Raw genomic sequence first — 55,410 nt, 5'->3', positions numbered from 1 at the left:
AAGCTCTGCACCCCGGTAATCCGCGCCTCCATCACTTCGCCAACATGTGCGGCGAGATAGGCGGCGACATAGCGGTCGATCGTGTCGCGCTCGGCCTCCATAGCGCGGCGCTCGAGCTTGCTGATCAACTCGCCGGTCTTCGCCATGTCCTTGTCCGACGGCAATTCGCCCCCCGGCCCCAGCTTGAACGCCTCAGTCAACGCGCGGTGGACCACCAGATCGGCATAGCGGCGGATCGGCGAGGTGAAGTGCGCATAACTGCCCAGCGACAGCCCAAAGTGCCCCGCATTTTGCGGCCCATAATAGGCCTGGGTCTGCGTCCGCAGCACCTGCGTCATCACCTCGGCGTGGAAATCCGCCTCCTTGGTCCGCGCGATGACATGGTTGAACGTCGCCGGCTTGACCACCTGCCCCAGCGCAAAGGCGACATCGAGCGTCTTGAGATAGTCCTTGAGCGCCACCAGCTTCTCGCGGCTCGGCGGCTCATGGATGCGGTACATCACCGGCGCCTTCTTCTTCTCCAGCGCCTTGGCCGCCGCGACGTTCGCCGCGATCATGTAATCCTCGATCAGCTTGTGCGCGTCCAGTCGCTCGCGCGGCGCAACCGACAGGATGCGGCCCTTTTCATCGAGCACGATCCGGCGCTCGGGCAGATCGAGGTCCAACGGCTCACGCTTCGCCCGCGCCTTGTTGAGCGCCGCCCAGCAATTCCATAACGGTCGCAGCGCCGTCTCGGTCAGCGGATGCTCCGCCGCCCCGTCAATCGCCGCCTGCGCATCCTCATAGGCAATATTCGCCGCCAGCTTCACCACCGCGCGGCTGAACCGCCAGTCCGTGATCTCGCCATCGGCGCTGATCCGCATATGGCACGCCAGCGCCGCGCGCTCGACGCCCTCTTTCAGCGAACACACATCCGCCGACAGCACTTCCGGCAGCATCGGCACCACGCGATCGGGGAAATAAACGCTGTTCCCCCGCTTGCGCGCCTCACGGTCGAGCAGCGATCCGGGGCGCACGTAAAAGCTGACATCCGCAATCGCGACGATCGCCTTCCACCCGCCCTCGTTGGTCGGATCGTCGTCCGGCGTCGCCCACACCGCATCGTCATGGTCGCGCGCATCGGCCGGGTCGATCGCGACGATTGGCAGGTCGCGCAGGTCCTCCCGCCCCTCACCCAATGGCTGCTTCGCCACCCGCTCCGCCTCGGCGAGCAACTCCTCCGAAAACACATTCGGAATGTCATGCTTGTGGATCGCGATCAGCGAAAAGCTGCGCGGCGCGAACGGATCGCCCAGAATCTCGCTGACCTTGGCGAACAGCCGCGGTCCCTTTCCGCTGATCTCCGCCATCACCAGGTCGCCCGGCTCGGCGCCGTTGCGCTCCGAAATGACGGGGCTCGCCCGCTCCTTCTTGTCCAGCCCCTGCAGATAGAGCCGCCCGCCCTCTTCCTTGACGACGCCCAGCACCGCCTCCTCGCCCTTGGCGAGCTTCTTCATCGGGTGCGCGATCCAGCCCTTCCCGGCTTCTTCGGTGCGGGCGAGGATCCGGTCACCGACGCCCAGCGCCCCGCCCGGCCCGCGCTTCTCGCGCACACGCAGCCGTGGCACCGGGATGCCCTCGGCCTCCCACCGTTCGGGCACCGCCCAGACGGTATCGCCATCGGCCTCGACGATGCGCAGCACCGTCACCTTGGGCACGCCGCCCATCTTGTGGAATGCGCGGCCCGGCGCGACGTCGATCAGCCCCTCGTCGCTCATGTCCTTGAGCAGCGCCTTGAGCGCGATCTTCTCCTGCCCCGACAGCGCGAACGCCCGCGCAATCTCGCGCTTGCCCGCGGGCTGATCCGACGATGTGATGAAGTCGATGATCTGCTGCCGCGACGGCATGCCCGGCGCGGGCTTGTTCTTTGGTTTGTTCTGTTTTGTCATTGGCCGCCAAGATAGTGCGCGCGGCGGCCAAGTCCAATCACGCTTTGACCGCAAAAAAGCCGCCACCGCGCGCCGATCGGTCGCGGCATCCGCCTATGAAGCACTAACGCCACTCCTTCGTTCGCGAGACACAAGCCCATGCGCTTCACCCGTCGCCATTTCTTCGCCGCCGCGGCCGCCGGCGGGGCCGCGCTCGCAACCCGCCCGCTGGTCGCCGCCGAAGACGGCCATGCGGTATCGTCGATCAACCCGGACTCGGCGCTCGCGACGCTCAAAAAGGGCAATCAGGCCTTCACCATGGGCCGCGCATTCAACTACGGCCTCAACGATGGCCAGCGCCGCGCCTTCCTTGCCGGCCAGCACCCCTTCGCGACGATCGTCTGCTGTTCCGACAGCCGCGCCGCGCCCGAACAGATCTTTGAGACCGGCGTCGGCCAGCTCTTCGTGGTGCGCAACGCCGGCAGCACCGCCGCCAACGCCCAGGCGATGGGCAGTATCGAATATTCGGTGTTGCACCTTGGCGTGCCGCTGGTCGTCGTCCTTGGCCATTCGGCGTGCGGTGCGGTCAAAGCCGCGATCGAGGTCGTGGACAAGGACGCCAAGCTGCCCGGCAGCCTTGGCCAGATGGTCGAACCGATCGTTCCGGCGGTGCAGACCGCACACAAGGTCCCGGGCGATCTGGTCGAGAACTCCATCCGCGAAAATGTGCATCAGGTGGTGCATGACCTGCGCGCGCCGAGCCAGCGGCTGCTCGCCGCGCCGCGTCGCGCGGGGAAGCTCAAGATCGTCGGGGCGGAATATCACTTCGCCTCGGGCATCGTGGAGTTCTTCGACGTCGAATAGGCGCGGAAATCAGTCGCTTCCTGCGTTGCCGCCGCATAGGTTGCGGTGGTGTCATATGACCTGCTCATCATCGGCGGCGGCATCAACGGCTGCGCCATCGCGCGTGAGGCGGCGCTGCTCGGGCTCAAGGTCCTACTGGTCGAGCGCGACACCCTCGCCGCGCATACCTCATCGGCGTCGAGCAAGCTGATCCATGGCGGGCTGCGCTACCTCGAAACCTATGAGTTCCGGCTGGTGCGTGAGGCGCTGGTCGAGCGGGAGCGGATGCTGGCCACCGCGCCGCAGCTGATCCGCCCGATGGCGTTCGTCCTGCCGCACGCCCATGCCGTCCGCCCGCGCTGGATGGTCCGCGTCGGGCTGTATCTCTACGATCTGCTCGGGCTCGGCTCCTCGCTCCAACGCTCACGGTCGCTGCGCCGCGACGATCCCCGCCTCGCGCCGCTGATGCCCGACAGCGGCGGCTTCCTCTATTGGGACGCGCAGGTCGACGACGCCGCGCTGGTCCGCGCCAATGCCAAAGATGCGGCTGCGAACGGGGCGGAGGTCGTCACCGGCGTCGCGGTCATCAGCGCGCAACGCGGCGGAAAGGGCTGGACCGTCGCGCTCTCAGACGGGCGCTCGGTCGACGCGCGCACCATCGTCAACGCCGCCGGCCCATGGGTCCGCGACCTGCTCGACACGCTTGGCGTCGCGACCACCAGCGGCCTGCGGCTGATCAAGGGCAGCCACATCACCGTCCGCGCCCTATGGCAGGGCGACCATGCCTATATCCTGCAACAGCCCGACCGCCGCGTCGTCTTCGCCGCGCCATGGCAGGGGCAGACGATGATCGGCACCACCGACGTGCCGGTCGATCACCCCGGCGATGCCGGTATCGAGCCGGACGAAATCGCCTATCTCTGCGCCGCCGCGAACCGCTATTTCCGCCACCAGATCGCAGCCGCCGACGTGACCGGTAGCTGGTCCGGCATCCGCGCGCTCTACGACAATGGCGCGGACGAGGCGCGCACCGTGACCCGCGACTATCACCTCGATCTCGACACCAACGCCGCGCCGATCCTGTCGGTGTTCGGCGGCAAGATCACCACAGCGCGCGCGCTCGCCGAACATGCGATGGCCAAGCTCGCGCCGCTGCTCGGCATCACCCCCCGGCCCGTCACGCGCGACCGGCTTCTCCCGTGACGATGGACCTTTTCGCCGCCTGAAGCGCTTAATGTCAGTAACTTGGCAATCAGGAGACTGACGATGAGCATCGAAGGAAAAGCAAAGGAAGCCGCCGGCTACGTCAAGGAAGAGCTCAACGAGCACCGCGATTCGCCCGAGGGCCAGAAGGCCGCTCAGGAAGGCCGCGATCTGCGCAATGAGGGTCGGATGGAAGACGGCAAGCCGCCGAAGACCACCGAACCCGGCACCGGCGCCAAGTAAGTTTCAACTGCCCCCGCTCCGGCGGGGGCAGTCATTTCCGGGTCAACAATAGGCGCGATGAGCGGCTTCCATCACCCATAGGCGATCCAGCGCCCCATCGTCCCCGCCGCGAGCCACAGCAAAATCGACAGAACCGCCATCAGCCGCGCCGCCAGCGGTACCGCTCGGGACCAGCGGCCGATCCGATCGCCCCAAATCCATCGGAACGCGACCGCATTGGCCAGCGCCAATGCGATCAGAACCAGCTTTCGCGAAAAGATGTCGGACGTCGCCAGCGCGCGACCGTCCGCGGCGAACAGCACAATGCCGCTCGCGACCATCACGATCAGCCCGACGATCGCCACCGGCGTCAACGCGTACGACAGCGGTCCGATCGGCAGCGCGCGCCACAGCCCGGCGACACGCAGATCGACCACACCGATCCCTCCTACCAGCATCACCAGTCCCAGGAGGTGCAGGGTATTGACGAGCGGATAGACCAGCGCCGACCCGCGCGCCCAGCCCCCGATGCCGACGACATCAAGCCACGCGGCGGCGGTCAGCAACAGGCTTTCCAACCGCCCGGCCTCAGCGCAGTTCGACGGTCTTGCTACCGACCATCACGCGCTCGATCCGCATTTCGGCGGTGCCATCTCGCCGCGCATAGCCGGTCAGGCGGACGCGCTTGCCCGGCTCGACCTCTGCCTTGCTCAGCCCACGCGCTTCCATCCGCGACACCGGCGCCAGGATCACGTCCCAGCTCTTGCCCTGCCATGTAATTTTCGCGGAGCCGTGCGGGTTGCCCCAGCTGAGCTCGGTGAAGCGGGTGGTCAGCGTCAGCGGCTTGGCCTCGTCATAGGACGACCAGCCGTGATGCGCGGCCGCCGGCACCGCAACGGCGAGCGCGGCGACGGCGATGAGCGTGAGTGAACGCATATGAGTTCTCCCGATCGTGGATGCCAAAACATACGCACGAACCGGGAGAGGGTTCAAATCAATAGGCGCGCGCGACCAGGATGCGCTCGACCGCCGGTTTGCCGGTGAACACGCAGTCCCCGTCCACCGGCCCAGCGCCCAGCGGCACGTTGCGGAAGGTCAGCTTGAGCGCCTTGATCCGCTCGACCACTGCGTCCAGCTCCGCGCCTTCAGGCTTGCTCCACTGCACTTCGACCCAGCCCGGATACTTCCCCGAACCCTCGAAATGCGCCTTGAGCGCGTCGAAGCTCTCCACCCCGCGCACGATGTTCGCATCGAGCCGCGCCCGTGCATCGGCGTGCAGCCCGGCCTGAATTTCCTCCAGCAGTGCCGCCGCACCCGCGACGAAATCGGCCTTCGCCACCACCGCGCTGTCGAGCTTGCCGTCCTCACGATACAGACGGTCGCGGCGGATCACGGAGACATTGCCCCCCGCCATGTCGCGGCCGCCAACCTCGATAACCACCGGCGCACCCTTCTTGACCCAGCCCCAGCGCTTGGTCGCCGCCTTGGCCGCCTTAAGGTCGAGCAACGCGCGCACCGGCTCACCCAGCGCCGACGTCTTGGCCAGCTCCGCCTGCAACCCCTTGCAATAGTCAATCAGCGCGGCATCCTCGTCAGTGTCGCGCAGCATCGGCACGATCACGATCTGCCACGGCGCGATGCGCGGGGGGACGCGCAGGCCGTCATCGTCACCATGCACCATGATGACGCCGCCGATCATGCGGGTGGACACGCCCCAGCTGGTCGTCTGCGCCAGTTCCTGCTGCCCTTCCGCATTCTGGAACTTGATGCCCTGCGCGCTGGAGAAGGTGGTGCCGAGGAAGTGCGACGTCCCGGCCTGCAGCGCCTTGCCGTCCTGCATCATCGCTTCGATGCTGTAGGTCGCGACCGCGCCGGGGAAGCGCTCATTCTCCGGCTTCTCACCCGCGACGACTGGCATCGCCAGGCAGGTTTCCGCGAACTCGCGATACACCTCCAGCATCTTCATCGTCTCTTCACGCGCCTCTTCGACCGTGGCGTGGGCGGTATGCCCCTCCTGCCACAGGAATTCGGCGGTGCGCAGGAACATGCGGGTGCGCATTTCCCAGCGCACGACATTGGCCCATTGGTTGATCAGCACCGGCAGGTCGCGCCACGACTGGACCCAGCGCGCCATCGCCGCGCCGATCACCGTTTCCGATGTCGGGCGCACGACCAAAGGCTCCTCCAGCTTCGCATCGGGATCGGGCACCAGCCGCCCGTCCTTCTGGATCAGCCGGTGATGCGTGACGACTGCCATCTCCTTGGCAAAGCCGTCGACATGCTCGGCTTCCTTCTCGAAGTAGGACAGCGGGATGAATAGCGGGAAATAGCAATTCTCATGCCCCGTCGCCTTGATGCGATCGTCGAGCAGCCGCTGAATGCGCTCCCAGATGCCATAGCCCCATGGCCGGATGACCATGCACCCGCGCACGCCGCTCTCCTCGGCCATATCGGCTTCGGTGATGACGGCCTGATACCAGGCGGCGAAGTCCGCTTCGCGGGTGACGTTGAGTGCGCGTTTGATCATGATTGCGCGATTAGCGCGGGAAATCCGGCCCGTCACGCCCCTTAGCGGGTTGCCCCCGCTCGCTTCGCATCTTAGGCGTTCGCAGGTGCAAGGTGATCGTATTCTTACCGGCCTTGGCCTGCGTCTCGTCGCGATCCTGCTGCTCTCGACCATGGGCGCGCTGATCAAGCTGGTCGAGATGCGCGGCGCACACCTCGCCGAAGTCCTGCTATTCCGTCAGCTGTTCGCGATCCCCTTCATCCTCGCGTGGGTCGCCGCCGGCCCCGGCTTCGCCTCGCTGCGCACCCAGCGCTTCGGGCTGCACCTCAACCGCACCGTCATCGGCCTGACCGGCATGGTGTTCAATTTCGGCGCGGTCATGCTGCTCCCGCTGGCCGAGGCGACGACGCTGTCGTTCACCGCCCCGATCTTCGCAACGATCCTCGGCGCGCTGATCCTGCGCGAGCCGACCGGCTGGCGCCGCTGGGGCGCGGTGCTCGCGGGATTCGTCGGTGTGCTGATCGTGACCCAGCCGGGCGACGGCCACATCCCGCTCACCGGCGCGTTGGTCGGCCTGACCGCCGCCTTCTTCGTCGCACTCATCGCGATCCAGCTGCGCCACATGGGCAAGACCGAGGAGCCAGCCACCACCGTCTTCTGGTTCTCGACCCTGTCGGTCCCGCCGCTCGCGATCGGCTATGCCTTTTTCGCGCAGATGCATGACTGGCAGACCTTCGCGATGCTGATCGGCATCGGCCTGGTCGGCGGCGCGGGCCAGCTCGCGCTCACCGCCGCACTCCGCTTCGCCCCGGTCTCGGCAGTCGTGCCGATGGACTATTCCAGCCTGCTCTGGGCGACGCTCTACGGCTATGTGCTGTTCAGCGTGCTGCCCAGCCCGTGGACCTGGATCGGCGCCCCGATCATCGTCGCCAGCGGCCTCTACATTGCCTGGCGCGAGCAGCGGCTGGGCTTGGCGCGGCGGGCCGCCCCGATCGCGGACGATTAGCGACGGTCGCGATGGTGGAAGTGGGCGTGCCGGGGTCCGCTTTCAGGCTTCTGAAACAGGCTCGCGAATGTCTGAAAGTGGGTGGTCAGCGGACGAGCAGCTTATAGGAGTCACCACCAAAAAAACTGCCGTCGTGTCACGTGAAGCTGACGAGCCCTTCCGTTAGGTAGTGAGCGAATATCGCCACGGAATCACTACTAGCTTCCACCAGAACGCGCCTGAGCAAACGCCACCAACGAGGAATGCAGCACAAGGATAGAGCCACGAGCTCTCTCCCGAGGTAACGCGGCTGACTTCATGTCCGCCGGTTAACAAGACAAATATCGAGAGGGCAAATATCGCGGCCAATACACTTAGAAATAAGTGCAAACACAATCCATAGTCATGTCTTGCAAGCCAAGCAGCTTTCGGCAACTCAAAAAATACTCCAATTATAGCTGCTGCCGCTCCCGCAAAGATGCTCCCAAAGAACCATATCATAGCGATGAACTGTAGGTCAGGACCACGGCTATCCTTGAGGGAGAATGCGAATGCGGTGCCGAGGGCTATAACGAGCGCTGAGACTGTGCCTGTGAGCAGTATCGCAGCAGTCGCTCGCCACACCAGTGAACCTATTGGCATTTGGCCTCCCTGCTCCTGCAACGGCTGGTAGCAGTCGAAAGAGAACTGTCGGTTAATAGCCGCAATGGGGTCGCTAGCCGAAGGTCAGCTTTCTCGCCGCGTCCGCCCAAAGCCGCCCAAGCAACCGATTGTCCGGCCTAATCCGAGCCTCTCCGATAGACCAGCATGAGATTATTCGCCGGCATCGCAACGCGCTGCACGCGCCCGAACCCCCATTCTGCTGCTAGCCGGTCCACATCCGCCACGTCGCGTAGCCCCCACGCCGGATCGCGCGCCTTCAGCGATTCATCGAACGCCACATTGGACTCCGCCGTCTCCACCCCCGCTTCGCGATACGGCCCATAGAGGATCAGCGGCGCGCCCGGCGGCAACAGGTCCGCGCACGCCCGAAACAGCCCGACCGTCGCCTCCCACGGGCTGATATGCACCATGTTGATGCACAGCACCGCATCGGCGGCAGCGATCGGCCAGTTCCCCGCCGCCGCATCGATCGCCAGCGGCGGCGCGACATTCGCCAATCCCGCGCACCACGCCGCAATCGACGCCCGCGCGGCCGCATCGGGATCGCTAGGGACAAAGGTCAGCCCCGGAAAGCGCTCGGCGAAAAACGCCGCATGCTCCCCGCTCCCGCTCGCCACCTCCAGCACCGTTCCGTGCTCCGGCAACAGCGCCGCCAGCTCCGCCGCGATCGCCTCACGGTTGCGCAGCGTCGCGGGCGCATGTTTGCGCAGCTCGCCGCTATCCTCGGCAACAATCCAGGGGGTCGGGTCGCTCACTTGGGCGCGCAGGCCGATCGGTCGCCCGCCTTGCACCGCGCGACCCGCGCCTCCCAGTCAGCACGCACCCGCGCAGCTTCGGCGTCGCGCCGCGCCACATCCGCGCGCCATGCAGCCATCTTCGCGTCGTGCTCGGCCTGTTGCCGCGCGAGATAGAGTTCGTAATCGGTCTTGCGATCCAGATTGGTCTTGGCGACGCGATCCGCCTCGGCCTGATCGCGCTGCTTTTGCAGGTCGTACATCGCCTGCGCCTCGATCCGGTCGGCCTCGGCCTCCGACGCAGGAACGCGCGGATCGTGGGTCTGCGCCGTGACGGGCATGGCGGCGGCAAGCGCCAGCAGGACTGCAAAGCATCGCATCGATCGTCTCCCCGATCAGGCAGGCGCTACCGCCGCCCGGTTTCGCCAAGGCTATCGCGAAAGCCGCACGCGCGAAACTGACGAATTGGGTTCAGCGGCGAACGGGGGCGTAACGGATGCGCGCCACCCCTTCGGCCTCGACCGGCATGAACAGCCCCTGCCCGGTTGCGCGGATCGTGCCATTGGTGACGCGCCGGATCTGCGCCGACAACAGGAAATCGCCCTCGCGCCGCTCCGCCACCGCCCGCCGCGCCGCCGCCAGCACGCGCGCATAATCCTTGCCAAAGTCATGGCTCAGCGCGTCACGGATCGTCGCCAGCACCTGTTCGTCGGCGAATAGCGGCACCAGCAGGTTGACCACGCGGCTGTCGGTCCCGGTCGCGATACTCAGGTCACGCACCTTCACCAGCTGCGACCCCGGTTCGTTATACGGCGTGCCCCACAGCCACACCACGCCATGCGCCGCCCCGAACGGGGTGTTGCGCGCATCGGCCTGCGCCTGAACGCCCACCGCCAGCCGCCCGCCATCGGTGGCATAGATCGTCACCTTGCCGAACTGCGCATCGATCGGCCCGACCCCCTCCAGCGACACGCCCTTGCGGGCGAGCTTGGTCAGCGCGCGCTCGACCACCGGCTCCAGCTGCGCATAGTCCGCCAGCACCGGGATGAAGAAGCGCAGGCCCCGGTCGCCGATCCGCCCCGCTGCGGGCGGCAGCGGCGTCGCGACGGGGTCAGCCGGCCGGTCGCCGATAAACGTCTCGGTCAGCGCCTCGGCCGCCAGCGTCAGTTCGAGCGTCCGCCCCTGTACGCGATAGCCGCCAAAGCCCATCCGCTGCGGCGTAATCCGCATCCAGGCGGGCGGCTTGTCGCGGTTGAGTTCGATCGCGGTAAAGCCCTGCCGCCACAGCCCATCCAGTTCGGATCGCACCTTCAGCTGCGCCAGTGCCCCCGGCAGGCTGCGCTCCAGCCCGGCGATCACTGGCGCCAGCTTTTCGTCCGCCTTGCCGGTAAAGCGGATGCGGCGGCCCAATATGTCGATGCCGGGCGCCTGGCTCCAGCCATAGTCGATCTCGACCCGCGCGGTCGGCGACCAGTCGCGCGCAAGGCCCAGCCGCACCCGCGCACGCACATCCGCCGCGCCCGTCGCGGTCTCCTGCCGGATCACCCCGCCCAGATCGCGGACCTGCACCGTCGCGCGGACCGGCATGTGCAGCATCAGCGTCTCGCCGCTCCCGCTCAGCCGGATCGGTCCGCGCCGCGCATTGCCGACGATGCGGCACGCAATGTCGGGCGTGACCTTGGTCCGCTCCAACCCGAATTTGCATCCGACCTTGCGGCATTTGCCGTTCTTGCATTCGCGCTTCGGCACCGGACAGATCGTCACGCGCTGGCCGGGGATGCACGCCGCCTCGCGCTGGTCGATCTGCCACAGAGTCGCGGGAATCGTGCGGTTCAGCTCCGCCTCGATCACGTCGAGGCTGGTGCTGATCGGCACGACGATCGTCGATCCTTGCGACGGCAGCTGCGCCGCGGCGGTCAGGCGTGGCGGGGCCGGGTTGACCAGCGGCGCGCTGCGGTCACTCAGGACCCACCACAGCGCGCCGCCCGCCACGGCCAGCAGCAGGACGATCGCGGCGACCACCCATTTCAGTCGCACTCGCCGTCCCGTTGCCATCATGCCTCGCTATTCGGCGGCCTGTGCCTGCGCCGGTTCTTTCCATACCAGCACCGGCTTGCGCGCGGCCAGCGTCTCGTCGAGACGACGGCGCGGCGCGAAGTGCGGCGCGGTCTTGAGCGCCGCATCGCCCGCCTTGGCACGCTGCGCGACCGAACGGAACGCGCCGATGAACTGGTCCAGCGCCGCCTTGCTCTCGGTCTCGGTCGGCTCGACCAGCATCGCGCCATGGACGACCAGCGGGAAATAGACCGTCATCGGGTGGAACCCCTCGTCGATCAGCCCCTTGGCGATGTCGAGCGTCGAGAAGCCCTCGGCCAGCCCATGGTCGCTGAAGATTGCCTCATGCATGCACGGCCCGCTGTTCGCGAACGGCGCATCGAGTACGTCCTCCAGGCTGCGCAGCACATAGTTGGCGTTGAGGACGCTGTCCTCGGCCACCTGCTTAAGGCCATCCGCGCCATGCGACAGGATGTACGTCAGCGCGCGCGTGAACATGCCCATCTGGCCGTGGAACGACACCATCCGGCCAAAGGTGCCGGCATGATGCTCGCCCGCCGTCTCTTCCTCGATCAGGACGAACTTGCCATCCTGCTGCTCGACGAACGGCAGCGGCGCGAAGGGTGCCAATGCCTCCGACAACACCACCGGACCCGAACCCGGGCCACCGCCGCCATGCGGGGTGGAAAAGGTCTTGTGCAGGTTGATGTGCATCGCATCGACGCCGAGGTCGCCGGGGCGCACCTTGCCGACGATCGCGTTGAAGTTCGCACCGTCGCAATAGACATAGCCGCCAGCTTCATGGACCGCATCGCTGATCGTCTTGAGGTCGCGCTCGAACAGGCCGCAGGTGTTGGGGTTGGTGATCATCACTGCCGCCACGTCCGGCCCCAGCCGCGCGGTCAGCGCCGCGACATCGACGCGACCGTCCGGCGTCGCCGGAATATCCTCGACTGCAAAGCCCGCGAACGCCGCCGTCGCCGGGTTGGTGCCGTGCGCGCTTTCGGGGACGAGCACCACGCGGCGATCTTCGCCGCGTGCTTCCAGCGCCGCCTTGATCGCGAGGATGCCGCACAGCTCGCCATGCGCGCCCGCCTTGGGCGACATCGCCACGGCCTTCATGCCGGTCAGCGTGACCAGCCAGTGCGCCAGCTGATCGATCACCTCGAGCGCGCCCTGCACCGTGTCGATCGGCTGGAGCGGGTGGATGTCGGCAAAGCCGGGAAGCCGCGCCATCCGCTCATTCAGGCGCGGATTATGCTTCATCGTGCAGCTGCCCAGCGGGAAGAAGCCGAGGTCGATGCCGTAATTCTGACGCGACAGGCGGGTGTAATGGCGCACCGCCTCCGGCTCGCTCAGACCCGGAAGGCCGATGTTGCGATGCCGCTCCAGCCCGCCGAGCCGCGACGCGGCCTTGGGCGCGTCAGCGAAATCGACGCCGGTCGTGTCGAGCGACCCGATCTCGAAGATCAGCGCCTCTTCCAGCATCAGCGCGCGGTTGCCGGTGAAGGTGGCCGCAGCCTCGCCCTCGACCGCGTTCATCTGCGGACGCCAGCCGCTCTGGTTGATCGTGCTCATGCCAGCACCTCCTGGAGAGCGGCGGCAAGGGTTTCGACATCCTCCGCCGTGGTGGTTTCAGTGACCGCGACGACCAGGCCGTTTTCCAACGCCCCCTCGCCCGGATAGAGACGGCCCAGCGACACGCCCGCCAGGATGCCCCGGTCAGCGAGTTCGCGCACGACCGGGCGTGCTTCCTTGGGCAGCTTCAGCGTGAATTCGTTGAAGAAGGTCGGCGTCACCAGCTCGACCCCGGGAACCTGCGCCAGCCGATCCGCCGCCGCGCTCGCGCCGGCATGGTTGAGCGCTGCGAGCTGCCGCAGCCCCTTTTCACCCAGCAACGTCATGTGCACCGACCACGCCAGCGCGCACAGCACCGACGAGGTACAGATGTTCGACGTCGCCTTCTCACGCCGGATATGCTGCTCGCGGGTCGACAGCGTCAGCACGAAGCCGCGCTTGCCCTCCGCATCCACCGTCTCACCAGTCAGGCGACCGGGCATCTGGCGGACATATTTCTCCTTGCAGCCGAACAGGCCGACATAGGGTCCACCGAACTGCAGCCCGACGCCGATCGACTGGCCCTCGCCAACAACGATGTCCGCGCCCATCTCGCCGGGCGACTTGATCGCGCCCAGCGCGACCGGCTCGGTGACGACCGCGACCAGCAGCGCCTTCTTCGCCTGGCACGCCGCCGCCAGCGCCGACAGGTCGGAAATGCGGCCGAGAATGTCGGGATACTGGACCACAACGCACGAGGTGTCGTCGTCGATCAGGTCGATCAGCTTGGCCGTATCCGGCTCGGCAGTCAGCTCCGGCACCGCGGTCACCAGCGTGTCGCCGGTGTACTTGGCCATGGTGTTGGCAACCGACACATAATGCGGGTGCAGCCCGCCCGACAGGATCGCCTTGGCGCGCTTGGTGATCCGCCGCGCCATGCCGATCGCCTCCCAGCACGCGGTCGAGCCATCGTACATCGACGCATTGGCGACATCGGTGCCCAGCAGGCGCGCGACCTGGGTCTGGAACTCGAACATCACCTGCAGCGTGCCCTGCGCGATTTCGGGCTGGTACGGCGTGTAAGCGGTCAGGAACTCGCCGCGCTGGATGATGTGATCAACGCTCGCCGGCACATGATGCTTGTACGCGCCACAGCCGAGGAAGAACGGCGCGCTTCCCGCCGACAGGTTTTTCGCCGCCAGTTTCGACATATGTCGTTCGACCGCCAGCTCGCTGGCATGCATCGGCAGCCCCGCGACCGGCCCGGACAGCCGCGCACTTTCGGGAACATCGGCGAACAGATCATCGATCGTCGCGGCATTGACCGCAGCGAGCATCGCCTGCCGGTCGGACGGGGTAAGGGGAAGGTAGCGCATTGGAATTCCCGTCGCCCCGGCGGAGGCCGGGGCCGCTATCGGTAAAGCGCATGCTCCGCCACGGAGCGGCCCCGGCCTCCGCCGGGGCGACGCGCGATTAGAGCTTGCTCACGAAGTCCGCGTAGGCGCTCTCGTTCATCAGCCCATCAAGCTCGCTGGAATCGCTCAGCGTCATCTTGAAGAACCAGCCATCGCCCTCGGGGTCTTCGTTCACCAGCGCGGGATTGTCCTCCAGCGCCGGATTGCCCTCGACCACCGTGCCGGAAACCGGCGCATAGACGTCGCTCGCCGCCTTGACGCTCTCGACCACCGCGGCGTCGTCGCCCTTGGCGACGTCTTTGCCCTCTTCGGGAACTTCGACGAACACGATGTCGCCCAGCTGGCTCTGCGCATATTCGGTGATGCCGACGGTCGCGATTTCGCCGTCGAGTTCGATCCATTCATGATCTTCGGTGAAGTAACGGCTCATTTCATGCTCCAGTTTAGGCTTTGGCCTGACGCACATAACGGTGGGGGGCGAAGGGCATTGGCACCACTTCGCCAAAGTGAATCTTGCCGCGCTGGCTCAGCGTCACGCGCGTGCCGATTGCCGCCATCGCGGTCGGAACATACGCCATCGCGATCGGCTTCTGCACGGTCGGGGCAAAGCCGCCGCTGGTGACGCGGCCGACCTCGTTGCCCTGTTCGTCCAGCACCAGCGCGCCCTCGCGCACCGGCTGACGCCCCTCGACGATCAGGCCGACGCGGCGCTGGATCGGGCCGTTCTCGCGCTCGTGCAGGATGCGCTCGGCCCCGGGGAAGTTCGCTTCCTCGCGCCGCCGCTTGCTCGCGACCGCAAAGTTCAGCGCCGCCATGATCGGCGTCGTCTCGGGATCAAGATCGTGGCCATAGAGCGGCAGGTCGGCCTCGAGCCGCAGCGAATCGCGCGCGCCAAGGCCAATCGGCTTCACCTCAGGCTCGCCGCACAGCAGGTCGGCGACGGTCGCCGCCGCCTCGGCTGGAATCGAAATCTCGAACCCGTCCTCGCCGGTATAGCCCGAGCGGCTGATATAGGCTTCGACCCCGCCAATCTCGAACTTGCCGCCCTTCATGAACACGAGGGCATCGAGCGGATAGTCACCGGTCACATGGCGCTTCAGCGCATCGAACGCCTTGGGACCCTGCAGCGCCAGCAGCGCATGCTCGTCCATATGGTTAATCTCGATCGCGTCGGGCAGATGCTCGCGCAGATGGGCGATATCGTCCCATTTGCACGCGCCATTGACGACCATGTAGATGCCGCCCGGCCAGCGGCTGAACATCAGGTCATCGAGGATGCCGCCATTCTCGGCCAACAGCAGCGAATATTTCTGCTGCCCCACCGCGACGCCCGCGACATCGGCGGGGATCAGCTTCTCAAGCTCGGCGTCGAGGCCTTCGCCCGACAGGAACAGCTGGCCCATATGCGACACGTCGAACAGGCCGGCCGATTCGCGCACCCACAGATGCTCGGCCATGATGCCTTCATACTGGACCGGCATCTCATAGCCCGCGAACGGCACCATCCGCCCGCCGCGCGCGCGATGCCACGCATCGAGCGGGAGCAGCATCAGTTCTTCGACGAAATCGGGCTCGCCCGTAAGGGAATCAGGGCTGTCGGTCACGCGCGTGCTCCAGAATTGACGACGGAATGCCGCACAGCGCGGCCATTCATCCGTCGCCCCCTCTGTCACGGGAACCTGAGAGCTTTGATCCCGAACCTTGGTCCGGGACTTACCCCTTCGGTGGCTCACCCCTGACGGAGCAAGCGCTTTCCAGAGTGTCGTGGCCCGCGCGGTCCCTGGTGCCTGAGAGATTCCGGGGCGGTTGCTCCTTCGGCGTTCCGGGTCGCAAGACCCGCAAACTCTCCCGCGCGTGCCTTCACCGGTTGCCCGATGCCGACGCCATGGGAATGCTGCGCCGCACAGTCCGAGTCAATCGCGAAATTTGCTCAATCGTCGCCCCGGCGCAGGCCGGGGCCGCCATGTTGGACGCGACACCCCCGCAACAGGCCGGCCCCGGCCTCCGCCGGGGCGACGGATGGGTTACCGCGTCGCGTTGTACTTCAACTGCGCATCCGTAAGCTGGAACCCGACCAGCGCCTCGAACGTGGCGCGCAGCACGGCCTGGCGCACTTCGGGGCGGGCCAGCGGGTCCATCGCCGCGGTCTCGTCACCCGCCTTGCGCTTGGCCAGAATCTGGCGGCGGATATCCTCGGGCAGCGTCGCCGCAGCACGCGAGACATAGGCGTTGGCGGTGCCGCTCGCCTGCGCACGCGCCTGACCCGGCTCGAAGCGCAACGTCACCTGCGCAACCCGCTTCGACACCACCGACGTGCCGCCCTGAACCACCGTCACGAAATAGGGCAATGTCACTTCGCGCGCGCCTTCGGTCGAGCGGCGGCTCGCCTGCACTTCGAACGCGATGTCGCTGCGGATCATCTCGCCGCTGTCGTCGCAGCTCGACGTTACGTTGGTCAGCGTCGCGGTCACGTCGATCGCGGTCGACGCCGTGCTGTCCGCCGGATTGAACAGGGTGATGTCGCCCGTCCCTGCCGGAACGCCGATGCGCGGGCAGGCCGAACGGACCGCAGTGATGCCGCCCTCGGCAATGTCGCCCTCACGGGAGCAGGCGGCGAGCGCCAGCGGGATCGTCGCGGCGAGAGCGAGTTTGCGAAAGTTCAACTGGGGCACCTTTCCCGAACAAGACATGCCTGCCTCCGCCATTTCTGGCGGACCCGGCCCGGCGGCGGGCACCATAGGCAGCGCATCGGCTTCCCGCAACGCCCATCCGGCGGCTTTCGCAGCACGCCCGGATCGCGTAAGGCGACCGCGATGACCGACATGCACAAGCCCGTCCTTGACCTCCTCATCGCCGCGCCGCGCGGCTTTTGCGCGGGCGTGGACCGCGCGATCCAGATCGTCGAGCGCGCGATCGAGTTGCACGGCGCCCCGGTCTATGTCCGGCACGAAATCGTCCATAACAAATATGTGGTGGATACGCTGAAGGCGAAGGGCGCAATCTTCGTCGACGAACTCGATCAGGTGCCCGACGGCGTCCATGTCGTCTTTTCCGCGCACGGAGTCCCGAAATCGGTCCCCGCCGCCGCGCAGGATCGCGGCCTGTCCTATTTCGATGCCACCTGCCCGCTGGTGTCGAAGGTGCATCGTCAGGCCGAACGCCTCGTTTCCGCCGGCCGCCACATCCTGTTTATCGGCCATGCCGGCCACCCCGAGGTGATCGGTACGTTCGGCCAGGTGCCCGAGGGCGCGATGACGCTGATCGAGACCGAGGAGGACGCGCACGGATTTACCACCGACGCGCCCGACAACCTCGCCTTCCTGACCCAGACGACGCTGTCTGTGGACGACACCGCCGCGATTCTCGCGATCCTGCAGGCGCGCTTCCCCGCGATCGTCGCGCCCAAGGCGGACGACATCTGCTACGCCACGTCGAACCGTCAGGCGGCGGTCCGCGCCATCGCTGGCTCGTGCGATCTCGTCCTCGTGATCGGCTCCCCCAACTCGTCCAACTCGCTGCGCCTCGCCGAAGTGGCGGAGCGTGAGGGCACGACGTCGAAGCTGATCCAGCGCGCCGACGACCTCGATTTCGACTGGCTGGCGGGCGTCGGCACGCTCGGCATCACCGCAGGCGCCTCGGCCCCCGAAGTTCTGGTGCGCGAAGTGATCGACCGCATCGCCACGCGCTACGCCGTCACCGAACGCATGGTCGAAACCGCGCAGGAAACAATCACCTTCAAACTGCCCAAGGGGCTCGAGGCGGCGTGACCCTCGCCAGGTCGTACAACCGTCACCCCCGCGAAAGCGGGGGCCCAACACCTTTGCCTTCCACAAGCACAACTGCGGTTGCACGCGCGGCTCGCGCCGGAGAAGGCTCCCCACGTTTTCGGGGATGACGGAGGAAGATCGATGGCAGTCTATACCCAGGTCTCGGCCGAGGCGCTTTCGGCTTTCCTCGCCCGCTACGATGTCGGCGAACTGGTCTCTGCCAAGGGGATCGCCGAGGGCGTCGAGAACAGCAACTACCTCGTCGACACGACGCAGGGCCGCTTCATCCTGACGCTCTACGAAAAGCGCGTCGAGGCGGGCGACCTGCCCTATTTCATGAACCTGCTCGCCCATCTGGATGGCAAGGGGCTGTCGGTCCCGCCGGCGATCGTGGACCGCGCGGGCGTAGCAATCCAGACGCTTGAGGGCCGCCCCGCCTGCCTGATCAAGTTCCTGTCGGGTGTCTCGCTCTCCCACCCCACCCCGGCTCAGGCCGAGGCTGCGGCGCGCGCAATGGCCGACATGCACGCCGCAGTCGCCGATTTCGGGCAGGACCGGCCCAATTCGATGGGCGTCGACAGCTGGTGGCCGCTGCTCGAGCGTTGCGGCCACAGCCTCGACCAGATCGCGCCGGGTCTGCACGATGATCTGCGCGCCGCGCTCGACCGCGTGCTCAACGCATGGCCGCGCGACGGCTTTGACCACTGCGCGATTCATGCCGATCTGTTCCCCGACAATGTGCTGATGCTCGGCGACACCGTCACCGGCCTGATCGACTTCTATTTCGCCAGCACCGACATCCGCATCTACGACCTCGCGGTGATGCACAGCGCGTGGAGCTTCGACGCAACCGGCGAGACCTATGACGCCGAGATCGGCGACGCGCTGCTGCGCGGCTATCAGTCGCGCTTCCCGCTATCGGATGCCGAGCGCGCCGCCTTCCCCCTGCTCGCCAGCGGCGCGTGCATCCGCTTCGCTTTGTCGCGCGCGTTCGACTGGCTCAACACGCCCGCCGACGCGCTCGTCACGCGCAAGGACCCGCTCGCCTATGTCCGCCGCCTCCATCACTATGAACGCATGAGCCGAACCGCATGACCGAACTCCCCCTCGTCGAAATCGCCACCGATGGCGCGTGCAAGGGCAATCCCGGCCGTGGTGGCTGGGGCGCGCTGCTGCGCATGGGCGCGGTCGAGAAGGAACTCTCGGGCGGCGAGCCGCACACGACCAACAACCGCATGGAGTTGATGGCCGCGATTCAGGGGCTCAAAGCACTCAACAAGCCGTGTCGCGTCAAGCTGTCGACCGACAGCCGCTACGTCATGGACGGCCTGACCAAATGGATCAAAGGCTGGCAGCGCAACGGCTGGAAAACCGCCGACCGCAAGCCGGTCAAGAACAGCGACCTGTGGATCGAACTGCTCGACGCCGCCAAGCCCCACCGCATCGAATGGCAATGGGTCAAGGGCCATGCCGGCCACCCCGACAACGAACGCGCCGACAAGCTGGCGAGCGACGCGGCGCTGCGGGCGTAACGCCAGCGCTTCAGTTCGTCTCCGTTGCCAGCCGCTGGCGTTCGGTCTGACGCGCAATATGGGCGAGCGAGAACCAGAAGATCGCGAACAGCGCGATGCTGAACCCGCTCGACCAGGCGAGCTTCTCCCAGCTCGGATTTTTGAGATTGAAATAGCCCAGCTGGAAGATGTTGAGCGCGACGATCCCGCGTAACATCCATTCGACGTTCAATTTGTGCAGGATGTAGCTGCCGAACGGCGCCATGAACAGCACGACTGGATAAGCACATAGCCAAGTGCGGACCTGATAGTCGGTGATATCGCCATCCCAAAAGAAGCGATAGGCGTAACCAAGGATGCTGATCGCAGCCATCACCATGATGCTCATGTGCGTCGCGACTTTCTCGTCCATGCGAAAGCGCGTCACGAGCATCGTATAGAGCACGATATCGGCGCCGGTCCCGAACAGGCTGGCGCACATGCCGCCTGCGATCAGGACCCCGGCGAGCATCGCATGATCGACAGGCCCCTTTGCCTCGAGCACCAGCTGCGCGCCGCGATGCTTGCTCGACACATAGGCGAGAGCAAAGGTCAGGATCAGGCTGAGGAACAGCGCCTGGATGATGAAAACCGGGATCGCTTGCAGCATCAGCATGCCGAGCACGAAGCCGAGAAAGCTGACCGGTACGAACCACAGGAGCGGCGCATAGGTCGCAAGATTGCGCCCCTTGCGCGACAGGATCCAGATGCTCGCGCTGGTCATCCCGACCGATTGGATCATCAGGCTGAAGTCGCGCGCCATCTCGCGCTTGATGTCGAAAAAAACGCTGAGGACGGGGAACGCCACTGCGCCCCCGCCCTCCGGCGTCAGGCCCGCGACAAAGGCCCCGAGGACCATGATCGCGGGATAATGCCAATGGTCGAGCAGGAAAGGGATGGAGTTGAGTGCGGCGAACAAGGCCACCCACAACACCATCATGCCGGCATACCAGCCGCGGAATATCCGGCTTTCGAAGAACATTCCCCGCCCCTTGTGCTGCGCCGTCAGTTCACCCCATCGCGACGTAATCCGGCGCGCGGCTTTTCAGCCTTCCTCGACCGGCGCTGCGGGTCCGTTCTTCAGGATCGATTCGATCGCATTCTTCGCCGACGCCTTGCTCGAATAGCCCTCGGTCCAGAAGATGATCTCGTTGTTATACTTGAACTTGGCGACGTATTCGCCAGCCTTGTTCTGCTCGATCACGAACTTGTGGGCCATCAGACGTTCCTTCGTTGCGAAGCCCCAACGATAGCGAAGCCGCGCCGCCCGTCCAGCGGTTCAGGCGCGGAAACGCCGGATCGAGTAGCGTTCCGGGTCGAGATGCGCCGCGATCGGATCGGCCGGGCGGTCGAGCAGCAGCGCCGCCGCCAGCTTCGATGCGGCGGGCGCGGTCTGGATGCCGAAACCGCCCTGCCCCGCGCACCAGAACAGCCCCGGCACCGCCGGGTCGAAGCCATAGACCGGCAGCCGGTCGGGCGCGAAGGTGCGCAACCCCGCCCAGCGCCGCTCGACCGCGTCCACCCGCCAGTCGACCGCGCTGGCAAGCTTCTCGATCGCGACCGCGACGTCGATTTCCTCGGGCGCGGCGTCGCACGGGTCGGTCGGGATCTCGTCATGCGGCGACAGCCAGATGCGCCCGCCCGCTTCGGGCTTGAAGTAAAACCGCTCATGCGCGTCGCGGACCAGTGGCAGCGTCATCGGCGCGGGCGGATCAACGCGCAGTTGCACCACCGTCCGGCGCAACGGCCTGATCCCCGTCCCCGGAGCCCCCGCCATCGCCCCAACCGCTTCGGCCCAGGCACCCGCGGCGTTCACGAGAACATCTGCAGTGAAGGTCCCGGCCCGCGTCTCGACCGTCCAATGCCGGTCGCGCGCAAGCCCCGTCACCGCCGCGCTGCAGACCAGTTCCGCCCCCGCCCGCCGCGCCGCGCTCAGATATGCGCCGTGCAGCCGCGAGACATCGATGTCGCTACAGGTCGGATCGTACAGCGCATCGGTCCATTCGGGGCGAAGCCCGGGGCAATAGGGCGCGGGATCGACTTCAGCCAGTGCGACCCCCAGCACGGCGAACTTCGCGACGAACGCGTCGATGGCGTGGCGGTCCTCCCGCCTGGCGATGAACAGCTCGCCGCGCGGGGACAGGAACCCCTCCCCGCCCATGTCAGCGGGCGGATAGTGCAGGAAATCGCCCGATGCGATCACCAGCGGCTGAATGTCCGGCCCGCCATAGGTTTCGGACCAGAAGGCTGCGGATCGCCCGGTCGCGTGATAGCCGGGATGCTCCTCGCCCTCCAGGATCAGGACGCGGGCGTGCGGCGCGATCTCCGCCGCCAGGCTCGCTCCGGCAATCCCCGCACCGATAATCGCAACGTCGTACTGGCTCATCCGCGCCGCGCCCGCGCCTCAAGGAACAGGTCGATCTCCCCGATCGCGCGATTGCGCACCTTGTCCGCCTCACGCAGAATCTCATGCGCGCTTTCCTTGCCGAAGCGAACAATCCGCGCGTCGGGCAAGCGCGCGACCATCGCCAGCGCCGCCTTTGCATCGACCAGCCCATCATGCTCGGCGATCAGCGCCAGCACCGGCACATCCATGCGCTTGAGCGCCGGATTGGTGCGCAGCTCACGCGTCGACCGGAACGCCTCGATCACCCATTTCCAGCTTGGCGGACCGGTGACGTTGCCGGGGTTGGCCTGCTGCCACCAGATTTCGTCGTGATAGCGATCAGTGTCGTGGGTCAGCAGCGATTCGCGCGTGTCGGTGGTGTAGGGCCGCTCGTTCGACTTCCACGCCGGGCGCGCGGAATCGCCAACGCCGCCCAGCATCCGGGCAAGCCGCTCGCCCAGCGCCGCGCCGAACGGCCCCTTCAGCCCCAGCATCGGCGCGACCAGCACCGCCGCGTCAGGCCGCACCGCCCCCTCGACCAGTCCGCGCAGCACCAGATGCCCGCCCATCGAATGACCCATGATGATGTGCGGCCCCGGCGTCGCCGCCATCCACTCGCTGGCAAAGTCGCGGAAATCGGCGATATACTGCCCGAAATCGTCGATATGGCCGCAATTTCCGGCATCGGTCAGCCGCCCCGATCCGCCCTGCCCGCGCCAGTCGAACGACGTGATCGTCCAGCCGCGATCCTGCCAGTGCGCGAAACTCTCCAGATATTTCTCGAAGATATCGCCGCGCCCGCCCTGGAACAGGATCGATCCGCGCGGCGTGCCGCTGGCGGGCCAGGCGAAACAGCGCAGCACCCATCCGTCGCGGGTGGTCCAGTTGGTGACGCTGGCGCCGGCGGGGATCGCGCGGCGATCGAACGGGGAAACGGTCATGGGCGCTGGTTACGGTTTGGAAAGCCCTCCCGTCTAGGGTCCGATTGAGATGGGGGAAATTGCACCTGCGATTCTGCTGGGCCTGCTGGTCCTGATCCTGGTTTCGGCCGGGATTGAGGACGCGCGCATCCGTGAGATTTCCAACTGGAAGAACGCGGCGATCGCGCTGCTCGCGCTGCCGTGGTGGTTCGCGATGGGGCTGTCGCCATGGCCCGACATGGCGATCCAGCTGGGTGTCGCGGTCGCGGTCTTCGCGCTGTTCGCCGCGGCCTTCCAGTTCGGGATGATGGGTGGCGGCGACGTCAAGATGATCGCCGCGCTCGCTCTGTGGTTTCCGTTCGATCAGCTGGTCACGCTGCTGGTCATCATGTCGCTCGCGGGCGGCGCGATCACGTTGGTGATGCTGGTCGAGAAATGGGTGCGCCGCCGGAGCGAGCAACCGGAGATTCCATATGGCATCGCCATCGCGATCGCAGCTCTTCTCACCATTCGCGAACCGATTTTTAACCCCTTCTTGTGATGCTTAACGCCGGTTCAACCCGGTCGGACAATGAAAAGGCCTGAGACGTCATGGATGGACGGAAGATCATTCTGCTGGTGGGGGCGCTGTTCGTCGCTGCAATCACCGCGTTCATGGCACGCAGCCTGATGACGGGATCCTCGGCCCCGGTCGCGGGTGCCGCGCCGATGCCCGGCCAGCCTGCGCCGGTCGATGCGATCGAAGTGCTGGTCGCGACCAAGGCGCTGCCCGTCGGCACCATCCTCGGCCCCGATTCGATCAAGTTCGTCGCCTGGCCCAAGGATCTGGTCGAGGGCGCCTATTTCCAGAAGGACGGTACCGACCTTGCCAAGCTGCAGGGCACCGTCGTCCGCTTCGCAATTCCCGCAGGCCAGCCGCTGACGCAGGGCGCGATCGTCAAGCCGGGCGACCGCGGCTTCCTCGCCGCTGCACTTTCGCCGGGCATGCGCGCGGTGACCGTGCCGGTATCGGCGCAGGCCGCTGTCGCCGGCTTCATTTTCCCGGGCGACCGGGTCGATCTCATCCTGACTCAGGCAGTTGCGGGTGGCGGCGATGGCCCGCCGCTCAAGGCGTCGGAAACGGTGCTGCGCAACCTGCGCGTGCTCGCCACCGATCAACGCACCGACAAGCAACAGGACGAGGAAGGCAAGACCGTCGTCGCCACCTATTCGACCGTGACGGTCGAAGCGACGCCGCGCATCGCTGAAAAGATCGCGGTCGCTCAGACGCTCGGCACGCTGTCGCTGTCACTGCGCTCGATCGCCGACAACACCAGCGAGCTGGAGCAGGCAATCGCTTCGGGTGAAGTGACGATGCCCGACGGCAGCGATCCCAAGGCGGAAAAGGCGATGATCGCCCGCCTCGCGTCGCGGCCGTCCGAAGGCGGCAGCACGCTGACCACCGGCGCGGACGTGTCGCGCTTCCAGCGCAGCACGGTGCCCGGCAAGGCGCGCGACGATGACGCTATGGCCGGCGCAGGTCCACGCCCGGCAGCCGGCGCCTATCCGGGCGCTGCAGCAGCCGGCGATGGTCCGGTGGTCAAGATTTCACGGGGCAATGCGGTCACGGTTGTCCCGGTCGGGGGGAAGAATTGAGATGCGTGTGAGGGGAAACAAGCTGGGCGGAACGCTCGCGGCAGTTGCCGTGCTGGCGATGCCGGCGGCAACACTTCCGGCACCGGTGCTGGCACAGACTGTCCATGCCGCGCCGCGCGAGATGATTCAGATCGCGACGGGCCGTGGCCGCCTGATCACGCTCAACGCGCCGATGTCCGACATCTTCGTCGCCGACAGCAACGTCGCCGACGTCCAGGTTCGCTCGCCCACCCAGCTGTGGGTGTTCGGCAAGAAGGCGGGCGAGACGACCGTCTATGCGACGACCAAGGCGGGGAAGGTCATCTATTCCACCACCGTTCGCGTCGGCAATAATTTCGACAGCGTTCAGGGGATGCTCGACACGGCGATGCCCGAGTCGGACATTACCGCAACGACGATGAACGGCTTCGTGCTGCTCACCGGCACCGTCGCCGCGCCGCAGGATGCCGCCGAAGCCGAGCGGCTGGCACAGGCGTTCGTCGGCGACGAGACCAAGATCCTCTCGCGCCTCAAGACCGCGACCCCGCTGCAGGTGAACCTTCAGGTCCGCATTTCGGAGGTGAGCCGCAGCTTCGCCAAGAATATCGGCAGCAACTTCACCACGCTCGACGGGTCGGGCGGGTTCAAGTTCGGCATCGGAAGCGGGCGTTCGCCTGCGACCAGCTGGACTACCGATCCCAACCTCCCGCTCGGCGTCGGCACCAATGTGACCGGATACACGATCGACCCGATCACCGGTTCGATCGTCCAGCGCCCCGGCACCGCGATCACGCCGGGTCCGCAGCGCACGACGATCGGCGGCCTTGGCAGCCTGTTCGGCCTCGACATCCTCGGCGCGCTGGACCTTGGGGAAACCAATGGCCAGGTCTCGACGCTCGCCAACCCGAACCTCACCGCCCTGTCGGGTGAGACCGGTTCGTTCCTCGCCGGTGGCGAAATCCCGATCCCGGTCAGTCAGGGGCTGGGCGCAGTGTCGGTCGAATACAAGCAGTATGGCGTCAGCCTCGCCTACACCCCGACCGTGCTCGCCGATGGCCGCATCTCGCTGCGCGTCCGTCCCGAAGTGTCGCAGCTGTCGGCCGCCGGATCGGTGACGATCGGCGGCGTCCAGATCCCGGCGCTCACCACCCGCCGCGCGGAAACGACGGTCGAGCTGGGGTCGGGCCAGAGCATGATGATCGCGGGCCTGCTGCAGAACTCGCACGACAATTCGATCGACCAGACCCCGGGCCTCGGCAATGTGCCCGTGCTCGGCGCGCTGTTCCGTTCGAACGGGTTCAAGCGCAACGAGACGGAACTCGTCATCGTCATCACGCCCTATCTGGTGAAGCCGGTCGACGGGAACCAGATCGCGCTGCCGACCGACGGCTATAAAGCACCCGACGATGCTGAGCGCGTGTTGCTCGGCCGCCTTGGCGGATCGGACAAGGGCGGCAAGCGCCCCACGCCGCAAATGGCGCCCCCGGTCGGTGCGGAGCCTTCGCTCGGTGCGGCCAGCCCAATGCAGCCCGGCCCGCAGCCCCGGCCCGAACCGGTCCAGCCGGTCGCCACCCCGGCGCAGCAGCCGGCACCCAAGGGTGACACCAAAGACAAGCGCAAGCGCGGTGCGGCCCCCGCACCGGGTTTCGGTTTCAATTGATCGCGGCGAGGAACGACCATGTCGAAGCGTAACACGATCCTATTGCTGAGCGCCGCGGCCAGCCTGTTGTCCGCATGCGGCGCAGGCAGCAGCACGGGCCTCGAATCGGTCAACCAGCCGGTGGTCGCCCGTACCGACTATGTGTTCGATGCCTCCACCGACGGCAGCGATCTGGCGGCGGGCGAGCAGGCACGGATCGCCGGCTGGCTTGCCTCGTTGCGGCTCGGCTATGGCGACCGCCTCTATGTCGACGACCCCGCAGGGACCGGCGCCACGCGGCAGGTGGCAACTGAGGCCGCGCGCTATGGCGTGCTGCTCTCCGGCCCCGCCCCGGTCACCACCGGCGCGGTCCAGCCAGGTATGGTCCGCGTGATCGTCAGCCGGATGAAGGCGAGCGTGCCGGGTTGCCCCGACCGCCGCGACACCGGCGAGGGAAGTTTCGGCGGCAAGACCAGCTCGGGCTATGGCTGCGCGGTCAACGGCAACCTTGCCTCGATGATCGCGCGTCCGGAAGATCTGGTGCGCGGCGAGCCGGGCTCGCCCACCGCCGATCCGGCGCAGATCACCAAGTCGATCAAGGCGCTGCGCGAAGCCGCGCCGTCCGGCGGCGGCGGAACCACGGTCAAATCCGAAGGCACGGGAGGAGGCGGACAGTGAACGCGCCCTTCAACCCCCAGCGCGCCGCGCATCGCGAGCCGTTCGTTGCGTTCGTATGCGACGAGACGACCGCCGAGGCGATCCGTCCGATCGCGATCGAACAGGGCTGGAACCCCGACAAGGTCAACAAGGGCGGCCTGCGCAACGCCGTGCAGACGCTGTCGGTGTCGGCCAGCCCCAACATCCTGTTCGTCGACCTGTCCGAAAGCGGCGATCCGCTCAACGACATCAACGCACTCGCCGAAGTGTGCGAGCCGGGCACCGTCGTGATCGCGTCGGGCCAGGTCAACGATGTGCGCCTGTATCGCGACCTCGTCGCGTCAGGCATTCAGGACTATCTGCTCAAGCCGCTTAACCCCGACGTGATGCGCGAAGCGTTCGTGCATGCCCAGGCGATGCTGAGCGCGCCCAAGCATGTCGATGCGTCGTCCGACCGTCCGCATTGCGCGGTCGCGGTTATCGGCACGCGTGGCGGCGTCGGTGCATCGACGCTCGCAACCTCGCTCGCCTGGCTGATGAGCGAGAAGAGCGGCCGTTCGACCGCCCTACTCGACCTCGACGTTCATTTTGGGACCGGCGCACTCACGCTCGACCTCGAACCCGGACGCGGCCTGACCGACGCGATCGAAAACCCCAGCCGCATCGATGGGCTGTTCATCGAACGCGCGATGGTGAAGGCGTCGGACAAGCTGTCGGTCCTGTCGGCCGAAGCCCCGATCAACTCGCCGGTGATGACCGACGGCGCGGCCTTCTTCCAGCTTCAGGAAGAAATCCGTAGCGCGTTCGAATGCACCGTGGTCGATCTGCCGCGCGCGATGCTCGTCAACTACCCGCACCTCATCTCCGACGTGCAGGTGGCGGTGCTGGTGACCGAATTCACGCTCGCCGCCGCACGCGACGCGATCCGCATCATCAGCTGGTTCAAATCGAACGCTCCGCATACCCAGCTGATCGTCGTGGCAAACCGCGTCCCCACCGGCGCGCTTGAGATCAGCCGCAAGGACTTTGAAGGCTCGATCGAGCGCAAGATCGACTATGTCATCCCGCTCGACAGCAAGACTGCCGTGCAGGCCGCCAAGCTCGGCAAGCCGCTCGCCGAAGCGGGGAAGAACGTCAAGGCGCTCGCCCCGCTCGCCGACATCGCCACCCGTGTGATCGCGATCACCGACTCGGGCGAAGAAATCAGCCGCGACAAGGGCAAGAGCAAGGGTGGCAAGGGCGGCTCGCTGCTCGGCAAGCTGACCAGTTCGATGAAACTTGGCCGCAAGGCAAAGGCATAACCGGCGCCGGCTCCGGCCGGCACCCCGTGACGGAGGCGTGAGAGGGTGGAATTGCTCCCGATGGTGATGTTGGCGGGCGGCACCTTCATGGTGCTGGTGCTGCTCATCCTCGCCTTTTCCGGGCCATCGGCCAAGGCGGAAGGCGCACGCCGCCTGACCGGCCTGCGCGATCGCCATGCCGGCGTCGTCGGCGCGGGCGCGGTCGAGGCGCAGCTGCGCCGCATCTCCACCAGTCGCGCCACCAAGATGGACAATGCGGCGGCGCGTTTCCTGCCCAACCCGGCCCAGCTCGGCAAACGCCTCGCGATGACCGGCAGGAACTGGTCGGTCGGCCAATATGGCCTGGCATCGGCCGGCATCGTCGTGGTGGTCGCCGCCGCGCTGATGGTTCAGGGTCTGCCAGTGCTGCTGGCGTTGCTGGTCGGCATCGTCGTCGGTGGCGGCCTGCCGCACATGGCCGTCGGGTTCCTGATCAACCAGCGCATCGGAAAATTCACCGCCAAATTTCCCGACGCGATCGAGCTGCTCGTGCGCGGCCTGCGCTCGGGCCTTCCGATCACCGAAACGATGGGCGTGGTCGGGTCCGAAGTGGACGGTCCAGTCGGCGAGGAATTCCGCTCGATCAGTGACAAGATGAAGATCGGGCGCACGCTCGATCAGGCGCTTCAGGAAACCGCCGACCGGCTCGGCACGCCCGAATTCCAGTTCTTCTGCATCACCATCGCGATCCAGCGCGAGACCGGCGGCAACCTCGCCGAAACGCTCGCCAACCTTGCCGAAGTGCTGCGCAAGCGCAGCCAGATGAAGCTCAAGATCAAGGCGATGTCGTCCGAATCCAAGGCATCGGCCTACATCATCGGCGCGCTGCCGTTCATCGTCTTCGGCATGATCTGGATGATCAACGATACCTATATGCAGGGGTTCTTCATCGACCAGCGGCTGATCATCGCCGGCGGCGGCGGGATCATCTGGATGGGGATCGGCGCCTTCATCATGGCCAAGATGATCAATTTCGAGATCTGATGCGATGATGACCACCCCCACCGCACCCACCCTGCTCGGCGTCGACGTCTTCTACGTCGCGACGATCCTGGCCGGAGTCGCGGCATTCAGCGTGCTGCTTGCCATCTATGCCGCCGTGTCGGTGCGCGACCCCATGGCAAAGCGCGTCAGAGCGCTCAACGAACGACGCGAACAGCTCAAGGCCGGTATTACCGCCTCGACCAGCAAGCGCCGCGCCAAGCTGGTCCAGAAGAACGCGACGACCGACCGCATTCGCGACTTCCTGTCCTCGCTCAAAGTCCTGCAGGACTCGCAGGTCAAGACCGCGCAGATCAAGCTGATGCAAGCCGGCATCCGGTCCAAGGATTATGCCGTCGCCGTCATCTTCGGCCGCCTGGTGCTCCCGATCGTGATCGGCGGGACGATGGTGTTCCTCGTCTATGGCACCGAGATGTTTTCGGACTGGACCCCGCTCAAGGCCTATGGCCTCGTCGCGGGCAGCGCGATCCTGAGCTACAAGGCGCCGGATATCTACCTCAAGAACAAGATCCAGAAGCGGTCCAGCGCGATTCGCAAGGGGATTCCGGACGCGCTCGACCTGCTGGTGATCTGTGCCGAAGCGGGACTCACCGTCGATGCCGCATTCGGCCGCGTCTCCAAGGAACTGGGCAAGGCGTATCCCGAGCTGGGCGAAGAATTCTCCCTCACCGCGATCGAATTGGGGTTTCTCACCGATCGCCGCCAGGCCTTTGAAAATCTGGCGAAGCGCATCGACCTCGACTCTGTCCGCGGGGTTGTCACCACCATGATTCAAACCGAGAAATACGGAACGCCGCTCGCCTCGGCGCTGCGCGTCCTGTCCGCCGAGTTCCGCAACGAACGCATGATGCGCGCCGAGGAAAAGGCTGCACGCCTGCCCGCAATCATGACCGTGCCGCTGATCCTGTTCATCCTGCCGGTGCTGTTCGTCGTCATTCTTGGCCCGGCGGCCTGTTCGATCAACGACGCGCTGATGACCGGATAAAGCCCCGCGCCGTCCGCCGATTCGGCGGGTGGCGCTTGGCTGCCGCTTTGGTTAACCTGTTTCGAACGCGAAACGGGGAGACGCGACCATGTTGTTCACGACGCCTACCGAATGGGCGGCGCTTGGCTTCACGCTCATCGCCGGCTGGTTCTTTGGCCTGGCCAGCAGTTCCGGCGGCAAGAAGTGGAAACGCCAGCTTGAGGACGCCGAGCTGAACTATGCCAGCGCGCGCGACCGCGACGATGCCGAATTGCGTGCGGCACAGGACCGCATCCGTGAGCTTGAGCGCGAGTTGCGCGACGCGCGTCCTGCCCCCTCGGCAGCCCCGGTCGTTGCCGCTGCTGCCACGGGCGCGGTTGGCGCGACGCTGATCGAGCGGGCGCAGGAGAAGGCGGAAGCCGCCCCGGCACCACCGCCCAGCAACACCTGGATCCCGGAAGGTCCGCCCCCGCCCCCGCTGCCGATGAGCACCGCAGAAGCGCAGCCCGTCGAGCCCACTCCCGCGCCTGCCCCCGTGCAGGAGGAGGTCGCCCCGGCTTCGCCCGTGGCCACCTTTCCAGCGGCAGAGAGCGGCGCGCCGGCAGCTGAGGGCGGAGCGGATCCAGCTGCGGCGGGAACGTATGATCAAGGCGAGCCAACCGGAAGTGTGACCAGCGAGTGGCTGCCGCCGCATGTGCGGGCGGAAACCGCGCCGCAACACTGATCCCGCGCCGGGTCAACGCCCGCCGAGCAGCACCTGCTGATAATGCTCGACCACGGCTGCGAGGGGCCTTCCCGCGCCGTCGAGGACGATCGCGCGGTGCCGCACCACCACCCCGGCCGCAGGGATGCGACCGGGGCGCGCGGTCCACGACCCGTAGGTTTCCCGGCGCGGCGATAGCGGCAGGATGACCCGGCCGAACGGCGCATCGCTGGTGTCGAGCGCCGCATTCATCTCCGGCGTCAGCCGGCTCGCGACATACCAGTTGGTCGCCTCCGACAGCAGGTGATCGCCGCACATCAACCGCACGCGGCGGTATCCGAGCAGCTCGTCCTTGCCGACCTTCAGCCGGGTGCGCGCGGGTGAGGCGCTGGCGACGACGCGCCCGCGCTTCACCTCGGCTCGAACCCGCGGCGGATTGGCGAGGCCCAGCGCGGCGCAGCGCGATTCAAGCACCTGCGTTGCGGTCCGTGCGGCCAGCAACTCGGCATTGAGGCGTTCGACAGGCGTCATCTGGGCAGCGGCAACAGCCTCGATCAGCATCGCGAAGGGAAGCATCGCGCTCATCGCAGCAGACGCCCGGCCTGCGCCGCGATCCGCAGCGCAGGGGGCAGGCAATAGGCAGCGCCGCCGGGCAAGTCGAGGTGCTTCGTCATGCCCGGGGTGCTAGGGTCCAGACCCATAACTGGCAATGATCGTGATTGCCCTGACGGGTTCGCTGGCAAGGAGCGGGCCGCAGCGCGTAGCGGCGCTACGCGCAAGGGCCGCGACGCAGACCAGCGAGCGCGTCAGGGCAACCGCGGAGCGGCGGGCGGGATTTGGTGCATGGAGGGCGTCGCGAGCCAAAGCGCCCGGGGGTCACGATGGATAGCCATCGCTCCCTCCTCGCTCCTACCCATGCGCCAAATCCCGCTCCGTCACGATCGTTGCCAGTTATGGGTCTGGACCCCAGCGCGCCGCCTAGCCGTAGGCTAGCCGCATCGACGGCGCAGCGGCGGATGTCGGCGCGCTTTCGCCTTTCGCGGAGCCGTTGGCCTGCTCGGTAAGCGTCGTAATCTCCCGCATCAAATTGCGCGCAGCCGCCGAAGTCTGTTCGACCATCGCCGCATTCTGCTGCGCGGTCTGGTCCATCGCCGCGATCGCGCTGGTGATCTCGCCGATCGCCGAAGACTGCTCGGCATTCTCGTTCGCGATCGTGTCGAGCAGCTGATGAACGTCCGACACATTCTCCGAAATCCCGGTCAATGCGCCATCGACCTGACGCACCGCCTCGACTGCGCTCATCACCTCAGCCTGGGTGACCGTAAGCTGGTCGCGGGCGCGCTTGGCCTCTTCCTCGGCGCGCATCGCGAGCGCGGAAACGAGGTCGGCGACGACGGCAAAGCCACGACCGGCCTCCCCCGCCCGCCCCGCTTCGACCGCTGCGTTCATCGCAAGAACGCGCGTCTGAAACGCGATCTTGTCGAGCCCCTCGATCACGTCGTCGATCCCCTTTGCGGATTCGCTGACCCGGCCCATCGCGCTCACCGCATCCTCGGCGACGCTCCGTCCGGCGGTAACCGCGCGCATCGCCCCATCGGCGCGTGCGACCGTCTGCCCCGCCGCTTCGGCGGTCGCACGCAAGCGCTGATCCATCTGGAGGACGGACGCGTTGGTCTCCTCCAGGCTGGCCGCCGTCGCTTCGGTCCGGTGCGCCAGATCGTCCGACGCGGCGACGATCTCGCTCGCCCCCGTCAGCACCGCATCACTGGTCTGGGAAATCGACGCCAGCAACGCATTGAGTGCAGCCTCACGCTGCTGCGTTTCGGCGGCGGCGCGGTCGCGTTCGGCCTGGGCTTCCTCGAAATAGACCGTCACGGCCAGTTCGATGTCGAGCAGCACCGCCTTCAGCAGCACGGCGAGCTGGTCGGCATTGCCGGTGTCGTCGCGGTTCAGCCAGCCGCGCTTCTGCGATCCCAGATAGTCGCGGATCAACTGATCCATGACGATCGCATAGGACCCGACATACCAGCGCGGTTCCAGTCCAATGCGGGCATGGACCTTGCCGACGCGACGGACGCTTTCGAGATAGTCCTGGTCGAACCTGCCGCTCCACAGCTTCTTCCAGTGCAGATCCTGCAGGCTGCGGGCCGAGGTCATGTGCGCGGCGTCGCGGAAATGGGTGCGCAGGCTCGGCGTCTCGGCGATCTTGTCGTAGAGCCGTTTGTGCGCGGCAGCGACCAATGGCTGCAGATCGCGCCCCAATTCCTGCAGCGTCTCGCGCTGGGTCTCGTCAAGGCCGATAAACGCGAGCCGGGGACCCAACATCTCATTAAGCATCTGGCGAACCTCTCAGTTAAAACGAGGAGGCCCCTTCTTCGATGCGAGCGCAGATCTCGTTCCACGAAAGCAACGACGGGAGCGTCGATGCTATCGTAGAACGGGTCCAAAACGGCCGGACGGCACCGGCAAAAATAATCGGAGTGAAGTGGTCCGATTAACGTGCGCGTAACGCAGATTGCGCCGCCGCCAGCCGCGCGATCGGCACGCGATAGGGTGAGGCGGAGACGTAATCGAGCCCGGTCTGCTCACAAAATGCGATCGACGCCGGGTCGCCGCCATGCTCGCCGCAAATGCCGAGCTTGATGTCCGGCCGGGTCGCACGGCCACGTTCGGCGGCGATGCTGATCAGTTCGCCCACACCCTCGACATCGAGGCTGACGAACGGATCGCGGGCGTAGATGCCCTTTTCCACATAAGTGGTCAGGAACCGCCCGGCATCGTCGCGGCTGACGCCCAAGGTCGTCTGCGTCAGGTCATTGGTGCCGAAGCTGAAGAATTCACCGACCTCGGCAATGTCCCCGGCGCGCAACGCGGCGCGGGGCAGTTCGATCATCGTGCCGACCAGATACTCGATCGTCCGCCCCTTTTCGGCGAACACCGCCTGCGCGGCGCGATCGACCACAATCTTCATCAGCTCCAGCTCACGCCGGGTGCCGACCAGCGGGATCATCACCTCGGGCGCCGGTGCCGCGCCGGACTTCTCCGCGACGACGCACGCCGCCTCGAAAATCGCGCGCGCCTGCATCTCGTAGATTTCGGGATAGGTCACGCCGAGGCGACAGCCGCGATGGCCGAGCATCGGGTTGAACTCGTGCAGCTCCGCAGCGCGGCGACGCAGCGTCTCGACATCGAGACCGGCAGCCTTGGCCACTTCCTCGAACTCCGATTCCTCGTGCGGCAGGAATTCGTGCAGCGGCGGATCGAGCAGGCGGATGGTGCAGGGCAGCCCGACCATGACCTCGAAAATCTCGATGAAGTCGCTGCGCTGTTCGGGCAGCAATTTGTCGAGCGCAGCGCGGCGCCCCGCCTCGTCGCTCGCCAGGATCATCTGGCGCACCGCCGTGATCCGCGCGGCGTCGAAGAACATATGCTCCGTACGGCACAGGCCGATGCCCTCCGCGCCGAACTCGCGCGCGGTGCGGCAGTCGAGCGGGGTTTCGGCGTTGGTGCGAACCTTCAGTCGACGCACTTCGTCGGCCCAGACCATCAGCGTGCCGAAATCCCCGGCCAGCTCGGGCTGGATCGTCGGGACCGCACCCAGCATGACCTCGCCGGTCGATCCGTCGATCGTCAGCACTTCGCCCTCGCGCACCTCACGCGATCCGATCCGCATCACGCCTTCCGCCGCCTTGATCGACAGCGTGCCCGCGCCGGAGACGCAGGGGCGACCCATGCCGCGCGCCACCACCGCCGCGTGGCTGGTCATGCCGCCACGCGCGGTCAGGATGCCCTTCGCCGCGTGCATCCCGTGAATGTCTTCCGGGCTGGTCTCGACGCGGACCAGGATCACCGCTTCGCCATTGGCAGCGCGCTTCTCGGCCGTGTCGCTGTCGAACACCGCGATGCCCGAAGCGGCACCCGGCGAAGCGGGCAGCCCCTTGGTCAGCACGTCGCGCGGCGCGCTGGGGTCAAGCGTCGGGTGGAGCAGCTGGTCGAGCGCCGATGGATCGACGCGCAGGATCGCCTCGTCGCGGGTGATCAGCTCTTCATTGGCCATATCGACCGCGATCTTCAGCGCGGCCTTCGCCGTGCGCTTGCCCGAGCGGGTTTGCAGCATCCACAGCTTGCCGCGTTCGACCGTGAACTCGATGTCCTGCATGTCGCGGTAATGGCGCTCAAGCTGGTCGAACACGCGCGCCAGCTCGGCATAGGCCTCCGGCATCGCCTCTTCCATCGACAGCGGCTTGGCCCCTGCCCGTTCCCGGGCCGCGCGCGTCAAATATTGCGGCGTGCGGATGCCGGCGACGACATCCTCGCCCTGCGCGTTGATCAGGAACTCGCCATAATAGGCATTCTCGCCGGTCGCGGGGTCGCGGGTAAAGGCGACGCCGGTGGCCGAGGTGTCGCCCATATTGCCGAACACCATCGCCTGGACATTGACCGCCGTGCCCCAGTCGCCGGGGATGTCGTTGAGGCGGCGATAGACCTTCGCGCGCTCCGACTGCCACGACCCGAACACCGCGCCGATCGCGCCCCAGAGCTGGTCGTGCACGTCCTGCGGGAAGGGCTTGCCCCACAATTCGACGACGATCGCCTTGTATTCCTCGACCAGCGTCTGCCAGTCGGCGGCAGTCATCTCGGTATCGAGGCTGTAGCCGCGATCCTCCTTGGCGATCTCCAGCGCTTCCTCGAACCGGCCATGGTCGAGTTCGAGCACGACGTCGGAATACATCTGGATGAAGCGGCGATAGCTGTCCCACGCAAAGCGCGCGTCGCCGCTGATGGTCGCCAGGCCGACCACGGTTTCGTCGTTCAGGCCAAGGTTGAGGACGGTGTCCATCATGCCAGGCATCGACACCCGCGCGCCGGAGCGGACCGAGACGAGCAGCGGATCGCGCGCATCGCCGAAGGTCTTGTCGGTCACCCCCTCGATATGGGTGATGCCGGTCGCGACCTCAGCCTTCAGGCTGTCGGGAAAGCTCTCGCCATTGTCGTAATAGAGCGCGCAGACCGGGGTCGAAATGGTGAAGCCCGGAGGCACCGGAAGGCCGATCGACGCCATCCCGTCGAGGTTCGCGCCCTTGCCGCCGAGCAGGTTCTTGTCCCCCTGGCCGCCGTCGGAAACATTCCCGCCGAAGCGGTACACATAGCGAGTCATTCAAACCCCTTCCGTGACTTGGCGCGGGGCGTACCGCAGGTGCGAAGAGGGGGAAAGGGTCTGTCCACCGCTGTCAGGAGGAAGAAATGCTACAGCGGTGTGAAATTATGTGGGTGGGGCGGCAATCTGAGCCCCTCCCCTTCAGGGGAGGGGTTGGGGTGGGGCCTATACTCTTGGCGAGCGGTCTCGGTGAGATTTCACTGCCCCACCCCCAACCCCTCCCGTGAAGGGGAGGGGCTTGAGAGACGCTACCCCTCGATCTTGCCGAAGTCCGCCACCCGATGCACGGCGTCCCGCATCCGCGCCAGCAAGGCGAGGCGCGCAGCGCGCTTCGCCGGGTCGCTGTCGTTGACCATCACGCCGCTCTCCTTGTCGAAGAACGCATCGATCGGCCCGCGCAGCGTCGCGAGCGCCGCCATCGCCCCTTCGAACTCCTCCGCCTCGACCGCAGCCGCCGCCTTTGGCTCGGCAACGTCGAGCGCGGCGATCAGCGCCGCCTCGGCGGGTTCGGGCGTGTAGGGCAGCAGAGCCGTCGCCTCGGCCTGCGCCGGGGCGACGAAGCCTTCCTTCTTCAGGATATTCGCGGCGCGCTTGTACCCGGCCAGCAGGTTCGCCCCATCCTCGGTCGCCATGAACGCCTGCAGCGCATGGACGCGCGCGAGCAGGCGGACGAGATCGTCCTCCCCGCCCAGCGCGAACACCGCATCGATCAGGTCGTGGCGGACACCCGCCTCGCGCTGCTGGACCTTGAGGCGGTCGGCGAAGAAGTCGAGTAACTCCGTGGCAGTTTTGCGTGCTCCGAAAAGCATCTGCCGGACAGCTTCTCGCGCGACATGCGGTTGCTGATCAACGGCCACACTCAACCCCATCAGGCCCGCAACCCTAAGAGCCGCTCTCGCTCTCTCGGCAAGTGAGCGCGAAGCGTCCGTATTTAAGTCCTCAAATTTTAGAACTTCAAACTGCAGAGCGTGGCTTTCGATTATATCCACAAGCCGCGCTCGAGCTTTACTCGTTTGCGTTTGTAACAGCGTCGCCAGCGCGGCTCGTCGAAGAGCGAACGGATCCTTCGACCCAGTCGGAAGCAAGGAAAATGAGAAAAACCCGATTAACGTATCCAACTTATCCGCTAGCGACACCGCCACCGTGACCGGCGCAGTCGGGACGTCATCGCCCTGACCGACCGGCTTGTAATGGTCGCGGATCGCTGCGGCGACGGCCGGGTCTTCGCCCTGCGCGGCGGCGTAATAGCCGCCCATCAGGCCCTGTAGCTCGGGGAATTCGCCAACCATGCCGGTGACGAGGTCCGCCTTGGCCAGCCGCGCCGCGCGTTCGGCGAGGTCCGGGTCCGCCTTGACGATCCCCGCCTCTGCCAGCCACCGCGCGAGTTTCGCGACGCGGTCGACCTTGTCGGCGACCGTGCCGAGCTTTTCGTGGAAGACGATCTTTTCAAGCTTCGGATGGAGGTCATCCAGCTTCGTCTTAAGATCGGTGTCATAGAAAAACCGCGCATCGCTCAGCCGCGCCGCAAGCACCTTCTGGTTGCCCTCGACAATCCGCTCGCCACCATCCGCCGCGTCGATATTCGCGGTGCAGATGAAGGCATTCGCCAGCTTGCCATCGGCATTTGTGCAGACAAAATATTTCTGGTTCACGCGCGCAGTGAGTTGGATCACCTCGGGTGGCACGTCGAGAAACGCTGCATCGAAGCGGCCCAGCAGCGGCACCGGCCATTCGGTCAGGCCCGCATTCTCGATCAGCAGCCCCTCGTCCTCGACCAGGGTCAGCCCGGCCTTGTTCGCCGCCAGCTTCGCGCCGACCGCGATGGTCGCGCGGCGCTCATTCTGGTCGACGATGACATGGGCGTCCCGCAGCTGCTCGACATAGGTCGCGGCGCTGGTGATCGTGATCGCGTCGGGGTGGTGGAAGCGATGGCCGACGGTGACGGCATCGGACTTCACGCCCGCGACCTCACATGCCACCACGCTCTCGCCCAGCAGCGCGACGATGCCCTGCAGCGGGCGGACCCAGCGCAGGCTCTCGGTGCTCAGCGAGGCTTCGCCCCAGCGCATCGATTTGGGCCAGGGGAAGGCGCGGACGATTCCCGGGATCGCTTCGGCCAGCACGTCCGCCGTCGCGCGGCCCGGCTTGTCGATCACCGCGAACAGCGTCGCGCGGCCCTTTACGTCGCGCGTCTCCAGCGCGTCGCGGGTCAGGCCGGCCTTGCGCAGGAAGCCGTCGACCGCCGCATCGGGCGCGTCGGCGGGCGGGCCTTTCAGCTCCTCGCTCACCGCCGCAGTCTGCTCGGGCAGGTCGCGGGCGATCAGCGTCAGGCGGCGCGGCGTCGCATAGGTGAGCAACGCACCGGCCTTGAGGCCAGCCTTGTCCAGCTCGGCGGTGAACAGGCGCGCAAGATCCTCCCGCGCCTTGTCCTGCATCCGCGCCGGAATTTCTTCGGAGCGGAGTTCGAGGAGGAAGTCGGTCACAGGCTCCACTCCGGGTACTTGGCGCTCCAGCCGGGCTTCATGTGTTCGATATACGCCTCACAGCTGCCCTTCGCGAGATCGCGGACGCGGCCGATATAGGCCTGACGCTCGGCCACCGAGATGACGCCGCGCGCCTGCAGCAGGTTGAACAAATGGCTCGCCTCGATCGCCTGTTCATAGGCGGCGATGGGGACATTGTTGGTCAGGCAATTCTCGCACTCGGCCATCGCCTTGCGGAAGCCTTCGAACAAAGTCTCGGTGTCGGCGACCTCGAAATTATACTTCGACATCTGGCGCTCGTTCTCAAGGAACACGTCGCCATAGGTGACCCCGGCATCGTTGAACGCCAGGTCGTACACGCTGTCCTTGTTCTGGATGTACATGGCGAGGCGTTCGAGGCCGTAGGTAAGTTCGCCCGCGACCGGCTTGCAATCGAAGCCGCCCATTTGCTGGAAATAGGTGAACTGCGTCACCTCCATCCCGTCGCACCACACTTCCCAGCCAAGACCCCAGGCACCGAGCGTCGGCGATTCCCAGTCATCCTCGACGAACCGGATGTCGTGCTTGAGCGGATCGATGCCGATCGCGGTCAGGCTGCCGAGATACAGTTCCTGCAGGTCGGGCGGGCTCGGCTTCAGGATCACCTGATACTGGTAATAATGCTGCAGCCGGTTGGGGTTCTCGCCATAGCGGCCATCGGTCGGGCGGCGGCACGGCTGGACGAACGCGGCGTTCCACGGCTCCGGGCCGAGCGCGCGCAAAGTCGTCGCGGTGTGGAACGTGCCCGCACCCATGCGCATGTCATAGGGCTGAAGGATCAGGCAGCCGCGCTGACTCCAATAATCATGGAGGCGCAGGATCATGCCCTGGAAGCTGAGCGGCGTGGTCATGGTGCCGGGCTTTGGCGAAAGGGCGAAGAGCGGTCAACTGCGGTTGACGCGAGCGGCGCGGGCGGCTTTGGAGGGGTGATCATGTTGAAACGCCTGATCGCCCCCCTCGCCGCCCTGATGCTCTCCAGCTGTTCGCTGTTCGGCGAGGATGCCGACCCCGCTTTGTGGGTGGTCAAGGATGCGGACACGACCATCTACCTGTTCGGCACGGTCCATGTGCTCAAGCCGCGGATGCACTGGTTCGACGAAGGCGTGCGCGTGGCGTTCGACGCGAGCGATGAGGTGGTGCTAGAAATCGCGGAGCCCGATCCGCAGGCGATCGCCGCGCTGACCGCTCAGCTTGGCACGCGCGGCGGCCCGCCCTTTGCGCCTGAGGTCGATGCGGCGGCGCGCGATCTCGGCATGCCGACGGGCGCGATTGACAAGCAGGAGCCGTGGTTGGCAGCGCTGACGCTGGCACAGCTCGCGGTGAAGAATGCGGGCTATGATAGCGGTAATGGCGTCGAGGCGACCTTGTCTGAGGCGGCGGAGGATGCCGGCAAGCCGGTCAAGGCGCTGGAATCGGCACGGGGACAGCTGATGCTGTTCGACGGCCTGTCGGGCGCGGCGCAGAGCGCGATGCTGGACGAAACGGTCAGGGCGCTCCCCGGCACCAAGGCGCGGCTCGACAAGTTCGTCGCCGCTTGGGCCAAGGGCGATGCCGAGAGCGTGGGGGCAGAGATGAACCGCGGCGCACTTGCCTCACCCGAAGTCGCCGACGCGCTGATCACCCGGCGCAACGCCCGCTTCGCCGACTGGGTCGCGGCGCGGATGAACCAGCCCGGCACCGTGTTCGTCGCGGTCGGCGCGGGACACCTCGCGGGCAAGGGCAGCGTGCAGACGCTGCTGGCCGACAAGGGGCTGAAGGTCGAGCGGGTGGTGTACTGATCAAAGCCCCTCCCCTTCAGGGGAGGGGTTGGGGGTGGGGCGTCTGTGTCTCACCGAGACCGACGCGCCCAGAGGATAGGCCCCACCCCAACCCCTCCCCTGAAGGGGAGGGGCTAAGGAGTTGCCTTTCCCCCTCCCCTCGCCTATAGGCGCGCGCTTCCGGTCAGGGTCATCCCTGGAGGCCTGATCGGGAATGGAAACACTTTAGCGCATTGGAACGACATATGAGCGACACGCTTACGCTGTCGGCCGAGACGCGCGACCGGGTTGGCAAGGGAGCCTCCCGGGCGCTGCGTCGTGAAGGCCGCGTCCCCGCCGTGATCTACGGCAACAATCAGGAACCGACCAGCATCCATCTGGATGAGCGCGCGCTGTACAAGGCGCTGCACACCGGCCACTTCATGAACTCGGTCGTGATGATCGAGGGTCTGGACGGCAAGGCGATCCGTACGATTGCAAAGGACGTCGCTCTCGACGTGGTGACCGAACGTCCGGTCCATGTCGATTTCCTGCGCATCGGTGAACACACCACGGTCACCGTCGCGGTGCCGGTCGTGTTCGCCGACGAAGAGGAATCGCCCGGCCTGAAGAAGGGCGGCGTGCTCAACATCGTCCGTCACGAGCTCGAGCTGGTGTGCGACGCAGCCGAGATCCCTAGCGAGATCACCATCTCGCTCAAGGGCCTCGAGCTTGGCGATTCGCTGCACATCTCGGCCGTCACGCTGCCCAAGGGCGTGGCGAGCGCGATCGACGACCGCGACTTCACCATCGCGACGATCGCCACCCCGGCGGCGCTGAAGTCCGAAGGGGCTGAGGACGCAGACGAGGCAGCAGAAGGCGAGTAAGCCTTTCGCGGCATCTGCCGATCGATTACGAGCGCCCCCGCACCCCAAGTGCGGGGGCGCTCTTCGTTTGTGAAAAGGTAATGCGATGCAACTCTGGGTTGGCCTCGGCAATCCCGGCCCCGATTATGCGATGAACCGGCACAATGTCGGCTTCATGGCGGCCGATGCCATCGCCGAAGTGCATGGCTTTTCCGCGCCCGCGAAAAAATTTCAGGGCTGGTTGCAGGAAGGGCGGATCGGCGGCGACAAGATCCTGCTGCTCAAGCCCGCGACCTATATGAACGAAAGCGGGCGGGCGATCCGCGCGGCACTCGACTTCTACAAGCTCGAGCCGGAAGCGGTCACGGTGTTCCATGACGAGCTCGACCTCGCCCCGTTCCAGGTCAAGGTGAAGCGCGGCGGCGGGGCAGCGGGGCAGAACGGCATCCGCAGCGCGATCGCGCATATCGGGCCGGAGTTCCGCCGCGTGCGCATTGGCATCGGCCATCCGGGGCACAAGGACCGCGTCACCGGATACGTGCTCGGCAACTATGCCAAGGCGGAGATCGAGGATCTGAGCGACCTGCTCGGCGCGATCGCGGCAGAGGCCGACTGGCTGGCGAAGGGCGACGACGCGCGGTTCATGAACGACATCGCGCTGCGCTTGCAGCGATCCTGAGCGGACACAAAAAAGGCCGGGTCTCCCCGGCCTTTTTCGTTGGATCGCGTTGGATCAGTTCTTCTTGGCGAGGACCACGCCGACCGCACGGCTGTCGCCCGCCGCAACCGCGCCGCTGATCGCGAAGCTGATGCCGAGCTCAGCCGCCTGCGTGCCATAGGCCACACCCTGGAAGGTGCCGCCCGCAGTGCTGCCCGGGCCGAAGCTGCCGGTGAACTGCGTGCTGCCCACGGGGATCGCGCCGGTGCCGGTGAAGGTGCCGTACGCGACGTTGCCGCCCGCAGTGACGCGGCTGAGGTCCATCGTCATGGTGACCAAACCGGTCGCATAGTTGATCGAAACGGTGACCGTCCCGGTCAGCTTGTCGACCGAGCTGGCGCCCGCAGCAGGCGAGATCACCGCCCGGCCCGCTACGGTCGTCGTGTACGTTGCCGTACCCGTCGTCGGCAGGTCAGTCGAAATGGTCGGATAGCCATAGGTGCCATAGGTGATCCGCTTCGCACCGGCAGTGCTGTCGCCACGCCACCACGCGGCATAGCTCGACCGCTTGAACGTCGTCAGATAGCCCTCCGGCGCGCTGTCCGGGGTGGCGGGATTGCGGATCGTGTTATTGTAGAGTTCGAGCTGGGTGAACGCGCCCGCCGTGGTCGGCGCGGTGCTCTCACGATAGACATATTCGGTCACGCCGACTGCGGGTGCGGTCAGCTGATCGCCCGTGGCGAAACGCGATTCTTCAGCATTTTCACGCACTACCACCGGTAGCGCGTCAGTCGCCGTCGCCACATTCTGCAGCGCAAGACGGACGCGGTTCGAGAACCCGTCGGTACCTGCCGCACCAAGCGTGACCGGACCGGCCACGTCGCCGGTGTAGCTCATCGCAGCACTGACGGTGAAGAACTCTGCCGCAGCGGTAAGCGGGAGCGCGGCATAGGTCGGCGCCGCAGTTGGCGTTGGGGTCGGCGTCGCGCTGGACGTCGCGGTCGGGGTTGGCGTCGGCGTGGCGTCATCGCCGCCGCTGCAGCCGGCTACGACCAGAACAACTGCGGTGCTGGCAATCAGGATGGAACGGCGAATCATACTGCGACTCCTGTAACGTGGCCGTCTGGAAGGCGCTCGGCGCCTGTACCGGGGATGAACGGGCCGCGTTGCCACGACCACTCAATATGACGCGGTAGCGTGGCTAGCCACGAAACGGAAGAGCGCCGACGCGGGATTCGCCGCATCGGCGCATAACCGCGTCAGTTGCCCAGCTGCCCGAGCAATCCGCGCAGCTGCTGGATCTTGCCGAACCGCTCCGCCGGGTTGAGCTTCGCCATCGGCCCGACGCTGCCGAATTCGGCCCCGCTCTGCAGGCAGGTGGTGACCTGTGCATGCGCCTGCGCGCGGTCGCCCTTGGTGAAGTTCGTCTCGATCTGATCCTTGACCGCCCAGTCGAGATAGGTGTCGAGTCCGGCCTTGGACAATTCGGGCTTGGGTGGCTCAGCGGGGATAACCTGATCGCCCAGCGTCTTTTCGACCATGCCGCGATAATAGGTCAGGAACGGCGCTGCGCCGCCTGCGATGTTCTTGGGCAACGGGCTGTCGAGCAGCCGCTGCTGCCACTTCACTGCGGCGTAGCAACGCACGTTGAGCGCGAGCTTGTCCTGCAGATCGCGCGCCTTGCGCTTCTCCGCGGCCTTGGCCTTGGCCTCGGCCGCGGCCTTTTCCTGCGCGCCATTGTCGCCGCACCCGGCGAGCGCGACCAGCGCCAGTGGCGCGAGAAATGCGAAGTGCTTCATGGACTTGATGTCCTCCCCTGGTCCTTACAGATCGCGCGACTTTGACGCCGCGCCGCGCGCTGTCAACCAAGCGCCGCTTGCGCCGCGTCGCGGTCCATGCTGTGCGGGCGACATGACGATCAAGACGCTGTTCGCCACGCGCTTTTCAGAAACCACGCTCGACGACGCCGCATTGCTGGCCGAGCTCGCCGACGCCTGCCGCGATCTGGCGGACCAGGACCGCGCCGGGCAGCGCTGGTCGAAGGACCATGGCTATCGCGGCTACACCAGCTACGCCTCGCTCGACGACCTGCCGATCCGCGACCCGCGCTTTGCCGATCTGGTCCGCCACCTCAATCGCCATGTCGCGCAGTTCGCCGACGCCTGCGCGCTGGACCTGTCGCGCAAGCTCAAGCTCGATAGCCTGTGGGTGAATGTGTTGAAGCCCGGCGGGACCCATTCGGGGCATATCCACCCGCACAGCGTGGTTTCAGGCACCATCTATGTCGAAGTGCCGCCGGGCGCCGGCGCGCTCAAGCTGGAGGACCCGCGCCTGCCCATGCTGATGGCCGCCCCGCCCCGCCGCCCCGACGCGCCCGAAGATCTCCAGACCTTCGTCTATGCCCAGCCCTCGCCGGGCAGCATCTTCCTGTGGGAAAGCTGGCTGCGGCACGAGGTGACACCGCATGCGGGCAAGGGTGAGCGGATCAGCATCAGCTTCAACTATCGCTGATCCTGCCCCAATCAGCGTGCGCGCGGAACCATTTCGCTTCTGAACCGATTGGACTGCCTATCCTTCTGGAGAATGACCATGCGTAAGAGCCTTTTCGCGCTATTGGCGCTGTCGCTCGCCGTCCCGACCACCGCATTGATGACCACCACCGCGTCGGCGCAGAGCTGGCAGGAGCGTGAGCGCGAGCGTGACCGCGAATACAATGAGCGGCGCGACCGCCGTTATGGCGAACGCCGCGACCAGCGTCCCGACTATCGCTGGCAGGGCGACCGCCGCGACCGCAATTGGGAGCCGTCGAGCGCCTATCGTCCGGGTCGCTACAGCGAACGGCGCATGAGCCGTCAGGACCGCATCTATCGTGGCCGTGACAACCGCTATTATTGCCGCCGCAGCGACGGCACCACCGGCCTGGTGGTCGGTGCGGCGCTGGGCGGCATCCTGGGCGGCGCGATTGGCAATGGCGACGTGCTCGGCGTGATCCTGGGCGGCGCCGGCGGCGCGGTGCTGGGCCGTGAGGTCGAACGCGGCAACGTGCGCTGCCGTTGATTCACTAACGGTGAAGAACGAGGCCCGCCGGTCGCATGACCGGCGGGCCTTTTCATGGGCGCCTTTGAGAAGCGGTGCCAGCCCGCTCCCCCACCCGGCCACCCATAGAATACACTGTCGTTGGGTGGCCGGGTGGGGGAGCGGGCTGGCACCGCCATTCAGCTTCGCTGAATCCAACTATAGCCTTTTCCCCGCGTCCGGCCTATCTGCGCGCCTTTCCCGGACCACAGGATCACAGGACAAATGGGCTTTCGCTGCGGCATTGTCGGCTTGCCGAACGTCGGCAAATCGACGCTTTTCAACGCGCTGACGCAGACTGCGGCGGCGCAGGCGGCCAACTATCCCTTCTGCACGATCGAGCCGAATGTCGGCAACGTCGCCGTGCCGGACGACCGTCTGGACGCGCTGGCCAAGATCGCCGGGTCGCAGAAGATCATCGAAACCCAGCTCGGCTTCGTCGACATCGCCGGCCTCGTGCGCGGCGCGAGCAAGGGCGAAGGGCTGGGCAACCAGTTCCTCGGCAACATCCGTGAGGTGGACGCGATCGTCCATGTCCTGCGCTGTTTCGAGAATGACGACATCCAGCATGTCGACAACAAGGTCGACCCGATCGCCGACGCCGAGACGGTCGAGACCGAACTGATGCTGTCCGACCTCGAAAGCCTCGAGAAGCGCGTGCCGAACCTTCAGAAAAAGGCCGCGCAGGGCGACAAGGACGCAAAGGTCGCCGCAACCGTGCTGGCGCAGGCGCTCGACCTGCTGCGCGAGGGCAAGCCCGCGCGGTTGGTAAAGCCCAATGATGCCGAGGAAGAGCGCGTGCTGAAGCAGGCGCAGCTGATCACCGCCAAGCCGGTGCTCTATGTCTGCAACGTCAATGAAGAGCACGCCGCCGACGGCAATGACTATTCGGCGCGCGTGTTCGAAAAGGCGAAGGCCGAGGGCGCGCAGGCGGTCGTCGTCTCCGCCGCGATCGAGGCTGAAATCGCCACGATGCCCGCCGAAGAGCGCGGCGAGTTCCTCGCTGAGCTGGGGCTGGAAGAAACCGGCCTGACTCGCGTGATCCGCGCCGGATACAGCCTGCTGCACCTGCTGACCTTCTTCACCGTCGGGCCAAAGGAAGCGCGCGCCTGGACCACCCATGTCGGTGCCAAGGCTCCGCAGGCGGCGGGCGAGATCCACACCGATTTCGAACGCGGCTTCATCCGCGCCGAAACGATCGCGTTCGACGATTACGTCAAGTTCAGTGGCGAAACAGGCGCTCGCGACAACGGCAAGCTGCGCTCGGAAGGCAAGGAATATGTCGTCCAGGACGGCGACGTGATGCTGTTCCGTTTCAACGTCTGATCCCCCGGCGGCCTTCCCTCCCTGAACGGGAGGGGAGGCCGTGGGTTAGAGCGATGCCTCAACCAAGATAACGGCGACGGCGCTCTGCGCTCGCCAGCATCACCACCAACGTCGCGACGACGACCAGCCCCGCGACGATCGTCGCAGTGGCGATCTCCGAATGCGCCTGCCCGGCCTTTTGATGGATCGCCCACAGTGCCCACAGGAACGGCAACGGGTACCAGGGGTTGCCGCGGGTGCCGACCACGGCCGCCGCGACGATCGCTCCACCCACCAGCAGGATCGCCGCCGAGATCACTGGCAAAGGTCCACGCAGGACGACATCGTGGAAGTTGAGCGCCGCAGCGATGTTGACGATCGTCGCGGCGGTCAGCCAGCCCGCCAGCGCGCTGAGCGGCAGCACCACCGCCAACCGCTCGCCCAGCGTAAAGGATGGGGTGATGGCGAAAATGCGCAGGATCGCCAGCAGGTTGACCAGCGTGAACACGATGATCAGCACCGACGGGAAGCCAAGGCTGAATAGCTGGGTGTAGGTCACCCACAGCGCGTTGCCGAGCACGGCAAAGGCGAAATGCCACCCGATCCGCCGCACCAGTTCGCTGTCGCGATGGCGCGGCAACAGCTGATAGACGACATAGACGAGCGTACCGAAATACAGCGGGCCCCAGATCGCGAACGCCCATCCAGCGGGCGTAATCAGCGTCTGCGTATCCGCCGACTGTTCGCCGACCGGATTGCCGATGCCGATCATCGGCAGCAGCGGGGCGAGGATCTGGGCGAGCGCGAACACCAACGCCGCAATGGCGCGGACGCGGCTGTCGGGAGCGGATGCGGTCTGGTTCATGGCGCGACAACCTAAGCGCCGAATATTAGTTCCGCTAGTGAAACGCCCACCTGAACGTCTTTGCGATCGCCAGCGTCGATCCGCGCACCAGCGGCAGCGCGACCACCGGGCGTTGTAGCCCGTGCATTGCGCGCGCCCAGTCGGGCAATAAATCCACCGCCGCCGCAAAGATCGCCGCCTGTGCAGGCGCCATCGCCAGACTGGGTGAGCGATGATTGAGCAGGAAGCTCGCGACTTCGCGGGTGCGATCATCGACCAGCAGTTGCGGGCGCATCGCGGTGATCAGCCCCTCCGCCTCAAACCGGCTGCGCGGCACCGGATCGGCACCCAGCGCTAGCGCGATGCGTGCGGTTTCGGCGTAATAGATATCCTCCTCAGCACGGCTGACCGCCACGCCATAGCGCTGCCACGCAGCGAGGAAGCACCACATCTCGGTCACATGCACCCAGGCGAGCAGTTGCGGATCGTCGGCGCGATAGGGGGTGCCGTCGGGCAGCGTGCCTCCGACCCGCTCATGCACATCGCGCACCTTGGCGATCGACGCCTCGGCGATGCTGCGTTCGGCATAGGTCGTCTCGGCGATGAAGCGCGCGGTGCGGCGCAGGCGGCCGAGCATGTCCTTGCGGAACGCGCTATGGTCCCACACGCCCGCCAGCACCGCCGGATGCAGCATCTGCAGCAACAGCGACGCGACCCCGCCGACCATCATCGTCGTCACGTCGCCATGCACGCGCCAGGTGATGCTGTCGCGCGCGAACAGCGCATCGTCGCTGCGCTGCACCGGCGCCTCGCCCCGCGCAGAATCGTTGAACGTCGCGCGGACCACGCCGATCAGGCGCTTGCGCAATCCGGCGGTGAGATCGGGCGGAGGCATGGGGTCAAGCTAGGTTGTCGGCATGCGCACGGCAATGCTAGGGCGGCGCGATGCTGCGTCTGTTCATCCTGCTGGCATTGCTGCTCGGCACGCTCCCCGCTCCTGCGGCGGCGGCGCCGGCGTGTCACGAGATGGCCGCGGTGACGATGGATCATGACGCGCCCGCACCCCAGCCCGACAAGGCTCCGGCGATGGGCAAGGCACTGTGTGTGGGCTGCATCGCCCCCTCGACGATGACCGTGAGCGCGGTGACGCCGCCCCTCCCATTGATCGCGCGCCACGACGCGGCCGGCCCGGTCCAGCGGATGCCCGGCGCGATCCTTACGCCCGAACCACCCCCTCCGCGCGGGTGATCGATTGCGGGGCCTTGGCCTCGCTTCCCGATCATTCACGGAGTTTATCACGATGACCTATCGAACGACGCTCGCCGCCCTGATGGCGGCGACGGCGCTGCCCGTTGCGGCGGCAGCGCAGGAGCACGACCACGGCCAGCACGCAACGCCCGCGCCTGCACCGGCTAAGACCGACCACCAGCATCACGGCGAGCCAGAAGCGGCAGCAAAGCCCAACGCACAGATCGCATCCGGCACGGCGTTGCTCCCCGCCGCCGAGGGTGGCCAGCATGGCGGCCTGCACGCCACGACGGGCGACTGGATGCTGATGGCGCACGGCTATGCCTGGGGCGCGGTGACCAGCCAGGGCGGCCCCCGCGGCGACGACATGGCGTTTGTCCAGACAATGGGCATGGTCACCGCCAGCCGCCCGCTGGGCGATTCCGCCCGGATCGAGCTACGCGGCATGTTCAGCCTCGACCCGCTGATGGGCAAGCGCGGCTATCCCAACCTGTTCGCGGCGGGCGAGACCGCCAATGGCCGCGCGCTGGTCGACCGCCAGCATCCGCACGACCTGTTCATGGAGCTGGCCGCACGGGTCGAGGTCGATGTCGCCGATGGCACCACCGCCTTCCTCTATGGCGGCCCGGTCGGCGAACCCGCGCTCGGCCCGCCCGCCTTCATGCACCGCCGCTCGGCGCGCTATCAGACGATGTCGCCGATCGCGCATCACTGGTTCGATTCGACGCACATCACCTATGGCGTGGCGACGGCAGGCGTGCGGACGCGGGCGCTTCAGCTGGAAGGATCGGTGTTCAAGGGCCGCGAGCCGGATGAGGAGCGTTGGGGCTTCGACCCGATCAAGCTCGATTCATGGAGCCTGCGCGCGACCCTCACCCCGTCCCCGAACTGGACGGCGCAGGTCAGCCATGGGCGCCTGAAAAGCCCCGAGGCGCTGCATGGCGACGAGGACGAGGCGCGCACCACTGCCAGCATCCACTACGCGCGTGGCGGCCTGTCCGCGACGCTGGCCTGGTCGGCCAAGAACCGCATCCCGGGCGACACGCTCAGCGCCTGGGTGGCGGAAGCGAACTGGGACATCGACGCGCGCCACAGCCTCTTCGGCCGCGCCGAACTGGTCCGCAATGACGAGCTGTTCCCCGACCACAGCCACCCGCTGCACGACCAACCCTTCCGCGTCGCGCGGTTCGAGGGCGGCTATGCCTATCGCATCCCGCTGGGCGACAAGGTGTCGCTGGCGCTGGGCGGATCGGTCGCTGCCTATGCCAAGCCCGATGCGCTCGATCCCTATTATGGGAACAGCCCGATCAGCGGCACCGCGTTCGCGAAGCTGACGCTGGGCGACTGACTCGCGTCTGTCATCTAAACTCAATAGGCCGCCGCCATGCGTATCCCATCAGTCGTGGCGGCGGCCATATCCGCCCTGTTTCTTACCGCCTGCACCCAGACGCACGCGCTTGCGCCCGCTGCTCCTTCAGCCGCGACCGCCGAGATGCGCGCGCCGGTCACGATCCTGATCGGACTTGACGGCTTCCACCCCGACTATCTCAACCGCGGCGTGACCCCGGTGCTGTCCGAGCTCGCACGCGGCGGGGTGCGCGCCAACATGCGGCCGTCCTTCCCGACCAAGACGTTTCCCAATTTCTACACCCTGGTGACCGGCAAGCGCCCGGACCGGCACGGCATCGTCGCCAACCGGTTCGAAGATCCGGCGCGGCCCGGTGAGACCTTCACCATGCGCTCCGAGCAGCCCTATTGGTGGGATCAGGGCGAGCCGATCTGGAATGCCGCGGAAAAGGCTGGGGTACAAACCGCGGTCATGTTCTGGCCGGGCTCGGCGGTCGAGATCGGCGGCACCTATCCCCATGACTGGCAGGCATTCGGCATGGCGGTGAACGGGCGCCAGCGGGTCGATGCGATCATCGACTGGTTGCGCCGTCCGGCGGCGACGCGGCCCAAGCTGCTGGGGCTGTATTTCGACACGATCGACACCGCAGGACACCGCTTCGGCCCCGACGCGCCCGAGACGACGGCGGCGGTGGCGGAGATTGACGCGCTGATCGGGCGGCTCACTCGCGAGCTGGCCGGACTGGGGCAGCCCGCCAACCTGATCTTCGTCGCCGATCACGGCATGGCTGCGACCGACGAGCGCCGCCGCATCCAGCTGGATATGATCGCCGCACCGACCGATTTCCGGACCATTGAAGAAGGCCCCTATGCCGCGCTCGAGCCGCAACCGGGTGCGAAGCGGCGCTGGCCGCAGCGCTGCTCAAGCCGCATCCCAACATGGAATGCTGGCGCCGCGCGGACATTCCTGCCCGCCTCCATTACGGCCGCAATCCGCGTGTCTCGTCGTTCCTGTGCCTCGCTAGGGTCGGCTGGACGATCACGACCCGCCCGGTTGGCGAGCCGCTACGTCCCGGTGGGGCGCATGGCTGGGATCCTGCAGCGCCGGAGATGACGGCCCTGTTCCTCGCGCATGGTCCCGCCTTTGCGGTGAGCACCACCCTGCCCGACTTCGACAATGTCCATGTCGCGCCGCTGCTGCGTCAGCTGGCGGGCGTCCCCCAGGCGAAGGATGCCGATGGCGATCCGGCGGTGCTGGCACCGGCGCTCCGCCGCTGAACCCTCTTGCCAAGAACCAGTTTCGGACCGAAACTGATCCCATGATCTATTTCGAGGACCTGACGGTCGGGGACAAGGCCAGCTTCGGCTCCTATGCGGTCACGCGCGAAGAGGTGCTGGAGTTCGCCCGGAAATACGACCCCCAGCCCTTCCACATCTCCGACGAGGCGGCGGCAAAGACCCATTTCGGCCGTCTCGCCGCCAGTGGCTGGCACACCGCCGCCATGACGATGGCAATGCTGGTCGAACAGATGAAGGTGCGCCCGACCGCCAGCCTCGGCGCGGCTGGGATCGACGAACTGCGCTGGATCAAGCCGGTCTTCCCCGGCGACACGCTGCGTTGCGAAACCGAGTTGCTCGAGAAGCGTCAGTCGGAAAAGCGCCCGGAAATGGGCCGCACCCGCTCGCGCATGCTGGTGTTCAACCAGCATGACGAGCCGGTGCTCAGCTTCATCGCCAATGCGATCGTGGCGCTTCGACCAGTCGCTTAGAGCCTATTCGGGCTGGCTAGAGGCATCGTGATTGCCCTGGCGTGTTCGCTGGCAAGGAGCGGGTCGCGGCGCGTAGCGGCGCTACGCGCAAGATCTGCGACGCAGACCAGCGGGCGCGCCAGGGCAACCCCGAAGGGGCGGGCGGATTTTGGCGCATGGCGTCGTCCCTCGTCGGTCACGATGCATTGGCATCGCTCCCTCCTCACTCCTCGCCCTGCGCCAAAATCCGCTCCGTCCCGATGCCTCTAGCAAGCCCGAATAGGCTCTAGTTCGGCCGACGCCGGTCGCGGCGGTTCTCGCGACGCAACTCACGGCGATCGTCACGATATTCGCGGCGATATTCGCGCCGGTCATCGCGGCGTTCGGCGCGCGCTTCGGGCCGGGTCACTTCACCCTGCCGATAGTCGCGCCGGTCCTGACGGCGATCCTGGCGATAGGCACGATCGTCCTGGCGACGATCCTGCGCAAACTCGCGCCAGTTCGCCCGCACGGCGCGGCGGTCACCCCGCCAGCCCTGACGGCGCTGCTCCCAATAGCGGCGCTGGCTGTCGCTCCAGCGGATCGGCCGACGGTCACGGTCGTACACATAGTAACCGGTGCCGGGGTAATAATAGTCGCCCTGCCAGCCCCAATAGGGGTCGCCATAGCCGCCGGCATAAGAACCGCCGCCCCCAACGCCATAGCCGGCTGAAACGCCGCTATAGCCATAGCCATCGGTACAGGCCGCAACGCCGAGCGCTGCCGCGCCGACAAGACCGAGCTTCACGATACGCATAGTGAACATGATGCTTCTCCCGGGCGCGTCACGGCGCCCTAATCGCTTGAGAACGGGGGAGAAGCCGCCGAAGTTCCGTCAGTGACCGGGATAGGCGACCAGCGCAGTCACATGGAGCCCCTCGGCACGCAGCGCATCCGCACCGCCCAGATCGGGCAGGTCGATGACGAACGCCGCCTGCGTTACCACCGCCCCCACCTTGCGGAGCAGGCGGACGGCGGCCCGCGCGGTGCCGCCAGTGGCGATCAGATCGTCGATCAGCAACACGCGCGCGCCGGGCACGACCGCATCGGCATGGATCGCGATTCGATCGGTGCCGTACTCCAGCGCATAATCCTCCGCCACGGTCGCTCCGGGCAGCTTGCCGTCCTTGCGCACCAGCAGCGTCCCCGCCCCCAGCGCCAGCGCGACGGGCGCTGCGAAGATGAACCCGCGTGCCTCGATTCCCGCCACGAGGTCGACCGGGCCATCCACCGCATCGACGATCCGTTCGACCGCGCGGGCAAATCCGGCGGCGTCGAGCAGCAACGTGGTGATGTCGCGGAACATGATCCCCGGCTTTGGGAAATCGGGGATGGTGCGGATCAGCGCGGCGAGGTCGTCATTGGTCGGGGTCACGGTATCGCTCCCAAGAAAACGGCCCGGGAATCGCTTCCCGGGCCGTCGGAGAAAAGGTTCGGATGGACCTTAGTCCTTCACGTTCCGCCAGATCTGCTTCTTGGCGCCATAGGCAAGGAAGCAGAAGATCACGAGGAAGATCAGCGTCGCGAACCCGGCGGTCTTGCGTGCTTCCATCTTCGGCTCGGCGGTCCAGGTCAGGAACGCTGCGACGTCGGCCGCATAGTTCTTGGTGGTGGCCGCGGTGCCGTCCGAATAGGTCACCTGACCATCCTTCAGCGGCGCCGCCATCGCCAGGTTGAGCGTGTGGAAATAGGGGTTGTAGTGCAGCCCCTCCGGCGTCTTGGCTTCCGGGAACTTCTTGAGCAGTTCCGCAGGCTGCGCCTGATAGCCGGTCAGCAGCGAGTAGAGATAGTTGGAGCCATCGGCACGCGCCTTCGCCATCAGCGAGAGGTCGGGCGGGATCGCGTTATTGTTCGCGGCCGCCGCGGCGATCTCGTTGGCATAGGGCGACGGGAAACGATCGGCAGGCATGCCGTCGCGGGTCGCCGGCTCACCCGTTTCGGGGTTGAGCGACGGGACCTGGAAACCCTTGGCGATGGTCTTGATCTGACCCTCGCTATAGCCAAGCGCGGTCAGGTCGCGGAACGACACCAGACGCAGCGAGTGACAGGCGGCGCACACTTCCTTGTACACCTGCATGCCACGTTGCAGCTGGCGCTTGTCGTAAGTGCCAAACGCACCTTCGAACGAGAAGCCACCCTCCGGGCCCTTGGCGTACGCGTGGAATTCCTCTTCCACCGTCGCCTTGGGCGGTTCCTTGATCCAGTTCGACACCGTGTCCCAGATGCCGAGCAGCAGGGCGAAGACGAAGCCGACGCCGACGATGAAGCCGCCAATGCGAACCATTTTCTTCAGCCCCTCTTATTCGGCAGCAGCGGTCTGGAGTGGCGAAGTGCCACCCTTTCCGGCGAGCACAGCTTCGGTGATCGAGTTCGGCAGCGGGCGCGGACGCTCCATCGCGGACACGATCGGCAGGATCACCAGGAAATGCAGGAAGTAGTAAGCGGTCGCGATCTGGCCGATCAGGATCACGCCCGGGGTCGGCGCTGCACCACCGATATAGCCCAGCACCAGCACGTCCACCAGCAGGATGAGCAGGAACCACCGGTAGGTCGGGCGATAGTTCGCCGAACGCACCGGCGACGTGTCGAGCCAGGGCAGGACGAACAGCAGCAGGATCGAGCCGAACATCGCCAGCACGCCCCACAGCTTCGCCGAGAAGATGAAGTCGACGGTGAACGACTTCAGGATCGCGTAGAAGGGCAGGAAATACCATTCGGGCACGATGTGCGCGGGCGTCGAAAGCGGGTTGGCCGGGATGTAATTGTCCGGATGGCCCAGCAGGTTCGGCGAATAGAAGATCAGCGCAGCATAAACCAGCAGTGCCACGCCCACGCCGATGCCGTCCTTGGCCGTGTAATAGGGGTGGAACGGGACCGTGTCCTGCTCATCTTTCACCTCAACGCCGGTCGGGTTGTTCGAACCGGGAATGTGCAGCGCCCAGATGTGCAGGATGATCACGCCCGCGATCACGAACGGCAGCAGATAGTGGAGCGAGAAGAAGCGGTTCAGCGCGGCGTTGTCCGGCGCGAACCCGCCCAGCAGCCACACGCGGATCGGCTCGCCAACGCCCGGGATCGCCGAGAAGAAGCCGGTGATCACCTGCGCGCCCCAGAAGCTCATCTGGCCCCAGGGAAGGACATAGCCCATGAACGCGGTCGCCATCATCAGCAGGAAGATGACCACACCGAGCAGCCACACCATCTCGCGCGGCGCCTTGTACGAACCGTACCACAGGCCGCGGGCGATATGGACATACACCACCGCCAGGAACAGCGATGCGCCATTGGCGTGGGCGTAGCGGAAGAACCAGCCGCCCTGCACGTCGCGCATGATATGCTCGACGCTGTCGAAGGCGATGCCGGAATTCGCGGCATAATGCATCGCGAGCACGATGCCCGTGAGGATCTGGATCGCCAGGAACATCCCGGCGAGGACGCCGAAGTTCCAGAAATAGTTGAGGTTGCGCGGAACCGGATAACCGGCGCCGACGGCGTTATAGACGAAGCGCGGAAGCGGCAGACGGCTATCCACCCACTTGGTCAGCGGGTGCTTCGGCTCATACTGCTTTGCCCAGGGAAAGCTCATTTCAGGTGCCCCCTCAGCCGACCCGGATTACGGTGTCGGAAATGAATGCGTATTCCGGAACGACGAGGTTCGTCGGTGCCGGACCGGTGCGGATGCGACCGGCGGTGTCATAGGCCGAGCCGTGGCACGGGCAGAAATAGCCGCCGAACGGACCCTTGTTCTCGCCCTCGCCAGCGCCCAGCGGCACGCAGCCGAGATGGGTGCAGACGCCGAGGGTGACGAGCCAGTTGGCCTTGCCCTCCTTGGTGCGCTCGGCGAGCGTCTGGGGATCGCGCAGGTCGCTGACCGGCGTCGCGTTCGCCGCTTCGATTTCAGGTGCCGTGAGGTTGCGCACGAACAACGGCTGCTTGCGGAACGTCGCCTTGATCGACTGGCCCGGCTGGATCGCCGAAATGTCGAGTTCGGTGGTCGACAGCGCCAGCACGTCGGCCGACGGGCTCATCTGGTTGACGAGCGGGATCGCAATCACGCCCGCGCCGACACCCGCCCAGGCGACCGCACCAATCGCGAGATAGTCGCGACGGCGAGGATCGGCCGGCGCGTCACCCGCGTCACCCGGAGGTACAGCTTCTTCAAGCGTTGCCATGCATCAGCCCTTGCACTTCAAAATTCCGGCGTTTTCACGCCCCTGTCCCGGAAGCGAAGC

The 55,410-nt window shown here is 66.3% G+C and carries 55 protein-coding genes, 2 pseudogenes and 1 riboswitch (1 of these 58 only partly in view); of the genes and pseudogenes, 27 read left to right on the top strand and 30 right to left on the bottom strand.

Annotation, left to right across the window (positions count from 1 at the left end; all coding sequences use genetic code 11):
• Positions 1–1,928 carry the 5' portion of a ribonuclease R gene (rnr, locus tag K9B35_RS09765; protein ID WP_224921631.1) on the bottom strand. Its footprint begins 319 nt before the window's first position, so only the first 1,928 of its 2,247 coding nucleotides appear in the window; it begins with the start codon at positions 1,926–1,928; its stop codon lies off the left edge, out of view.
• Between the two features lie 138 nt (positions 1,929–2,066).
• Between rnr and K9B35_RS09760 the strand changes: the two genes are divergently transcribed.
• From K9B35_RS09760 to K9B35_RS09750, 3 genes are all read left to right on the top strand, one after another.
• Positions 2,067–2,771: a carbonic anhydrase gene (locus K9B35_RS09760; RefSeq protein WP_224921630.1), complete on the top strand. Its 705-nt coding sequence runs from the start codon at positions 2,067–2,069 to the stop codon at positions 2,769–2,771.
• A gap of 48 nt (positions 2,772–2,819) precedes the next feature.
• Positions 2,820–3,953, top strand: a complete 1,134-nt coding sequence (gene glpD, locus K9B35_RS09755) for a glycerol-3-phosphate dehydrogenase (protein WP_224921629.1) — start codon at positions 2,820–2,822, stop codon at positions 3,951–3,953.
• A 63-nt stretch (positions 3,954–4,016) separates the two neighbouring features.
• The gene (locus tag K9B35_RS09750; RefSeq protein ID WP_224921628.1) at positions 4,017–4,196 is read left to right on the top strand and encodes a hypothetical protein; all 180 of its coding nucleotides are present in this window, start codon (positions 4,017–4,019) and stop codon (positions 4,194–4,196) included.
• Positions 4,197–4,267: 71 nt separating this feature from the next.
• Here K9B35_RS09750 and K9B35_RS09745 read toward each other — a convergent pair whose 3' ends face one another.
• Genes K9B35_RS09745 through K9B35_RS09735 form a run of 3 tightly spaced genes read right to left on the bottom strand, consistent with a single transcriptional unit; the run spans position 4,268 to position 6,702 of the window.
• Entirely contained in the window at positions 4,268–4,753 is a 486-nt protein-coding gene (locus K9B35_RS09745; protein WP_224921627.1) for a hypothetical protein, read from the bottom strand.
• A gap of 10 nt (positions 4,754–4,763) precedes the next feature.
• The gene (locus K9B35_RS09740) at positions 4,764–5,111 is read right to left on the bottom strand and encodes a DUF6152 family protein (protein WP_224921626.1); all 348 of its coding nucleotides are present in this window, start codon (positions 5,109–5,111) and stop codon (positions 4,764–4,766) included.
• A gap of 58 nt (positions 5,112–5,169) precedes the next feature.
• Positions 5,170–6,702 (bottom strand): aminoacyl--tRNA ligase-related protein, encoded by a 1,533-nt coding sequence (locus K9B35_RS09735; RefSeq protein WP_224921625.1) that lies wholly within the window; start codon positions 6,700–6,702, stop codon positions 5,170–5,172.
• An 85-nt stretch (positions 6,703–6,787) separates the two neighbouring features.
• Here K9B35_RS09735 and K9B35_RS09730 point away from each other — a divergent pair, with 85 nt between their 5' ends.
• Complete coding sequence (locus K9B35_RS09730; protein ID WP_224921624.1) at positions 6,788–7,687, top strand: DMT family transporter; 900 nt, start codon at positions 6,788–6,790, stop codon at positions 7,685–7,687.
• Between the two features lie 758 nt (positions 7,688–8,445).
• Here the strand turns inward: K9B35_RS09730 and K9B35_RS09725 are convergent.
• The 8 genes from K9B35_RS09725 to K9B35_RS09690 form a co-directional block, all read right to left on the bottom strand.
• A complete protein-coding gene (locus K9B35_RS09725; RefSeq protein WP_224921623.1) occupies positions 8,446–9,084 on the bottom strand; it encodes a DUF938 domain-containing protein in 639 nt (212 codons plus the stop codon).
• Positions 9,081–9,443 (bottom strand): hypothetical protein, encoded by a 363-nt coding sequence (locus K9B35_RS09720; protein WP_224921622.1) that lies wholly within the window; start codon positions 9,441–9,443, stop codon positions 9,081–9,083. Before K9B35_RS09720 ends, K9B35_RS09725 begins: the two co-directional genes overlap by 4 nt.
• 91 nt (positions 9,444–9,534) lie before the next feature.
• Complete coding sequence (locus K9B35_RS09715; protein WP_224921621.1) at positions 9,535–11,118, bottom strand: DUF4403 family protein; 1,584 nt, start codon at positions 11,116–11,118, stop codon at positions 9,535–9,537.
• A gap of 9 nt (positions 11,119–11,127) precedes the next feature.
• Positions 11,128–12,660 (bottom strand): aminomethyl-transferring glycine dehydrogenase subunit GcvPB, encoded by a 1,533-nt coding sequence (gene gcvPB / locus K9B35_RS09710; RefSeq protein ID WP_224921708.1) that lies wholly within the window; start codon positions 12,658–12,660, stop codon positions 11,128–11,130.
• A gap of 32 nt (positions 12,661–12,692) precedes the next feature.
• Entirely contained in the window at positions 12,693–14,051 is a 1,359-nt protein-coding gene (gcvPA, locus tag K9B35_RS09705) for an aminomethyl-transferring glycine dehydrogenase subunit GcvPA (RefSeq protein WP_224921620.1), read from the bottom strand.
• A 97-nt stretch (positions 14,052–14,148) separates the two neighbouring features.
• A complete protein-coding gene (gcvH, locus tag K9B35_RS09700) occupies positions 14,149–14,520 on the bottom strand; it encodes a glycine cleavage system protein GcvH (RefSeq protein WP_224921619.1) in 372 nt (123 codons plus the stop codon).
• A 13-nt stretch (positions 14,521–14,533) separates the two neighbouring features.
• Positions 14,534–15,640, bottom strand: a complete 1,107-nt coding sequence (gene gcvT / locus K9B35_RS09695; RefSeq protein ID WP_224921707.1) for a glycine cleavage system aminomethyltransferase GcvT — start codon at positions 15,638–15,640, stop codon at positions 14,534–14,536.
• Positions 15,641–15,854: 214 nt separating this feature from the next.
• A riboswitch (glycine riboswitch) is annotated at positions 15,855–15,951 on the bottom strand.
• Positions 15,952–16,114: 163 nt separating this feature from the next.
• Positions 16,115–16,780 carry a hypothetical protein gene (locus tag K9B35_RS09690; protein ID WP_412103455.1) on the bottom strand — a complete coding sequence of 222 codons (666 nt, stop codon included), beginning with the start codon at positions 16,778–16,780 and terminating at the stop codon, positions 16,115–16,117.
• A 123-nt stretch (positions 16,781–16,903) separates the two neighbouring features.
• Here K9B35_RS09690 and ispH point away from each other — a divergent pair, with 123 nt between their 5' ends.
• From ispH to rnhA, 3 genes are all read left to right on the top strand, one after another.
• Positions 16,904–17,857 (top strand): 4-hydroxy-3-methylbut-2-enyl diphosphate reductase, encoded by a 954-nt coding sequence (ispH, locus tag K9B35_RS09685; RefSeq protein ID WP_224921617.1) that lies wholly within the window; start codon positions 16,904–16,906, stop codon positions 17,855–17,857.
• A 141-nt stretch (positions 17,858–17,998) separates the two neighbouring features.
• The gene (gene thrB, locus K9B35_RS09680; protein ID WP_224921616.1) at positions 17,999–18,952 is read left to right on the top strand and encodes a homoserine kinase; all 954 of its coding nucleotides are present in this window, start codon (positions 17,999–18,001) and stop codon (positions 18,950–18,952) included.
• Entirely contained in the window at positions 18,949–19,389 is a 441-nt protein-coding gene (gene rnhA / locus K9B35_RS09675) for a ribonuclease HI (protein WP_224921615.1), read from the top strand. The genes thrB and rnhA overlap by 4 nt, the downstream gene beginning before the upstream one ends.
• 10 nt (positions 19,390–19,399) lie before the next feature.
• Here rnhA and K9B35_RS09670 read toward each other — a convergent pair whose 3' ends face one another.
• The 4 genes from K9B35_RS09670 to K9B35_RS09655 all read right to left on the bottom strand — a co-directional run bounded on the left by K9B35_RS09670 (position 19,400) and on the right by K9B35_RS09655 (position 22,734).
• Positions 19,400–20,389 (bottom strand): sulfite exporter TauE/SafE family protein, encoded by a 990-nt coding sequence (locus K9B35_RS09670; RefSeq protein ID WP_224921614.1) that lies wholly within the window; start codon positions 20,387–20,389, stop codon positions 19,400–19,402.
• Between the two features lie 63 nt (positions 20,390–20,452).
• Positions 20,453–20,626, bottom strand: coding sequence for a YegP family protein (locus K9B35_RS09665; protein WP_224921613.1), 174 nt, complete (start codon positions 20,624–20,626; stop codon positions 20,453–20,455).
• A gap of 60 nt (positions 20,627–20,686) precedes the next feature.
• Positions 20,687–21,793, bottom strand: a complete 1,107-nt coding sequence (locus tag K9B35_RS09660; protein WP_224921612.1) for an NAD(P)/FAD-dependent oxidoreductase — start codon at positions 21,791–21,793, stop codon at positions 20,687–20,689.
• Positions 21,790–22,734, bottom strand: a complete 945-nt coding sequence (locus K9B35_RS09655; protein WP_224921611.1) for an alpha/beta fold hydrolase — start codon at positions 22,732–22,734, stop codon at positions 21,790–21,792. Before K9B35_RS09655 ends, K9B35_RS09660 begins: the two co-directional genes overlap by 4 nt.
• 49 nt (positions 22,735–22,783) lie before the next feature.
• Here K9B35_RS09655 and K9B35_RS09650 point away from each other — a divergent pair, with 49 nt between their 5' ends.
• From K9B35_RS09650 to K9B35_RS09615, 8 genes are all read left to right on the top strand, one after another.
• Positions 22,784–23,254 (top strand): prepilin peptidase, encoded by a 471-nt coding sequence (locus K9B35_RS09650; protein WP_224921610.1) that lies wholly within the window; start codon positions 22,784–22,786, stop codon positions 23,252–23,254.
• A gap of 50 nt (positions 23,255–23,304) precedes the next feature.
• Positions 23,305–24,348 carry a Flp pilus assembly protein CpaB gene (gene cpaB, locus K9B35_RS09645; RefSeq protein WP_224921609.1) on the top strand — a complete coding sequence of 348 codons (1,044 nt, stop codon included), beginning with the start codon at positions 23,305–23,307 and terminating at the stop codon, positions 24,346–24,348.
• A gap of 1 nt (position 24,349) precedes the next feature.
• Entirely contained in the window at positions 24,350–25,987 is a 1,638-nt protein-coding gene (locus K9B35_RS09640; RefSeq protein WP_224921608.1) for a type II and III secretion system protein family protein, read from the top strand.
• An 18-nt stretch (positions 25,988–26,005) separates the two neighbouring features.
• Positions 26,006–26,644, top strand: coding sequence for a CpaD family pilus assembly lipoprotein (locus tag K9B35_RS09635; RefSeq protein WP_224921607.1), 639 nt, complete (start codon positions 26,006–26,008; stop codon positions 26,642–26,644).
• Positions 26,641–27,924, top strand: a complete 1,284-nt coding sequence (locus tag K9B35_RS09630) for an AAA family ATPase (RefSeq protein ID WP_224921606.1) — start codon at positions 26,641–26,643, stop codon at positions 27,922–27,924. Before K9B35_RS09635 ends, K9B35_RS09630 begins: the two co-directional genes overlap by 4 nt.
• A 45-nt stretch (positions 27,925–27,969) precedes the next feature.
• Entirely contained in the window at positions 27,970–28,947 is a 978-nt protein-coding gene (locus K9B35_RS09625; RefSeq protein WP_224921605.1) for a type II secretion system F family protein, read from the top strand.
• A 7-nt stretch (positions 28,948–28,954) separates the two neighbouring features.
• The gene (locus K9B35_RS09620; protein WP_224921604.1) at positions 28,955–29,950 is read left to right on the top strand and encodes a type II secretion system F family protein; all 996 of its coding nucleotides are present in this window, start codon (positions 28,955–28,957) and stop codon (positions 29,948–29,950) included.
• An 88-nt stretch (positions 29,951–30,038) separates the two neighbouring features.
• Positions 30,039–30,653, top strand: a complete 615-nt coding sequence (locus tag K9B35_RS09615) for a hypothetical protein (protein ID WP_224921603.1) — start codon at positions 30,039–30,041, stop codon at positions 30,651–30,653.
• A 12-nt stretch (positions 30,654–30,665) separates the two neighbouring features.
• Here K9B35_RS09615 and K9B35_RS09610 read toward each other — a convergent pair whose 3' ends face one another.
• The 5 genes from K9B35_RS09610 to K9B35_RS09590 form a co-directional block, all read right to left on the bottom strand.
• Positions 30,666–31,217, bottom strand: a complete 552-nt coding sequence (locus K9B35_RS09610) for a hypothetical protein (RefSeq protein ID WP_224921602.1) — start codon at positions 31,215–31,217, stop codon at positions 30,666–30,668.
• Between the two features lie 393 nt (positions 31,218–31,610).
• On the bottom strand, positions 31,611–32,969 hold the full coding sequence (locus K9B35_RS09605) for a globin-coupled sensor protein (protein ID WP_224921601.1): 1,359 nt from the start codon (positions 32,967–32,969) through the stop codon (positions 31,611–31,613).
• Positions 32,970–33,126: 157 nt separating this feature from the next.
• Complete coding sequence (gene ppdK / locus K9B35_RS09600; protein ID WP_224921600.1) at positions 33,127–35,790, bottom strand: pyruvate, phosphate dikinase; 2,664 nt, start codon at positions 35,788–35,790, stop codon at positions 33,127–33,129.
• 248 nt (positions 35,791–36,038) lie between these two features.
• Positions 36,039–38,273: a glycine--tRNA ligase subunit beta gene (glyS, locus tag K9B35_RS09595; RefSeq protein WP_224921599.1), complete on the bottom strand. Its 2,235-nt coding sequence runs from the start codon at positions 38,271–38,273 to the stop codon at positions 36,039–36,041.
• A complete protein-coding gene (locus K9B35_RS09590) occupies positions 38,270–39,163 on the bottom strand; it encodes a glycine--tRNA ligase subunit alpha (protein WP_224921598.1) in 894 nt (297 codons plus the stop codon). The genes glyS and K9B35_RS09590 overlap by 4 nt, the downstream gene beginning before the upstream one ends.
• Positions 39,164–39,244: 81 nt before the next feature.
• Here K9B35_RS09590 and K9B35_RS09585 point away from each other — a divergent pair, with 81 nt between their 5' ends.
• The 3 genes from K9B35_RS09585 (at position 39,245) to pth (ending at position 41,593) form a co-directional block, all read left to right on the top strand.
• The gene (locus tag K9B35_RS09585) at positions 39,245–40,090 is read left to right on the top strand and encodes a TraB/GumN family protein (RefSeq protein WP_224921597.1); all 846 of its coding nucleotides are present in this window, start codon (positions 39,245–39,247) and stop codon (positions 40,088–40,090) included.
• A gap of 224 nt (positions 40,091–40,314) precedes the next feature.
• A complete protein-coding gene (locus tag K9B35_RS09580) occupies positions 40,315–40,935 on the top strand; it encodes a 50S ribosomal protein L25/general stress protein Ctc (protein WP_224921596.1) in 621 nt (206 codons plus the stop codon).
• Between the two features lie 85 nt (positions 40,936–41,020).
• Positions 41,021–41,593 carry an aminoacyl-tRNA hydrolase gene (pth, locus tag K9B35_RS09575; RefSeq protein ID WP_224921595.1) on the top strand — a complete coding sequence of 191 codons (573 nt, stop codon included), beginning with the start codon at positions 41,021–41,023 and terminating at the stop codon, positions 41,591–41,593.
• Between the two features lie 54 nt (positions 41,594–41,647).
• On the opposite strand, the gene K9B35_RS09570 is transcribed toward pth, so the two are convergent.
• Both K9B35_RS09570 and K9B35_RS09565 read right to left on the bottom strand, forming a co-directional pair.
• The gene (locus tag K9B35_RS09570; RefSeq protein ID WP_224921594.1) at positions 41,648–42,670 is read right to left on the bottom strand and encodes a hypothetical protein; all 1,023 of its coding nucleotides are present in this window, start codon (positions 42,668–42,670) and stop codon (positions 41,648–41,650) included.
• Positions 42,671–42,831: 161 nt separating this feature from the next.
• Positions 42,832–43,371, bottom strand: coding sequence for a hypothetical protein (locus K9B35_RS09565; RefSeq protein ID WP_224921593.1), 540 nt, complete (start codon positions 43,369–43,371; stop codon positions 42,832–42,834).
• Positions 43,372–43,483: 112 nt separating this feature from the next.
• Here K9B35_RS09565 and K9B35_RS09560 point away from each other — a divergent pair, with 112 nt between their 5' ends.
• The 3 genes from K9B35_RS09560 to ychF all read left to right on the top strand — a co-directional run bounded on the left by K9B35_RS09560 (position 43,484) and on the right by ychF (position 45,973).
• Entirely contained in the window at positions 43,484–44,083 is a 600-nt protein-coding gene (locus K9B35_RS09560; RefSeq protein WP_224921592.1) for a TIGR02466 family protein, read from the top strand.
• 78 nt (positions 44,084–44,161) lie between these two features.
• On the top strand, positions 44,162–44,629 hold the full coding sequence (locus tag K9B35_RS09555; protein ID WP_224921591.1) for a glycine zipper 2TM domain-containing protein: 468 nt from the start codon (positions 44,162–44,164) through the stop codon (positions 44,627–44,629).
• Between the two features lie 243 nt (positions 44,630–44,872).
• On the top strand, positions 44,873–45,973 hold the full coding sequence (gene ychF, locus K9B35_RS09550) for a redox-regulated ATPase YchF (protein ID WP_224921590.1): 1,101 nt from the start codon (positions 44,873–44,875) through the stop codon (positions 45,971–45,973).
• A gap of 58 nt (positions 45,974–46,031) precedes the next feature.
• On the opposite strand, the gene K9B35_RS09545 is transcribed toward ychF, so the two are convergent.
• Positions 46,032–46,817, bottom strand: a complete 786-nt coding sequence (locus K9B35_RS09545) for a hypothetical protein (RefSeq protein WP_224921589.1) — start codon at positions 46,815–46,817, stop codon at positions 46,032–46,034.
• A gap of 34 nt (positions 46,818–46,851) precedes the next feature.
• Positions 46,852–47,691 carry an oxygenase MpaB family protein gene (locus K9B35_RS09540; RefSeq protein ID WP_224921588.1) on the bottom strand — a complete coding sequence of 280 codons (840 nt, stop codon included), beginning with the start codon at positions 47,689–47,691 and terminating at the stop codon, positions 46,852–46,854.
• A gap of 50 nt (positions 47,692–47,741) precedes the next feature.
• Here K9B35_RS09540 and K9B35_RS09535 point away from each other — a divergent pair, with 50 nt between their 5' ends.
• From K9B35_RS09535 to K9B35_RS09515, 6 genes and pseudogenes are all read left to right on the top strand, one after another.
• Positions 47,742–48,044, top strand: coding sequence for a hypothetical protein (locus K9B35_RS09535; RefSeq protein ID WP_224921587.1), 303 nt, complete (start codon positions 47,742–47,744; stop codon positions 48,042–48,044).
• A gap of 52 nt (positions 48,045–48,096) precedes the next feature.
• The gene (locus tag K9B35_RS09530; RefSeq protein WP_224921586.1) at positions 48,097–49,392 is read left to right on the top strand and encodes a hypothetical protein; all 1,296 of its coding nucleotides are present in this window, start codon (positions 48,097–48,099) and stop codon (positions 49,390–49,392) included.
• Between the two features lie 36 nt (positions 49,393–49,428).
• Positions 49,429–50,223: pseudogene (locus K9B35_RS09525) on the top strand (ectonucleotide pyrophosphatase/phosphodiesterase); the annotation flags it as partial.
• A 107-nt stretch (positions 50,224–50,330) separates the two neighbouring features.
• A pseudogene (locus K9B35_RS20180) lies at positions 50,331–50,426 on the top strand (hypothetical protein); the annotation flags it as partial.
• A 75-nt stretch (positions 50,427–50,501) separates the two neighbouring features.
• Entirely contained in the window at positions 50,502–50,669 is a 168-nt protein-coding gene (locus K9B35_RS09520) for a hypothetical protein (RefSeq protein ID WP_224921711.1), read from the top strand.
• A gap of 41 nt (positions 50,670–50,710) precedes the next feature.
• Positions 50,711–51,160 carry a MaoC family dehydratase gene (locus tag K9B35_RS09515; protein ID WP_224921585.1) on the top strand — a complete coding sequence of 150 codons (450 nt, stop codon included), beginning with the start codon at positions 50,711–50,713 and terminating at the stop codon, positions 51,158–51,160.
• A 265-nt stretch (positions 51,161–51,425) separates the two neighbouring features.
• On the opposite strand, the gene K9B35_RS09510 is transcribed toward K9B35_RS09515, so the two are convergent.
• The 5 genes from K9B35_RS09510 to petA all read right to left on the bottom strand — a co-directional run bounded on the left by K9B35_RS09510 (position 51,426) and on the right by petA (position 55,350).
• Positions 51,426–51,944, bottom strand: coding sequence for a hypothetical protein (locus tag K9B35_RS09510; RefSeq protein WP_224921584.1), 519 nt, complete (start codon positions 51,942–51,944; stop codon positions 51,426–51,428).
• 69 nt (positions 51,945–52,013) lie between these two features.
• On the bottom strand, positions 52,014–52,553 hold the full coding sequence (locus K9B35_RS09505) for an adenine phosphoribosyltransferase (RefSeq protein WP_224921583.1): 540 nt from the start codon (positions 52,551–52,553) through the stop codon (positions 52,014–52,016).
• A gap of 69 nt (positions 52,554–52,622) precedes the next feature.
• Positions 52,623–53,462 (bottom strand): cytochrome c1, encoded by an 840-nt coding sequence (locus tag K9B35_RS09500; RefSeq protein ID WP_224921582.1) that lies wholly within the window; start codon positions 53,460–53,462, stop codon positions 52,623–52,625.
• 15 nt (positions 53,463–53,477) lie between these two features.
• The gene (locus K9B35_RS09495; protein ID WP_224921581.1) at positions 53,478–54,764 is read right to left on the bottom strand and encodes a cytochrome b; all 1,287 of its coding nucleotides are present in this window, start codon (positions 54,762–54,764) and stop codon (positions 53,478–53,480) included.
• A gap of 13 nt (positions 54,765–54,777) precedes the next feature.
• Positions 54,778–55,350 (bottom strand): ubiquinol-cytochrome c reductase iron-sulfur subunit, encoded by a 573-nt coding sequence (petA, locus tag K9B35_RS09490; protein WP_224921580.1) that lies wholly within the window; start codon positions 55,348–55,350, stop codon positions 54,778–54,780.
• Positions 55,351–55,410: the final 60 nt, after the last annotated feature.

The sequence above is a fragment of the Sphingomonas sp. R647 genome, from assembly GCF_020177055.1.
Taxonomy (GTDB): Bacteria; Pseudomonadota; Alphaproteobacteria; order Sphingomonadales; family Sphingomonadaceae; genus Sphingomonas.
The sequence above is the reverse complement of the archived record's forward strand: the minus strand, read 5'-3'. Positions and strand labels throughout refer to the sequence as shown.

Bases quoted from the DNA above. Each gene is read 5' to 3' on its own strand.
- K9B35_RS09760 (WP_224921630.1), top strand. From the start codon at position 2,067: ATGCGCTTCACCCGTCGCCATTTCTTCGCCGCCGCGGCCGCCGGCGGG.
- K9B35_RS09750 (WP_224921628.1), top strand. From the start codon at position 4,017: ATGAGCATCGAAGGAAAAGCAAAGGAAGCCGCCGGCTACGTCAAGGAA.
- K9B35_RS09740 (WP_224921626.1), bottom strand. From the start codon at position 5,111: ATGCGTTCACTCACGCTCATCGCCGTCGCCGCGCTCGCCGTTGCGGTG.
- K9B35_RS09735 (WP_224921625.1), bottom strand. From the start codon at position 6,702: ATGATCAAACGCGCACTCAACGTCACCCGCGAAGCGGACTTCGCCGCC.
- K9B35_RS09720 (WP_224921622.1), bottom strand. From the start codon at position 9,443: ATGCGATGCTTTGCAGTCCTGCTGGCGCTTGCCGCCGCCATGCCCGTC.
- K9B35_RS09715 (WP_224921621.1), bottom strand. From the start codon at position 11,118: ATGGCAACGGGACGGCGAGTGCGACTGAAATGGGTGGTCGCCGCGATC.
- gcvPB (WP_224921708.1), bottom strand. From the start codon at position 12,660: ATGAACGCGGTCGAGGGCGAGGCTGCGGCCACCTTCACCGGCAACCGC.
- gcvPA (WP_224921620.1), bottom strand. From the start codon at position 14,051: ATGCGCTACCTTCCCCTTACCCCGTCCGACCGGCAGGCGATGCTCGCT.
- gcvH (WP_224921619.1), bottom strand. From the start codon at position 14,520: ATGAGCCGTTACTTCACCGAAGATCATGAATGGATCGAACTCGACGGC.
- gcvT (WP_224921707.1), bottom strand. From the start codon at position 15,640: ATGCTGCTCCCGCTCGATGCGTGGCATCGCGCGCGCGGCGGGCGGATG.
- K9B35_RS09690 (WP_412103455.1), bottom strand. From the start codon at position 16,780: ATGTCTTGTTCGGGAAAGGTGCCCCAGTTGAACTTTCGCAAACTCGCT.
- ispH (WP_224921617.1), top strand. From the start codon at position 16,904: ATGACCGACATGCACAAGCCCGTCCTTGACCTCCTCATCGCCGCGCCG.
- thrB (WP_224921616.1), top strand. From the start codon at position 17,999: ATGGCAGTCTATACCCAGGTCTCGGCCGAGGCGCTTTCGGCTTTCCTC.
- rnhA (WP_224921615.1), top strand. From the start codon at position 18,949: ATGACCGAACTCCCCCTCGTCGAAATCGCCACCGATGGCGCGTGCAAG.
- K9B35_RS09670 (WP_224921614.1), bottom strand. From the start codon at position 20,389: ATGTTCTTCGAAAGCCGGATATTCCGCGGCTGGTATGCCGGCATGATG.
- K9B35_RS09665 (WP_224921613.1), bottom strand. From the start codon at position 20,626: ATGGCCCACAAGTTCGTGATCGAGCAGAACAAGGCTGGCGAATACGTC.
- K9B35_RS09660 (WP_224921612.1), bottom strand. From the start codon at position 21,793: ATGAGCCAGTACGACGTTGCGATTATCGGTGCGGGGATTGCCGGAGCG.
- K9B35_RS09655 (WP_224921611.1), bottom strand. From the start codon at position 22,734: ATGACCGTTTCCCCGTTCGATCGCCGCGCGATCCCCGCCGGCGCCAGC.
- K9B35_RS09650 (WP_224921610.1), top strand. From the start codon at position 22,784: ATGGGGGAAATTGCACCTGCGATTCTGCTGGGCCTGCTGGTCCTGATC.
- cpaB (WP_224921609.1), top strand. From the start codon at position 23,305: ATGGATGGACGGAAGATCATTCTGCTGGTGGGGGCGCTGTTCGTCGCT.
- K9B35_RS09640 (WP_224921608.1), top strand. From the start codon at position 24,350: ATGCGTGTGAGGGGAAACAAGCTGGGCGGAACGCTCGCGGCAGTTGCC.
- K9B35_RS09635 (WP_224921607.1), top strand. From the start codon at position 26,006: ATGTCGAAGCGTAACACGATCCTATTGCTGAGCGCCGCGGCCAGCCTG.
- K9B35_RS09620 (WP_224921604.1), top strand. From the start codon at position 28,955: ATGACCACCCCCACCGCACCCACCCTGCTCGGCGTCGACGTCTTCTAC.
- K9B35_RS09615 (WP_224921603.1), top strand. From the start codon at position 30,039: ATGTTGTTCACGACGCCTACCGAATGGGCGGCGCTTGGCTTCACGCTC.
- K9B35_RS09610 (WP_224921602.1), bottom strand. From the start codon at position 31,217: ATGAGCGCGATGCTTCCCTTCGCGATGCTGATCGAGGCTGTTGCCGCT.
- K9B35_RS09605 (WP_224921601.1), bottom strand. From the start codon at position 32,969: ATGCTTAATGAGATGTTGGGTCCCCGGCTCGCGTTTATCGGCCTTGAC.
- ppdK (WP_224921600.1), bottom strand. From the start codon at position 35,790: ATGACTCGCTATGTGTACCGCTTCGGCGGGAATGTTTCCGACGGCGGC.
- K9B35_RS09590 (WP_224921598.1), bottom strand. From the start codon at position 39,163: ATGACCACGCCGCTCAGCTTCCAGGGCATGATCCTGCGCCTCCATGAT.
- K9B35_RS09585 (WP_224921597.1), top strand. From the start codon at position 39,245: ATGTTGAAACGCCTGATCGCCCCCCTCGCCGCCCTGATGCTCTCCAGC.
- K9B35_RS09580 (WP_224921596.1), top strand. From the start codon at position 40,315: ATGAGCGACACGCTTACGCTGTCGGCCGAGACGCGCGACCGGGTTGGC.
- pth (WP_224921595.1), top strand. From the start codon at position 41,021: ATGCAACTCTGGGTTGGCCTCGGCAATCCCGGCCCCGATTATGCGATG.
- K9B35_RS09570 (WP_224921594.1), bottom strand. From the start codon at position 42,670: ATGATTCGCCGTTCCATCCTGATTGCCAGCACCGCAGTTGTTCTGGTC.
- K9B35_RS09565 (WP_224921593.1), bottom strand. From the start codon at position 43,371: ATGAAGCACTTCGCATTTCTCGCGCCACTGGCGCTGGTCGCGCTCGCC.
- K9B35_RS09560 (WP_224921592.1), top strand. From the start codon at position 43,484: ATGACGATCAAGACGCTGTTCGCCACGCGCTTTTCAGAAACCACGCTC.
- K9B35_RS09555 (WP_224921591.1), top strand. From the start codon at position 44,162: ATGCGTAAGAGCCTTTTCGCGCTATTGGCGCTGTCGCTCGCCGTCCCG.
- ychF (WP_224921590.1), top strand. From the start codon at position 44,873: ATGGGCTTTCGCTGCGGCATTGTCGGCTTGCCGAACGTCGGCAAATCG.
- K9B35_RS09545 (WP_224921589.1), bottom strand. From the start codon at position 46,817: ATGAACCAGACCGCATCCGCTCCCGACAGCCGCGTCCGCGCCATTGCG.
- K9B35_RS09540 (WP_224921588.1), bottom strand. From the start codon at position 47,691: ATGCCTCCGCCCGATCTCACCGCCGGATTGCGCAAGCGCCTGATCGGC.
- K9B35_RS09535 (WP_224921587.1), top strand. From the start codon at position 47,742: ATGCTGCGTCTGTTCATCCTGCTGGCATTGCTGCTCGGCACGCTCCCC.
- K9B35_RS09530 (WP_224921586.1), top strand. From the start codon at position 48,097: ATGACCTATCGAACGACGCTCGCCGCCCTGATGGCGGCGACGGCGCTG.
- K9B35_RS09520 (WP_224921711.1), top strand. From the start codon at position 50,502: ATGACGGCCCTGTTCCTCGCGCATGGTCCCGCCTTTGCGGTGAGCACC.
- K9B35_RS09515 (WP_224921585.1), top strand. From the start codon at position 50,711: ATGATCTATTTCGAGGACCTGACGGTCGGGGACAAGGCCAGCTTCGGC.
- K9B35_RS09510 (WP_224921584.1), bottom strand. From the start codon at position 51,944: ATGTTCACTATGCGTATCGTGAAGCTCGGTCTTGTCGGCGCGGCAGCG.
- K9B35_RS09500 (WP_224921582.1), bottom strand. From the start codon at position 53,462: ATGGTTCGCATTGGCGGCTTCATCGTCGGCGTCGGCTTCGTCTTCGCC.
- K9B35_RS09495 (WP_224921581.1), bottom strand. From the start codon at position 54,764: ATGAGCTTTCCCTGGGCAAAGCAGTATGAGCCGAAGCACCCGCTGACC.
- petA (WP_224921580.1), bottom strand. From the start codon at position 55,350: ATGGCAACGCTTGAAGAAGCTGTACCTCCGGGTGACGCGGGTGACGCG.